Consider the following 57,671-nt stretch of genomic DNA (forward strand, 5'->3'; position numbering starts at 1 on the left):
TGAAGTGGTTGAAGAGCCTGCACCGCAAAGCGAAACTGTAGAAGCTCAGCAAGCTGAAGCGGCTGAAGAGCCTGCTCCGCAAAGCGAAACGGTTGAAGAACCTGCTCAGCGAGCTGTTAACGGTGGCACGGTTCAAACTCGTGTACGCTTTAACCAAACAGCTGCTGCACCAATGACGAAAGCACAGAGTGTAATTGAAGATGTCGTCACTGAAACGCCATCGGCAATGCCACATGACCTTCGTCCAGCTGTTGCAAATAGCGGCCTAGGTGTTGGCTCTAAGTCTCCAACAGGCAGAGCCAGTGCAGATATGGCCTCACCTGCTGAGGTTGAGTAAGTAAAATAAAAAAGCCAGTCTTGATAGACTGGCTTTTTTTTGTCCAAAACTACTGAACAGAGAAATGGTAATACCAGTCCTTCGTAGCACTCTATGCTATTTATCAGTAGAATGCCGTCAATTCTTTGATCCTTATAGTCGAAAGTATGATCACACTTAAGAGATTCAAAAACGCCTCTTTAAAAGGTGACCTATTCGGTGGTGTTACCACTGCTATCATTTCACTACCATTAGCGCTTGCTTTTGGTGTTGCCTCAGGTGCCGGTGCCGAAGCCGGAATGTGGGGTGCAATTTTAGTCGGATTATTTGCCGCTCTATTTGGTGGTTCAACCTCCCTCATTTCTGAACCAACCGGCCCAATGACAGTGATCATGACCGCTGTACTTACCGCCATGATGAGCAAGTACCCTGAAAATGGCCTTGCGATGGGCTTTACCGTGGTCATGATGGCAGGCGCCTTTCAGATTTTGCTAGGTACGCTCAAGCTAGGGAAATACGTCACCCTTATGCCGTACAGCGTTATCTCGGGCTTTATGTCTGGGATTGGCGTTATTCTGATCATTCTTCAGTTGGCACCCTTACTTGGTCATCAAGCCCCAGCCGGTGGCGTAATTGGTACTTTATCTGATCTGCCCAGCCTATTGATGGACTTGCACTTCTCTGAGTTATTTTTAGGTGTGATCACGCTGGCAATCTTATTTAAGATGCCAAGTAAGTGGCGTCAATATGTGCCCGCGCAACTCGTTGCCCTTGTCGCTGTTACGCTACTTTCCATTATTATTTTCGACACCGAGAGTATTCGACGCATCGGCGAAATTCCAAGTGGATTACCGAGCATCGTTTTTCCAGTTTTGTCACCTGAGCTATTCGTTGAAATGCTGATTGATGCCTTAGTGCTTGGTACTCTCGGCTGTATTGATACACTACTTACAGCAGTGATCGCGGATAGTTTAACCCGAACGGAGCATGACTCTGACAAAGAGCTTAGAGGACAAGGTATTGCCAATATGATTGCAGGCCTTTTTGGGGCACTACCAGGGGCTGGTGCAACAATGGGCACCGTTGTGAATATTCAAGTAGGGGCTCGCTCCCCAATCGCTGGGATCTTCCGAGCTTTGATTTTAATGGCGGTAGTCTTTATCGCAGGCAGTCTAACCGAGCCAATCCCTATGGCGGTATTGGCTGGTATTGCAGTTTATGTTGGCTTTAACATTTTGGACTGGAGCTTTATCCAGCGGGCTCATAAGCTCAGTATGAGTCAAATGGCCATCATGTATGGGGTGATGTTACTTACCGTATTTGTCGATCTTATTATTGCGGTAGGACTCGGTGTATTTATCTCTAATGTGATGATCATAGAACGTCTAAGTCGAGTCCAAGCTAACCACGTAAAAGCCATTAGTGATAGTGATAGCGATGAAGATGTACCACTCACCAAAAAAGAAAGCGAGTTACTTGATCAAGCTAACGGTAAGCTTTTGTTCTTCTACCTCTCAGGTCCAATGATTTTTAGCGTCTCCAAAGCAATCGCACGACAGCATCGCAAAATTGGTGAATACAAAGCCATGGTGTTAGATCTAAGCGATGTTGCAATGATAGATGTGACGGTGGGGTTAGCCATCGAGAATGCGATCACCGACGCCCTTGATGCTAACTGCAGTGTGTTTATCTATTCGCCCAATTGGGAAACTACTGACAAACTAAAGCGCTTGAATATACACGAGCGCTTAGGTGATGGCGCTTTTTGCGATAGTCGAGAAATAGCGCTCAGCCAAGCCATCGATACCATGGCTAAAACTTATTAAAATGTTCACTTAAGTGATCCAATAACAAGCGCAAGCTAGTTGCAACAAATTGTCTGGGTGGATACAGCGCCCAGACCCCCTCCTCTTCAGGTCTAAAATTGCAGAGTACCTCTGTTAACTCACCACGCTCTAGCGCCTCTTGCACGTAATAATGTGGCAACTGTACCAACCCTAAGCCTTGTTTTGCCGCTTCTAATAAGCCCCAGCCGCTATTGCAACGCAATGGACCGGCAACTTTAATTTGCCGCGCTTTTCCTTGTTCTATAAAGCGCCACTCACTGCTGTTTCCAATCAAGCATTGATGATTACTTAATTCGCTTAGTGTATGGGGTTGGCCATACTGGTTTAAGTATGTATTGGCACCACAGACCATGGTTTTACGCGTAGTCAACCGCTTAGCGCGTAATGACGAATCTTGTAACTTGCCAAGCCGGATAGCCAGATCAAACCCCTTATCGAGTAAATCAACCTGATTGTTAGTTAAATACATTTCAACCTCAACTTTAGGATACAAACGCATAAAGTCGACGACGGCTGGCATTACATACGACTCGCCATACATTACAGGTGCAGTCAACTTAAGCTTGCCTGTTGGTTGTCTATCACGCTGTCTAATTGCGGCCGTCGCATCATCCAAGCCATGTTGCAAATGCTTGGCATGTGATAAAAACACTTCCCCTTCTTGAGTCAGTGCCAACTTTCTGGTTGTACGAGTGAGCAGCTGAATATTGAGCCTTTCTTCTAACATTTTTACTCTTCGGCTCACTTGAGCAACCGAAGTATTCAGTTGCGATGCAGCCTTACTAAAGGAGCCATTGCTTGCAACAGCTACAAATTCATCTATGCCAATCCACCTATCCATTATTACACACACGTAAAAGTCTTTATTATTTTTATAGATTATCAAAAATAATAAAGCAGTTATACTTCTGTCATTGTTTAAAGAAAGGAACAAACCATGTCTGAATTTATTAAATCTAAAGCCGCAATTGCGTGGGGCCCAGGTCAACCACTTAGTATCGAAGAAGTTGATGTAATGCCACCAAAAAAAGGCGAAGTACTCGTTAAAATTACTGCGACAGGTGTCTGCCACACCGATGCTTTTACCTTGTCTGGCGATGACCCTGAAGGTGTCTTCCCAGCAATTTTAGGTCACGAAGGCGCTGGGATTGTTGAAGCAGTTGGTGAAGGAGTAACCAGTGTTGCGGTAGGCGATCACGTTATTCCTCTGTATACCCCTGAGTGCGGTGAGTGTAAATTCTGTAAGTCAGGCAAAACTAACCTTTGCCAGCAGATCCGTGAGACCCAAGGTAAAGGCTTGATGCCGGATGGAACAACTCGCTTCTACAAAGATGGTGAGCCAATTTATCACTATATGGGCACCTCAACGTTTTCTGAGTACACTGTACTGCCAGAAATCTCGTTGGCAAAAGTAAACAAAGCAGCGCCGCTGGAAGAGATCTGCCTACTAGGCTGTGGAGTAACCACGGGAATGGGCGCTGTAATGAACACTGCGAAAGTACAACAAGGCGATACGGTTGCAATTTTTGGCTTAGGTGGCATTGGTCTATCAGCCATTATTGGTGCCACGATGGCCGGTGCCAGTCGTATCATCGGGATTGATATCAATGAAGACAAATTTGAACTGGCGGAAAAGCTAGGTGCCACTGACCTTATCAACCCGAAAAACTTCGATAAACCAATTCAAGAAGTGATCGTTGAAATGACAGATGGTGGTGTGGATTTCTCATTTGAATGCATCGGCAATGTTGATGTGATGAGAAGTGCACTAGAGTGCTGTCATAAAGGCTGGGGTGAATCTGTGATCATTGGCGTTGCAGGTGCTGGACAAGAGATCTCTACACGTCCTTTCCAACTGGTCACAGGTCGCGTGTGGCGTGGTAGTGCTTTTGGTGGCGTAAAAGGTCGCTCAGAGCTTCCAGAGATTGTTGAACGCTATATGGCTGGTGAGTTTAAGCTTAATGACTTTATTACTCATACTATGAAGCTTGAAGACATAAATGAAGCCTTTGATTTAATGCACGAAGGCAAAAGCATTCGTTCAGTGATCCACTACTAAAGATCCTTTTCAAGGGCGCAAACAGCGCCCTATTTCACTTAATTAAGGAGAACTTGATGGAACTGATTTCCAGCAACAAAGTATCTGGTGGCTGGCACAAGCGCTACAAGCATACTAGTCAATCCACCCAGTGCGACATGACCTTCGCAATATTTTTACCTGAAATTGTCAATGAAGGGCAACGAGTTCCTGTTCTGTACTGGCTCTCGGGACTCACCTGTACCGACGAAAACTTCATGCAAAAAGCCGGCGCGTTTAAAAAGGCCAATGAGCTAGGTATTGCTATTGTCGCACCGGATACAAGCCCCCGTGGTGAAGACGTTGCAGATGACGAAAATGGCGCTTATGATTTTGGTCTAGGTGCAGGTTTTTATGTTAATGCAACTACAGCACCGTACAGTAAACATTATCATATGTATGACTATGTGACTGAAGAGTTGCCTGAGTTAATCCAAACTCACTTCCCAGTTAGCCCACAAAAAGCCATTAGTGGTCACTCTATGGGTGGTCATGGTGCATTGGTTATTGGACTAAGAAATCCAGACGCTTATACCAGTATTTCGGCATTTAGCCCGATAGTGAATCCGAGCAATTGTCCTTGGGGGCAAAAGGCACTCGCTGGATATTTAGGAGAAGACAAGCAAGATTGGCAACAGTATGATGCAACAATATTAATGACTGAGTACGATAAGCCCAAGCAACCCGCTATTCTCATTGAGCAAGGCACCAGCGATCAGTTTCTAGATGAACAACTAAAACCTTGGTTATTCGAGCAAGCCGCTAAAGAAGCCCAATATCCTATCACGCTAAATATGCATGAAGGTTACGATCACAGCTACTTCTTTATTTCGAGCTTTATTGAAAATCACCTAGAATTTCACGCTAACTGTATGAAGTAAAAAAGGCGTACTCCCTGTACGCCTTGCTTGCTTAACATTATTCTTTACTTAACCTGAGGTTTGGGGATAACCCCACTCTCGCGTCCTGCTACCGCACTGGTACCTACATCCTTGTAGGCAAGGCGAATTTATTCACCAATAGCTGGGGCTATTGGAAGTCAGGTTAAATCGCCGTAAGGATTTTGTGGGCAAAGCTGTATGCTTTGCTCAAACCCAGGAATGGCTAACTCTTGTTGACTTAAACCCAGTTCCGACTCGTCAATCATGCCATTGCCAAAACGGTAAATAAGCTCGTATTGGCCGTAGTCTGCCGCTTGCTGATATGCAATTTGTCTTTGTGTTGTAATGGCAAGTTGTTGTTCGTAATTTGCAAACTCAGCCTGGCTATAACGCTTGCTTAGTAGCTTCTTCGTTACCGTGGGAGAAAGTACCGTTGCAGTGGCATTGTTACCGCCAAAGCCCTTTGAATTAATAAAAGCGATATCCATTGGGTCACATTCATAGTGTTCGGTGCGAATATCTAAATGCTCAGCGTGAACATCCTCGGCCACCGCATTAATTGTGGTGATCCCTGGCATAATATTGTATTCAAATACCCCTAATGCCATCGCTAACTGATCGCCAGATGCAGGTGCTATGGTATGACCAACATAGGCTTTTGGCGCTGCTACTTTCCAACCATTAATCGCAAAAGTCTCGGCAATCTTGTGGTAGATAAGCGATTCTGTAACGCGGTTTTGTGGTGTACTTGAGCCATGGGCCAAAATAAAGCTGCGTTTTGTTAATGCCTCAGTACCTGCGATTTGCTGAGCCAACGCAACCGATTTTGCCATGGTAATGTAGTTGCCCGGACCCGGCGCCGTAATCGACTTTTTCACGCCGTCGGCATTAACATAAACATCTGCCACTGAGCCCATTATCTGCGCGCCAAGCTCAAGTGCTAGGGTATCATCCATCAAAATAGCGACTTGTGCGCCTTCGCCAATGGTAAAACCACAGTTTTCTCCAAACGGACGGCTGGTTTTACGGTAGTCAACCTGCTCAGTGTTGTCTAGTTTGCGCAAGCCTTCTTCGTTTGCAAGTGCTCCCATATTGCCAAAGCCTTCAATGATCTCTGGTGTGATGGCACATTCAACGCTTGCCACAATAGCAACCCGAGTACGACCAGCTTGAATATCATTTACAGCAGCACGAAGGTTATAAAGGAAAGTTGCGCAAGCACCAGAAGTCGTAAACGTAGTGCCAACGCTTCCGGTTACATAGGCGTTGATAAAGTCGGTAGACATTGTGTTTAAACCTAGCGCTAACTGTTTAGTGCTTACACGGTCTCCACGTAATCGGCTACGCACTAAACCACCTAGTCCTTCATCATTCATTTGCCCTGCAACCGAGGCCGAGTAAGTTCCGATCTGATCTGGGCGCACACTATTCATCACTTTATCCCACTCAAGACCCGTTGAGCGAATAGCGTCAGTGGCAGCAAAAATGGTCGCCTGCAATCCACGAGGCTGGTAGCGACTGTTATACATCAAAGATGGCTCAAAACCGGTTGGTAATTGGCCCGCGGCCTTAATTGGGTTATCTCTGTGACTATCGTGTTTGACTTCAATTTGGTCAGCTATAGTGACTTCAACCGTTTTTGGATCCAGTTCAATTACTTGCCAAGCAGCAGGAACAGGATCTGGTAAATCACGCTTACGGCAGCTAAATACAATCTTATTGTCATCACTCGCCTTCATCGTGAGCTTTTGCTGCCAGGGAGTCGCATCTACATCAAAATGTGTTTTTTCAATTTTACGGATCAGCGTACCCGCTAAAATCTGTTCACCAAAGCGTGACTCAACCTCAGATTCTTTTACTACTTCGTCGTTTTGGTCTAACAGTTGACCACTATCAAGGCGCACTAAATTCATCAGGCTCGCAAGGCCTAAATACGTCTCTTGTCTGTCTTTGGCATTTAGTTTATCAAGTACAATACGTTTATAGCCTTGATGGAAAGAGGTGCGCCCCGCGGCGTTAATTCCCCCCATTCCTACAATAATTGGCAATGCTGTCATGTCGTTCCTACTTCTGAACTAAGATAATGATTTGATTTTAATTGCATTCAAATTTTATTTTTTACAAAATAAGCCAAATATAGAACATTTTTCGCCAAAGAAAAGAGGTCGGAGCAGATGAAATCCTGTACACAAGTTGCCATTGTGCTTTATAAGCATATGCTGGTTACCAGTGTCACTTTGCCACTTGAAATGCTTAAAGCTGGGCAAGCATTTGCTAAAGTGCACTTAAAAGAGGCATATATTCCACTAGAGGTCGTGCTTTGTAGCAGTGATGGAGAGGTAGTTAGAGCGGACGAATGCATGACTCTTGAAGCACAAAGCGATTTTAGCTCATTACCTTTATATGATTACATCATAGTACCGAGTATTTGGCGTAATCCAAGACCAATAGTAAAGCAGCATCAGCACTTGAGTGATTCGCTTGCGGATGCTTGGGAATCTGGGAGTACTTTAATTGGTGTTGGCACTGGCGTCTGCTTTTTGGCAAGCTCTGGCCTCTTAAATGGTCACTCAGCCACGACCCATTGGCACTTTGCAAAACAGTTTTCGCAGCTATACCCGAATGTAGAATTAAAGCCAGACTACTTTATCACGCAATCAGAGCGGATCTATACGGTGGCAAGCCTCAACGCATTAGCAGATGTCATTGTTCACATTATAGAGCTGTTATATGGCACGGATGCTGCTCACCACGTGCAACAAAACTTTTCTCATGAAATTCGTAAGCCCTATGAGGAGCAGCGCTATTTAGAAGGGGCAGTAGACCGTCATGCTGATGAACAAATTGCGGCAATCCAATTTTGGCTTAAAAATAACGCCACTTCCGAGATTTCTTTACCTGCCGTCGCCCATCAGTTTGATCTCAGCTATCGCACCTTCAATCGTCGCTTTAAACAAGCAACCGGACAAACAGCGGTGGCTTATTTACAACAGATACGCGTTGAAATGTGCAAAGAGTTGCTGGCAAGCAGCAATCTATCGATACAGGATATTGCCTTAGCTTGTGGGTTTAACTCGCAAGGCCAATTAAGTCGAGTATTTCGTCAATTAATGGGAAAGTCCCCTTCTACTTATCGCGCCATTGTGAGGAGGAAACTATTCTCGTAATTCACGACCTAGGGGACACTTACCGTATTTGTGTTACGGTTAGCGTTTGCTGCTGACCATTGAAGAAAAACGAAATATCGTCATCCACATTAAGCCCCTTTAGACGCTTACCGAGTGGCGCATCAAATGTAAGTACAAGTACAGGGGTTTCTTTATATTGGATTTTTAGTCCGCCTTCACAGGGCGCAAAATAAAACCAGTGGCAATGCCCTTGCTCATCTTCTATTTCAACTAGTGCGTTGTGCACAATGGTATCAGTGACTGGATGATCCAATTGATTGGTGATTGTTTGTTTTGCTAGATGCATGGCGTCAACGCGCTCACTTTGCCCTTCAGCTAGGTAGCCATACTCAATACTTAAGGAGTCATACTGGGTTTCGGCAGCGCTTTGCTCATGGGTTGCATCCGCACGGGCACTCTCAGCCGCTTCGGTGGCTTCAATCAACTTTTGTTCAAGTGCGAACTTGAGATATTCGATAAAAACAGATTTATTCATTAATAAACTACAGCTATTGGATGATGAGTTGTAACAGGCTGGCCGTCAATAATAAGTGCTAAACGCAAAACCCAGCGCATGGACTTATCCGTGCAAACCCCAACCATGGTTGTGGCTTCTAATGTGTCACTATCAAAAAATACGGGAATTCGGCCCATGTTCATGTTTTCGCCTTCCAGCCAAGCAGATTGCACCTCTACTTTAGTCGCACTTTTGAGTCCAATGGTAAATTCGGTTTCGGGACGGATCTGCGCTGACCCCAGATAAATAGAGACTTCGGGAGTCAAATTACAAGGCGTTGAAAAATTACAGACATTTCTTGTTACTGAACTTTCACTTTTTTCTGAACTTTCATGTATAATGATACTTGGGTCTGAACAGGCCACGAGGAAAATACCTAGCAATCCTATTGTTAATTGCTTTACAACCATAGGGGTTTACCGTCACTTCTGAATCTTGCGCAGTGTACGCAAGTTTCGGGGTAATTGCTAGGTTGCTTAAGAAGCGAACAAAAAGCGCTTGAAAACTTGATTGATGTCATAATTTTAGGCGTTTTTGGTATCTTTTCATAAGTAAAAAAATTATCATTTCCTCGCAAAAATAAAGGTTTCTCGGGCTGGTTAGGTTTTCATTCACCGTGTGAATTAAAACATGACGGGCTTGAGGAAATATAACTAGGGCCTGTAATTCAGGTAATTCATTTCTAATCGCAATAAATTGCAGCGGAATCCAGAAAATGAGCCAAACAGTAGCATCACAAACTGAGTACAATTATAAAGTTGTACGCCAATTCGCTATCATGACAGTGATTTGGGGCATTGTTGGCATGGGTGTAGGTGTATTTATCGCAGCGCAACTTGCGTGGCCTGCGTTAAACTTCGACATTCCATGGTTAACTTACTCTAGACTTCGTCCGTTACATACGAACGCAGTAATCTTTGCATTTGGTACAAGTGCACTATTTGCAACCTCTTACTATGTTGTTCAGCGCACCTGTCAAACGCGTCTGTTCTCTGACAAACTTGCTTCTTTTACCTTCTGGGGTTGGCAAGCCATCATAGTCGCAGCGGCTATCACGCTTCCTTTAGGCATGACTTCTTCAAAAGAGTATGCAGAACTAGAGTGGCCGATTGATATCGCAATCGCGGTAGTATGGGTTACTTATGCGGTTGTATTCTTTGGTACTCTTATCAAGCGTAAAGTGTCACACATCTATGTAGCAAACTGGTTCTACGCTGGTTTCATCATTACTGTTGCAGTGCTTCACATTGTAAACAGCATGGCTATTCCAGTATCGCTTACTAAATCATACTCAATCTACGCCGGTGCTGTAGATGCTATGGTTCAGTGGTGGTACGGTCACAACGCGGTAGGCTTCCTACTGACTGCAGGTTTCCTTGGTATGATGTACTACTTCGTACCGAAACAAGCAGGTCGTCCAGTTTACTCTTACCGTTTATCGGTAGTTCACTTCTGGGCACTCGTTTCTCTATATATCTGGGCTGGTCCTCACCACCTACACTACACAGCGCTACCTGACTGGACTCAGTCTCTTGGTATGGTGATGTCAGTTATCCTATTCGTTCCTTCTTGGGGCGGTATGATCAACGGTATCATGACGCTATCAGGCGCGTGGCACAAACTACGTACTGACCCAGTACTGCGTTTCCTAGTTGTATCTCTATCTTTCTACGGTATGTCTACGTTCGAAGGCCCAATGATGGCTATTAAGTCTGTAAATGCGCTTTCACACTACACAGACTGGACTGTAGGTCACGTACACTCTGGTGCACTAGGTTGGGTTGCGATGATTTCTATCGGTGCAATTTACCACCTTATCCCTGCACTATTTGGTCACGGTAACATGTATAGCATCAAGCTAGTTAACACGCACTTCTGGCTACACACTGTTGGTGTTGTGCTTTATATCGTTGCAATGTGGATCTCTGGTGTTATGCAAGGTCTAATGTGGCGTGCAGTAAATGCTGACGGTACATTAATGTACAGCTTTGTTCAGTCACTAGAAGCTTCTAAGCCTTTCTATATCATGCGATTCCTAGGCGGTGTATTCATCGTAGTTGGTATGCTGGTAATGGCTTACAACGTATTCCGTACGGTTACTGCAAAAAGTGGTCAATTAGCCACTGATGCAAACCCGCAAGTGGCTTAAGGGGTGTCGAGTATGAGCAACAATAACTCAACAAACAAACACGAAATCGTCGAAAAGAACGTTGGCCTAATGGCAATCCTAACGGTATTCGCGATTAGCTTTGGTGCACTAGTTGAAATTACACCGCTAATGTTCCAAAAAGATACCACTCAGCCAGTAGAAGGCTTACGCCCGCTTACCGCGCTTGAAATGGAAGGTCGTGATATCTATGTGCGTGAAGGTTGTTATAACTGTCACTCACAAATGGTTCGTCCATTCCGTGATGAGGTTGAGCGTTATGGCCACTACTCTGTAGCTGGTGAGTCGGTATGGGATCACCCATTCCAATGGGGTTCTAAGCGTACAGGTCCAGACTTAGCGCGCGTTGGTCAACGTTATTCAGACGACTGGCACTATGCTCATTTAATGGATCCTCGCTCTGTGGTACCTGAGTCAAATATGCCAGGTTATCCATGGCTTGACAGTACTAAGGTAGATACCACTTATACTCTGAAAAAATTACAAGTGTTCCGTGATGCATTTGGCATTGATAAGTCGTCAGACCGCTACAATGGCAAAGGCTACGGTGATGATGCTGAACTACAAGCGCAAGTTGATGAAATCCATGCGATGAACGGTGGCGAAGGTGCAACAGAAATGCAAGCACTTATCGCTTACTTACAGCAACTTGGCACACATTTGAAGTAATTGTTATGGATTACGGCACATACAGAGGCATTTTGACTCTGGTAATTTTGGTACTGTTTTTAGTGATTGTTGTGTGGGCATATAGCAAGCGTTCTAAGCGCCGTTTCGACGACGCAGCTAATGCCATTTTTGAAGATGAGAAAAAACACAATAACACTATCTCTAACGAGGAAAAGGAGTCTGAAAAATGACTAGCTTTTGGAGTATTTGGGTTATCGTACTAACCCTTGCATGTCTAGCTCTGATTTTCGGCTTGCTGCTTTGGAACCTGAAAAACTATGTGGGTGTCAAAGAAGGCGAAAGCTGTGGTCACGAGTTCGACGGAATTGAGGAACTGAACAATCCACTGCCTAAGTGGTGGACTTATATGTTCTTCGCCACTTTTGTATGGTCTGTTTATTATCTTGCAGCCTATCCGGGTCTAGGTAATTTTGCGGGCTTCCTAAACTGGACCAGCTCTAACCAAGGTATTACTACATTGGAAGAGTCTAAAAAAGCAGTTGCAGAAGCACAAGCTGAAGGTCAATGGGTGCAATTGGATAAAGAGTTTGAAGCGGCTGACGCACGCTTTGGCCCTATTTTCCAAGAGTTTGCAAAGCAAGATGTGCTAACACTTGCTAAAAATGAAGAAGCGCTTGAAATTGGTCAACGTTTATTCTCGCAAAACTGTGCACAATGTCACGGCTCTGATGCTCGTGGTGGTGCGGGCTTCCCTAACCTAACAGATAATGACTGGTTATACGGCGGCTCACCTGACAAGATCAAAGAAACACTTCTTCACGGTCGTGTTGCGGCGATGCCTGCTTGGCAAGATGCGCTTGGTGATCAAGGCGTGAAAGAAATGACAGCTTATGTGTTAAGTCTTTCTGGCCGTACTGTAAACCAAAAAGACGCAGCAGCTGGTAAAGCTAAGTTTGCGATGTGTGCTGCTTGTCACGGTATGGATGGTAAAGGCTCAGTTGCGCATAACCTTCCGTTTGGTGCGCCTAACCTAACTGACAATATCTGGTTATATGGCGGTTCTCAGCGTGCTGTTGAAGATACGCTTCGCCACGGCCGTGCCGGTGTAATGCCAGCTTGGAAAGACATCTTAGGTGAAGATAAAGTACACCTTCTAACGGCTTATGTTTACAGCTTGTCGCAAGACCAGTAAACCCAGCAATTAGAACATTATTTGAGATCAAAAAAGCTCCATTTGGAGGCTTTTTTTTAGGTATTTACCGTAACTTACGGTAGAATACGGACAAGTTTTATAGCCATGTGAGCAACTATGAACCCTACCCCTTGGTATAAGAATTTTTGGCCTTGGTTTTTAATTTTTTTCCCACTCGTAACTGTGGTTGCCTGTGTTCTTCTTATTACCCTAGCCGTTGGAAATGGACCAGATATGGTCGTTGACGACTACTACAAAAAAGGTAAAGCAATAAACCTTGAACTTGGCAAATTTAACAAAGCTAAAGCGCTTTATTTGCACGGTGATTTACAAATTGCAGACCAAAAAGTCACTTTTAAATTTACCAAAGGTGATGCCTCCAAAGTCCACGCACTCAAGCTCTCATTTTACCACCGTACGATTGAAAAGTATGACTTTGCCGTGACCCTAACAAAAAATGCTAGCGGTGAATTCACTGGACTATTTGATGAACCACACACTGGAGCATTCACGGTATTTATCGAGCCTATGGACAACAGCTGGAAAATGAAAGAAAAAGTCCTGCTACCGCATGAAGGTATTATCGCTATAACTCCACAGTATAAGTAAGCTGCTATGGCAAATTCATGTTTTCATTGTTTAGAGCCTATTCCAAAAGGGTTTTCGGGCTCCATTACCTTTGAAGGTAATACCCAGCCTGTTTGCTGTATCGGCTGTCAGGCTGTTGCAGAGACCATTATCTCTCAAGGAATGAGCGACTATTATACCTATCGCACACAAAGTGCAGGAAAAGTCGAAGAACTCGTCCCTGAACAACTAAAAATGTTGCTAAGTTACGACAATGATGAAATACAAGAAGACTTCGTAGAGACCAGCGGCGATAACAAAGAAGTTTTGCTCAGTGTGGAAGGAATTAGCTGTGCAGCCTGCGCCTGGTTGATAGAAAAACAGCTATTAGCCCTTGGTGGTATTACTCGCGTTGACGTAAATACCTCAACCCACCGCGCTATGATTGTATGGCAAGATGACCAAGTAAAACTTAGTCAAATCATCAAATCACTTATGGAAATTGGCTACAAAGCCTACCCTTTCCAGGCCGATGAAGAAGCAGCACAAAAGCAGGCAGTAGCCAAAGCTTACATTCGCCGCCTAGGTGTTGCAGGCCTGATGACCATGCAAGTGATGATGTTTGCTTTTGCCATGTATTTTGGCATGTTTTCTGGCATGGAAGAAGATTTTGAGCAGTACTTCCGCTGGATAAGCTTAGTGCTTGCTTCCCCTGTTATTTTATATTCAGCAATGCCCTTTTTAACCAATGCGGTTAAAGGCCTCAAAGCGAAACAACTGAATATGGATTTGCCTGTTTCGCTGGCTATATTCGGCGCTTATGGTGCCAGTACATACGCGACATTTATGGAAGTCGGTGAGGTTTATTTTGAGTCTATCTGCATGTTTACCTTCTTATTGTTATTGGGTAAATATTTAGAGTTTAGAGCTCGCCTAAAAGCCAGTGAATTCACTGCGAACCTGCAAAAACTCTTACCGCTGACAGCCCGAAAAATAGATGAAAATAACAACGAGCAACACATTGCCGCTAAAAAGCTGAAGCTAAACGACCTAATTTTAGTAAAGGCAGGTGAAACCATTCCAGCGGATGGCCTTGTTGTTCAAGGCAATACCACCGTTGATGAGTCAATGATGACGGGTGAGCATCAGCCTGTCAAAAAATATCAAGGTCATCAGGTCTACGCAGGCACCGTAAACCATGATGGGGTTATTACCCTCGAGATCAATAAAATTGGCCAAAACACCCTACTCAATCAAATTATTCGGCTACAACACAACGCCTTAACAAAACGCCCTAAACTGGTCGAAATTACTGATAAGGTTGCTCAGTGGTTTGTTGCTTGTTTACTGATCTTTGCATCTATCACAGCCATAGGCTGGTATCCTGTTTCGCCAGACAAAGCGTTTTGGGTCACCATTTCGGTGCTAGTAGCCACCTGCCCTTGCGCACTAAGTCTCGCAATCCCCACTGCGCTCACTTGTGCTGTCGCCTCGCTGACCAAAAAAGGTATCTTGATCAAAGAAGCGCACGTACTCGAAACAGCGACAAAACTAACTCGCGTTGCGTTTGATAAAACAGGCACCTTAACCGAGGGGCGCTTTTCAATACGACACATTGAAGTATTGCAGCCACAATATAGCGAACCCGAAATTCTTGAGTTTGCCGCTGCACTAGAGCGCTTTTCGGAGCACCCTATTGCCCGCGCTTTTGCTCATATCACGCCGACGGAAAACCTTGTTCAAGATGTTGAAGTAGTAGCTGGCTCAGGTATCAGAGGAGACTGGCAAGGCACAGCAATCGCACTTGGTAAAAGTCACTGGTTTGACAATCATGCGTCTTTTGCCCAAGCCACATTGTTTATTAACGATAAAGCGGTGGCGGATTTCTACTTTAACGACAAAGTGAAAAATAACGCTGAGGCAGTAATTGAACAATTGCAGCAAGCAGGTTTGTCTTGTCATATGCTGACAGGCGATAGCTCAAATGCCGGAAAAGAGCTTTCAACACAACTCGCACTCGACAGTTATCAAAGCGCGTGTACTCCTGAGAGTAAACAACAAGCCGTTGAAACTTGGTCTAAGCAAGGGGAAATTGTCGCGATGGTGGGAGATGGTATCAACGACAGCCCTGTATTTAATACGGCTCACCTCTCTGTTGCTATGGACACCGGAGCCGATATTTCTAAAAACACTGCCGATGTCGTGTTGCTTAATAGTGATTTAAATGCCATTTTGGCGCTGCAGCAGGTTGCCAAGCAAACCCGCAGAATCGTTAAGCAAAACTTGACTATCTCTTTGTTATACAACGGTTCTATTTTACCACTGGCCGCGCTTGGTATGGTCCCTCCTTGGGTTGCCGTGATAGGCATGTCAGCCAGCTCTATTATCGTGATTGGTAATTCACTAAGGTTATTAAAGCTATGAGTATCATCTACGTATTAATACCTATCGCTATTTTGTTTGTGATCATTGCGATAGGTATATTCTTTTGGGCAGTAAAAAGTGAACAGTTTTCAGATCTAAACAAGCAAGGTCATAGCATTTTGTTCGATGACGACAAAGTGCAACACAATAGCCAGACCACCAAGCAACCAACGGATAAAGGCGACAACGACCACTCGCATGAATGACGTAAGCCTGCTAAGCGCATTGATAATGGGACTCGCAGGCAGTGGGCACTGCTTGGTGATGTGTGGTGGTATCGCCAGCTCATTGCAACTCGCCAGCAAACAGCGCTCAGCCATTGTGGTCTCTTTGTTATACAACATAGGTCGCATTGTTAGCTATGCTCTCGCGGGTAGCCTAGTGGCATTACTTGGTGCGAGTCTAGCGAAACAAAACACAAGCGTAGCAAACGCTTTACAATTGATGAGCGGCATTTTTATGATCTTGGTTGGTATTTATGTTATGCGCTTAGCCAGTACCTTAAAATGGCTGGAATCAGCAGCAAAAAGCCTGATCTGGCAGCATGTTGTAAAGCTTAATAAACACTTGGTCCCTGTTAATACCAAAAAGAAAGCATTTTTTTATGGTGCACTGTGGGGCTGGTTACCTTGTGGGTTAGTCTACTCGGCCTTAACCTGGACGCTACAAGCAAAGTCGCCTTTTGAAGGGGCCCTGATCATGCTTGCCTTTGGCGCTGGCACTATGCCTGCACTCATTGCCGTTGGACAGTCTGCTCAGCTATTACAAAAGTTTATAAATCATTTAGTTACTCGTATTGTAATGGGGAACTTACTGATTTGGTACGGTGTTTATTTAATTATTATTGCAACTGATAAGCTAGTACATTAACCTATCCTTATCTGAACAAACTCTTCATTTTAGATAATTGGTTAGCGTTTTGAGAATAGGAGCTCCAATTGGTAACCATGTCATCTTTTGCGTGTTATGGGAGTTTGTGGCAGTTACCCTGCCGATCTATAAAAATCGGTAATCAACTGCCTCCTCGTGCGTCATAGACTTATGGAAATTTTATGGACTTAAGTAATCAAAATCGCTCTAAGAGCCAATGCACCATCAGCTGTAACAATTGCAGCATCAGCCAGCTATGCCTTCCTTTTTCGCTTAACGGTAGCGAAATGGACAAGCTAGACGAAATTATCGAACGCAAGAAGCCGCTGCACAAAGGTGATTTCCTGTTTGAGTCTGGTACTAAGCTTAATGCTATTTTTGCTGTGCGTTCAGGCTCATTTAAAAGCTATACCCTGTCAGAACAGGGCGATGAGCAAATAACAGGGTTCCACCTCGCAGGAGATCTAGTCGGCTTTGATGCGATCAATAAGATGCAGCACCAAAGTTTTGCACAAGCATTAGAGACCTCAATGGTGTGTGAAATTCCATTTGATACCTTGGACGAGCTCGCCGGCAAGCTACCTAAATTGCGTCAGCAAATCATGCGCTTAATGAGTAGTGAGATTAATTACGACCAAGAAATGCTGCTACTTTTAAACAAAAAAACCGCAGAAGAACGATTAGCAACGTTTATTTATAACTTATCAAACCGGTTTGGTGAGCGTGGCTTTTCTCGTAAGGAGTTCCGCTTTACCATGACTCGTGGTGAAATTGGTAACTACCTAGGCCTAACAGTAGAAACAATTAGTCGCTTACTAAGCCGTTTTCAAAAGGCTGGGATCATCAAAGTAGAAGGTAAATTTATTACCATTATAGATGCGGCTGCATTGGCTGAAACCGCAGCGATTGCATCTTGATTTAAAACAAACTATTTATCGTTAAGACTTTATCCTTAAGTAGAATCGGTTACACTCAATAGAGTCGAAGTATAGTATTCCCTAGCTTCGACCCTATTGTTAATTTGCCGTTTTAAGGAGATAGTCGTGGATAAAATTAAAAGTATACTCACCGTAATTGACCCAACCAAAGAGCGTCAAAACAGCTTAGAGCGCTCCATCAATCTCGCCAAGCGCACCGGTGCAGCTATCACTGCATTTATGTCTATCTATGACTTCTCTTATGAGATGACGACTATGCTCTCTCGAGACGAACGCGAGGCAATGCGTGAAGCGGTGATCAAAGACCGTGAAGCTTGGCTTGATGATATGGTTAAAGGCTTCTCTGATATCGACATAGAAACCAAGGTGGTATGGCACAACCGCCCCTATGAAGCAATTATTAAAGCCGTGTTAGAACACGATTATGATCTAGTTATTAAATCTACCCATGAGCACGATACGTTAAAGTCAGTGATCTTCACACCAACAGACTGGCACTTGATCCGCAAATGCCCAGCGCCCCTTCTACTGGTAAAAGACCATGCATGGCCTGAGCAGGGCAATATTATTGCAGCCGTCAACTCGGTGAGTGACAACGAGCAGCACCAAGAACTAAACAAGCGTATTATTACCGATGCCCAGTTCTTATGTGAGTTGGCAAACGCCAAACTGAGTTTAGTCAACACCTACCCTGCGACGCCGGTGAATATTGCAATCGAAATTCCTGAGTTCAACCCTTCTCAATATAATGAAGCGGTGAAAAAGCACCATGAGGATGAAACCTTTGCCCTTGCAGAAGCCTTCTCTATAGACAAAAGTGATTGTATTATCAAAGAAGGATTGCCTGAAGATGTGATCCCGCACGTCGCCTCAGATAAAGATGCCGAGCTTGTGGTGATTGGGACTGTTGGTCGCACTGGTTTAAGCGCGGCTTTAGTTGGCAACACCGCAGAACATGTCATTGACAGCCTAGACTGTGATGTCTTGGCGCTAAAACCTGATGGCTATCAATCTCCATTGGCGGACTAATACCAATTGTATTAAGTAAACTCGCTATTTTGAAGCGTAGAAATGGCGTGAGTAGCAAGGCAAAAACTTTGCTATTTCACCCTTCAAATTGATTAGAGACTGAATTCAATTAGTATAATCTATTGTGCACCGTCAGAGGCGAGTTGACTTCGCCTCTGACTACCTTCAATATCGCGGCTAAATGACCCACGACTAGTTTGTATCTGTTAGTTTAAATGCGATAGTGCTTTTTAAGGTTTCTTGAGGCCCTATTTTTGTCGCGCCCCCTATCACATAAACCAACCCATTGTGGCTCACTTGACCATGGCCGTGGCGTGGTGATGGCATATCTGGCAAAGATCGCCAAGCATCCAGCTTAGGGTCATAAAGCCAAGCAGAGGCGTAAACCTTACCCTCACGTTGCTCACTTTGATAGTCAAAGGCTTCACCCCCTGTCACTACTATTTTGCCGTTGATCACGCTGGCGGCCAGCCCAGCGGCAGCAACAGGCAGTGGAGCAAGTGTTCTCCAGCTGTCGCTTTTACTATTGTAGACTTCTACCGTGTCGAGATTTTTTGGCTCATCCCCACTTACTCGCCCACCGATAACATAAATGTCATCACCAATTACCACACTCGCTGCAGAATTTCTTGGGCTTGGCAAAGGCTTTGCTCGACTCCAGTAAGCGTTATTTTTTAATACGTAATGGGCCGTGCTATCGCTATTTTTATCGGAATCATGAGCACGGGTTTTGCCACCAATCACATGAATATTCATCCCTATTGTGGCATATACAGACTCAGCCAAAGGGCTAGGTAAACTTGGTGCCGACACCCAGCGCTCAACGCGACCATCGAGCCGATACACACTAGATTGTGGTTGCCATGCAGCGCCCTTTGGACCATTAAATCCACCTATGGCATAAAGATAATGAATATTACTGGCAAAGCCCACATGGTGCCTAGCATCAGGTAAAGATGGGGCAAGCTCCCACCCTTCCTCAGACGGGTTCAATAAATACACTTTATCTGTTGGGCCGAGCCCATGAAAAGTCTCTAGCTCTGAAACACTAAATCCACCACCAACAAATATACGATCCATAAATACGCTTGGATAAATTTCTTGCAGTGCTACAGGCAAGGGCGTAGCAGTTTGCCACGTTTGTGATGGCAAGTTTGTTTGCGCTAACACCTTGGTTGATCCCATAGCAAAAACAGCTGTTAAGAATATATGTGCCAGTGTTCGTGGTAGTCGTCTCACCAAAGCCTCTCCCGTAGAACTTATACCAATTTGCTTAATTAACTTACCTATTTTTAGACTGCGAAACACCGCAACCGGGTTTTGTTACCGCTAAGGCCCTCACACCTATACAAGCAAGGCAAATCAGGTATTATCTTTCAATGTGCTTTTAAAAATGATTGTCTATCAAATATATAGTAAGAAGCCTAGGCAAACAAAGTTAACCGCAAAATAATCCGCTTTCTGATATTTGTAGCTAGGCCAATTCACTCTAAGTAGCAGTTTACAAATATACTCAAGTAACAGATATCTATACGAAAAGCCCAGCATCTTAGTTCAATTGAGCGATACGCTTACACCAATTCACTTAACTAAGTGATCTGTTTGAGGGAGTATTAATGCGGATTGATATTAGTCCTTGTATCGTAACGACTGTGATTGTTAAGCCCACACGGGGTTAACTAAGTATAGCGCTGTATCCAAAACACAAAGTAAAATGCTGATAGTGCAAAGATTGGCAAGGTTGCAATTTGAGCTCGTGTTAAACTCGATGACTTGGTCCGCTTCCATGTCATTAGTACTCCAGTCAGTGACATCCCCGTCAATGCCACGCCCATAAGAAACCACAGCAGTTTAGAGTAAAAACCTGCAAAATAGCCAAAGTGCAGTGGATCCGCATACTCATTAAGATAGTTACCTAATGCCATGTTGTCTGGCTGTTGAATCTTAATGATAGTTAACGTAACGGGGTCTATATAAACTTTATGAGCCCGCTCACGGAGTAATGGGTTGTCAGCCATGCCTTGAAACTGTACTGGGGAGGTCTCACTCCTTGGTAAATGCACTCTGGTAATCGTCCAATTTTCAATAGCACGCTGCGCTTTATCAAAAGCAACTTCGAACCGTTCAGCCGACAGAGGTATTTCACCTTGTAATGACACGACTCGTTCAATTTTAGGAGCACTTGGTTCCAAGCTATGATTGGCCACGCGCATACCAAACTCAAACAAATACCAAAAGCAGGTAAGGATGATCACGCTCGTAAACCAAAGCCCCCATAGTCCAAATACCTTATGTAAATCACTCAACAACACTCGTGAGCCTTGGGTCACACGCACCCGCCATAGGGCTACTCTCCAGTTTCGGGTGGTTTTCAATCCCGTATATAGAGATATCAGCAAGATAAAAGCAAAGGAAGTGATGATTGGCAGCCCAGGGACCGCCGGCATAAACATATAGCGATGGAGATCTCTAAAAAACCGCTGAACGGTTAGCAGTGGCATATCCCCAGTCACAGCATGAGACCATTGGTCAACATGAACATACCTATCTTTATCATCAAATGAAACACGAGCCCGATACGTAAAGTAATCACCACCCATTGTGCCTAACGTTAAGATACGACCTTTTGGATACGCTGTTGCTATTGACTCGTACATTGCACGCCATGACTCAGCGGTATGTTCTGTTTCGTCTACAGGTTTATCCGTGGCACGCATTTGTTCAAAGACAAGCCAGTCAATCTCATTCGACACGGTTGCGATCGTGCCCGTTGCGAGGATCACAAACATCACAGTCGCAAGCTGAAACCCCAACCAAGCATGAAGATCATATAGCTTGCGCAATCGCTTTCTTTGCTTGGTTTTATCCGACATTTTGTTTGGTCCTCACCACGATGAATGACAGCTATAAGCTACCAGCTATAGCTAAATTCAAGGAACGCATTTCTAGGATCGCCTGGGAAATGACCTGTACGTGCTAAAAAACCTGATTCGGCGTATTCTTTGTCGAACACATTCTCAACTCTAAATAGCACACTGTAATTGTCTACTTCCCAGATGATTGAGGTATCAGCAACAAAGTATGAGTTTAGAGTTTGCCCTGATAAGCTCAATTGCTCATCCACATAGTTTCCACCGACTGCAAACGCTAAATTCCATTGTGGGATTTGGTATCTGGTCCAAACACCCAACTGGTTTTCAGGGGCATTGGCAAACCTATCACCGACACTATTGCGGATCCCGCCCGTGCCATTATCAGCAGTGATTTTGGCATCATTGTAGGCGTAGGCAAAACTCACCACCCAGTCAGGCGTCACATCAGTGATTAACTCAATCTCAACGCCTTTACTGGTGATTTCACCAATTGCAGCCAAGTTATCAACACCATCTTGTTCAGGGTCAGTACCCGTACTTTGCAGTAGGTTCTGTCTTTTAATTTCATAGCCTGCCACCTTCAACAAGGTACTGCCATCAAATAGCTCAGCATTAAGACCGACTTCAATAATATCGCCAGTCGTCGGTTCGAATGGGCCACCAGCTTGCACGTCTTGGCTAGATACACCTTGAGGTTCATAAGAATCAGCCCATTGGGAATATAACGAAATATCATTCGATAGTTTATAAATGCCACCGATCCTAAAACTAACATTGTCATCATCAAATTGAGTGCCGTTCGCGTCATCCTCAAATTGATCAAACCGCACGCCAGCAACTAGGGTGAATTTCTCCCAAGCAAGCTCGTTCAAAGCATAGGCGCCGTTACGCTTTTGCTTAGTCGTTCTTTGTGGAGCAAACTTGACGTTATATTGACTGGGGTCAGTTTCGCCATACTGAGGTTTATGAAGAGACAATGGCAAAATATCAGAGCCTAACGAAGTGCCATTTAGATAACGCGAAACAAAATCATTAGAAGCGGAAGCGCGACCTAACAAGGCGTCTTCTTCACCTGAATAGATGTCTACACCAAATGCAGTGCGCTGCTCTGCACCAAGTACTTGTGTTTCATAAACAAAGTTTGCGGCGAAGGAAAGCTGAGATTGCGCTCGTAATTGATCACGAAACTCTCGTGCTACGAGGTCAATTTCACCGTTATCATCACTGTCGATTAATGCTCTTGGCTCATGGTAATTCTGCGATTGTTCATTATCGATATAGCGCAGTGCCACGTCGTAATGAAGAGAGGAGCTCAACTCACCAACTAAGCTTGCTTGAAGTACATCTGAGGTGAGATCTAAAAAGTCAGATGCTTCATTATGATTCCATTGTGGGTAGGTTAAGAACTCACCATTATCATCGGCAGGCACACCACGAAGACGGTTAGCATCAAGGTCTTGCTTATAATGCGTATACTGTAGTACCAGTCGAGCATCATCAAAGTCATAGGCGTAGCCCGCATCAAATATTGCAACCTCACTTGCACTATTATCACGATAAGTATCTTGCTGCTCATAAAACGCACCGAGTCGAATGCTTTGTGCTTCTGCAACCTCTGAGGTTACCTCTGCTGAGCCACCATAACGGTTATCCGTGCCAACAATAATACGCGTATTTGCACTAAATTCGGATTGTGGTTTTTTGGTGATATAGTTAAACAAGCCACCCGGTGCACCTGGTCCGTACAGCATCCCTGATGGCCCTTTCAAAAAGTCGACGCGCTCAACATTAAACAACTGAGGTACGTTAAAACCAACATAAGGGTCACCTCTTAGACCATCAAAATAAATTTCTTCTTGGCGGAACCCCCGAGCTGTTACTCCAGCATAACTAAATTGACTTACACCCGCGATGTTGCGATATAAGTCTTTAGCGTCCCTTGCTCCTAAGTCATGGATCAAATTCGCATTCAGTGAGGTAATCATTTGTGTTGAATTTAATGGATCGACAGCAAGTTTGCCGGTAGTGGACTCACCATTACGATATAGATTCAGTGTTCGACTTACCACAGTGATCGTTTCGATCTCTTGATCTGTTAATTTATCTTCTGAATTTTGTTGTTGAGCTGACGCCTGCAAAGAGGGATACATTATCGCCAGAGCAATAAGGGATAGCTTAGATATTTTATTCATTGAGAGTCACATTAGGTTATTATTAAAGCGCACACAAATGATAACAATTACCAGTTGCATTTTAAATAGAGAACACCCAAATAATTGCAATTAACGCAAAAGAGGAGACTGAATATAATGGGGAGGTTTCAAAGAAGAATACGCTAGGCCACTCCGCCTAGCGTGACATACATACTAGATATTGGTGACATCGATAAACAGAGATTCATCAATGTTTGTAGACGAAACAACCGCTTCGTTAAAGTCGTACGCTGTGCGTTCGCCATCTCGCTCCAACGGTAGGCTTTCAAAATCAAACAACTCAGTATCGGCCAGCTGGCTCGGGCTAACGTTCTGAATTGATTTAAAAATATTCTCTACGCGACCTGGAGTTTTGTTATCCCAATTAACTAACATAGACTTGATATTTTGACGCTGTAAGTTTTCCTGTGAGCCGCATAAGTTACATGGAATAATAGGAAAATCTTTATATTCGGCGTACTGGATCAGGTCTTTTTCGCGGGCATATGTCAACGGGCGAATAACCACATTACGACCATCGTCTGAGCGTAATTTTGGTGGCATCGCTTTCATTCTTGCGCCATAGAACATGTTTAAGAACAGTGTCTCAACAATATCATCTAAGTGATGGCCTAATGCGATTTTAGTCGCGCCAATTTTTTCAGCAAATGAATATAGGGTACCACGGCGTAAACGAGAGCAAAGTCCACAGGTGGTTTTCCCTTGCGGTACTTTCTCTTTTACCACTGAATACGTGTCTTTATCTATGATGTAGTAAGGAATATCTAGGGTTTCAAAATACTCTGGCAAAATATGTTCCGGAAAGCCTGGTTGCTTTTGATCTAGATTCACCGCCACAACATCAAAATGAATAGGGGCAGCCTTTTTTAGATTTAATAGAATATCCAACATCGCAAATGAGTCTTTGCCACCACTAATACAAGCCATTACCACATCACCTTCTTCGATCATATTGTAATCTTTGATGGCGTTGCCGACGTTACGGCGCAGACGCTTTTGTAGCTTGTTAAACTCTAAAACTTCTTTGCGATTATCTTGCTCTATCATGGTGTTTGGTGCCGTATTCATACTTATTCAATTATGTATTAAAAAGTCGAAACCTTAATACAATGCTACATCAATTATGGGGCGCCGATTATACGTGAATTTAGGGTGAGGTAAAATACAAAAATGGCGTCCCAAAGAACGCCATTATTAGTTACTTGCCGATTACAGACCAAACACGACCTTTTCACTTTTCAGCATACGACTGCTCAAGTAAGCAAAAATAGCAGACAAACCGAGCGTTACCGCACTGGATAATAACAGCTGAGGCACCGGGATCGCATTGCCCTTGATGATTTCAATCATGGCATTTTGCTGCGCAGCAATTGGCATCCATTGCATGATATCAGTGGCAATATCATAGGTGGTTGCCATGCTCATCATCACAGGAAGAAACAGTGCCATTGCCACATAGGACTGTGCTTCTTTAAATGATTTGGCTAGAAATGAAATAAACACCAGTAGACTTGCTGACATCAGTGCAATTGGCAATCCAATTAAGATCGCGGTAATGATAAAGGAGAAATCTATGATCACCGTAAAGCCCATCATTTCCCATGGCACCATATTATATGCAAACTTAGACACCACCGTCGTCAAGATGAGGGCAATAATTGAAAACCCCGCAATAGCACCTACTTTTGCTAACACGATATGCATGGTGCTAATTGGATGACTAAGCAGCAACTGGAGCGAATTGCGCTCGCGCTCCCCGGCACTGGTATCAATTGCCATTCCCATGGCCGCGTAAAATAGTGAAAGTATGATAGATAATGTTGCAACGCCTAGTACAAAACCACCTTTAGAGGTAGGCGTTGCTTGGTCGTGTGTCTGTACGTCGATTGCGCGAGCAATGGTCGGATCAATACCGCGAGCAACTAAACGCAATGCGGCTACTTCACTGTTGTAAAGCATCAGGCTGCGCTCTAATCGCGTAATCGAGGAACGTAGCTTTTGGTCCGACTTATCAGCAACAATATAAACAGTCGCACTTTTGCCTCGCACCATATTCTCTTGGTAATCTTCACCAATTTCTAGGGTGATTGCTTTTACAGCCTCTCCTTCCCCATGTTCAATTTCTTTACTCGCTAAAAACTGCACTAAGTTGGGTGCCCTTTCAGCATTGTTAATGGTAATTTTGAGTGCTTCTGGCGATGCCATTTGTTTAAACATCACCGTAAACAGCACACACATGATAATCGGAGCACCAAAGCAATAATAAAGACCAGCCATTACCGAGCGTTTATCGCGGCTAGCATCCAATACTTCTTTTTTAAACAGAATGGAGATTAATTTCATCATGCCGCAATTCCTTCATCTGTACCAATTAGAGTTATAAAAGCTTCTTCCAGTGATGCCTTACCGGTTTGTTCACACAACGCTTGAGGCGACCCCTCGGCAACAACTTTCCCTTTTGCCATCACCACCACATGATCACACAACGCCGCTACTTCTTGCATTACATGGCTAGAAAACAGCACACAATGACCTTGCGCTTTAAGCATCAGCAATAAATCTCGCAACACCCGTGTACTCATCACATCTAAGCCGCGAGTCGGCTCATCAAGCACAATATTGGTAGGCTTATGCACTATCGCCTGTGCCAATGCCGTTTTCATTCGCTGGCCTTGTGAAAAGCCCTTACAACGCCTGTCAGCTATATCTAGCATTTGCAGTTTATCTAGCACTTCCTGCGTTGCCGCAGCCGCAGCTTGAGCGTCCATACCACTCAATTCGGCATAAAACTGTGTATACTCCCGTGGTGTCATACGCTCATACAATCCACACGGGTCAGGAAATAGCCCGAGCTGCTGCTTTGCCTCTGTGGGTGATGTAGCAACATCAATATTATCGATTGAAGCCGTGCCTTGATCTGCTTGTAACAGACCAAACACGGTGCGTAAACAAGTTGTTTTACCGGCACCATTTGGGCCTAATAAGCCTGTAATTTGGCCATCGCGAGCAGTAAAAGACAGCCCATCTAAGGCATTCACTTCACCAATCTTTTTATATAAGTTATCAACTTGGATCATGATTTACTCCTTCTCAGTAGCCGTTGCTGGACCATTAATATTCATGAAGAATTGCTTGCGGGTATCTTCATCTAGACAGCTCGTATCAAAATCCCCTATCGCTTTTTCATCATAAAATTTAGCGATCAGTTTGTTTGCACAGCTTTGGCTGGCAACAATATGCGTTGCAGTTGGTGCGATTAAATGAGTTGCGTTGCTTAATTTTTCCATGGCTACTTCAGCCCATTTTGCCGGTGTTGCTGGGTCTAATCCCCCCGACAGCAACAGCGTTGGAATATCAGACTCTACCGCTTCATAATAACTAGGTGGAACAGGTTTCACGTCCCAAATTGGGCAGGTTGCGTCTAGCCCCTCTATCATCATTTTTCCCATGTAGTTATCACTATATTTGGCTTTGTCTGAAGCGGTTAATCTTGGCCAATCTTCGCCACACACGATAGCTTGATGCATCCCCAGCGCCAGCCCCATGCCCTCTTCACTTGGCGCCATTAAGCCGACCAGAGGTAATACATTGCCTTTCGCCGCTTCACTGATAGCAAGGGGGACTAAGACTCTGGAAGTATGAGAGTAAAGTGCCATCCTGATAGCACTAAACAACTTCATTTTGGTTAATTTCATTGTCAGTGGCTGGTTGGTTCTAGGATGCTTTACCGGCACCGTTATTGGCGTTTTATCTACCTGTTCAAGTAAGGATTGCCACTGTCTCGAAAGATTAGGGTAAGCACCTGCACAGTGTGTATCGGCTTGGCACTGCTCAAATAAGGCGTTTAACGAACCTTCAATAGCACCACCGATGGCCATTAGGCTTTGATTATTGGGTGCGAGCCCATCTAATACCGCTGAGGCTACACTTTGTGGAAACTGCCTCATATATTCTAGTGCGATACGTGTACCATAAGAGCCTCCGTATAAATGAAGTTTGCTGTAGCCTAGTGCAGCTCTTACGGCATCGAAATCTTTCGCAGCAGCGACTGTAGTGTAATCTGATAGGTCTGTATCAAGTTTGTTTTTGCAGTCACGAGCATCATCTTGGTAGAACTCAAGTCCTACTAAGCTATCATCTAACGCAAATTGCTGCGCTAATTCGTCAATATCACATTGTAAAAGGTTAGACTTACCCGTCCCTCTCTGGTCAACAAGAATTATATCTCGGCTTTCGCGGGCATACTTGAGTATGCTTTCGAAGTTAGCGGCTATTTCTGTTGCTGATTGCCCTGGCCCCCCAGCAAAAGCTAGCACCGCTTCTTGTGGATAGAGCGGTTTGATTGCAGGGATAACCATAAAGTGAATATCAATTTTTTGTTCTGCTTTTCCTTCACTCAGAGGTTGAGAAATCTTGCCGCATTGGGCTCTGTCGCTAAGGTTTTTAGCGTAACAATCCCAAAGTTCTACCGAGGGTGTGGCTGCCTGTATTGATAGCGCGGTTCCCAATGCAAATGGAAGAAGCGCCAGCTTTACTAAGCTTTTCTTAAACTTATATGGCTTTTTCATAGTTAATTCCTTGTTGACTCACAGTCAATATGCTAACTTTAAGTGAGTGTATCAGTGTATTATTGTATTAATACAGTAGAATTAGAGTAATGCTAGACCTTATTCATGTCAACCCCAATAGTGCAGAACCGATTTATAAACAGCTATTTGATCAAATAGTAAGATTAATCGTGTCTGGAAAAGCACAAACCGGAGATGAGCTACCATCGGTGAGAAAGCTGGCCGAGCACTTTGCGGTCAATCCAATGACCGTTTCTCGAGCCATCGGACAGCTAGTCGACCAAGGTTGGCTTGAACGAAGACGTGGTCAACCGACTCGAGTTGCAAAGCAACAACAACCCCAACAAACCGATAACCTTTTGAGCAAAAACTTAGATATTCTAATCACTGATGCCAAACAGCTTGGGCTCAGTAAAGCAGAATTGCTGTCATTGATTGATAAAAATTGGGAATAAGAATAATGACTACCCCACTTCTACAATTCAGCCACATCAATAAACAATTTGCAGACAAACCAGTATTGACCGACATCAACCTGACGATTGAGCCGGGTATGGTAATGGGCCTGTTAGGACGAAATGGCGCGGGCAAAACCACACTGTTACGAATTGCACTTGGATTAATTAGCCAAAACGCCGGCGACGTGCGCTGCTTGAATAGTGATAACCACCACCTCAGCCCCGAATGCAAAAGTAAAATTGGTTATGTGCCTCAGCAGCCATGTGGTTATCAGGGTTTTAAAGTAAAAGATGCCCTAGCGCTGCACCGCAGCTTCTATGCAAATTGGGACATGACGCTAGAACAAGAATGGCTGTCTCGGTTTGAGCTTGATGGTAGTGCGTTGGTAAGCAACCTCTCCATCGGGCAGCAGCAAAGTCTGGCGCTCATCATGGCGATGTCCTATCGCCCTCAGCTGCTTATTTTAGACGAGCCAGCGTCTAGCTTAGACCCTATTGCCCGTAGAGAGTTTATGTCTGATCTATTTGAGCTGGCACTAGAGGCCGGCGCTGGCGTACTTTTCTCCTCACATATTACCTCCGACGTTGAGCGCGTAGCGAGCCATATCGCTATTATCAAACAAGGTCGAGTGATAGTCACAGGAGAGTTAGACACCTTAAAAGAGCAGATCAGAGTGATACCTCGTCATTCACTAGACAATTTACCCGAAGGTGAAGTACTCCACCAATCTGAGCGCTGCACTATATTTAAAGCAAATAACGCAAATACATGGCCTACAGGTCTTCAATACAATACGACTAACCTAGAACAGCTTTTTGTGGAGCTGCACGCATGATTGCTAGCACAACACGAAACTGGTGGTCTGGTTTACTCGGTTTTTGGCTAAAAGAATGTGGCGCAGCCAACTTTTTCATCCCTGGAGTAATAGCAGCGATATTGGCTCCCTGGCTTTTTCTAGTTGAGGATAGGGGTTTACAGAGTTTCTCCTTAACCTTCTCCATTAGTGCATTATGGATGGCGTTTTGCTGGCAAATTGTAAAACTTCAAGCGCAGGAAAATGCGTTGTTATTGCCAGCGCTCAAGTTACATGTATACAAACAGGGCTGGATAATTTTGGCGTTTGGCTATGCTTTAAATTCACTTGCACTGATTGAAATACCGCTAACAAGTGTTGCCTCTGGCATGTTATTTTCTAGTGCCTTCTGTGGATGCTTCTTTTTGTTATCAATGAGAAATAGCGCCTACTTTAAACACAACAGCTACTTCTTTATGCTTATCCTTATGCTTTCGATGTTTTTTGGTGAGCAGCCTATGGTGCTAGTATTACTCTCATTGCCGCCAACCATTATCAGTTTATACCTAATTGCAACCAAACAGAAAAATTGTCAGTGGCACCCTCTCGCATATCAGACATACCTAAATAATATTCAAACTGGCTGGCTTCCGGTTAATACCTTTTCCCCAGAAAAGGTCACTCAGAAGTTTAGACAAGTGTTTATGCCCATGAGTTATTTTGCTGGTAATATCTTAGTACAAACGAGTCAGGTCTTCATACTAGCAGGCGTGCTTTCTATTATAGCGGCGGGGTACTTTGGCACAAACGTTCACTTTTTGGTTATTCTAATGGACATGCTGCTGGTGATGATTGCAATTTTTATCTGCTGGTCAAAATTACAGACAAAAATGAGCTGGGATCGCTTGTACCTCCTTCCTATTTATTCCAGCTTAAACGCGCTCAAGCAAGCATACCATTTTGCTACCGTGAAGCTTGCTTTGTACTTATCACTTTACCAACTTGCCGTGATAGTAGTGTGCGATACATTTTTAACTATGCAACCCGTTAACAACTACTTAATTATGTTTGTAGGCTCAATAACAGGCTTTTTGTTATGCATCGCAATCGGAAGTATAGTACGCAATGCTATTACGTTATCGCTATCTTGTATGCTTGTATTGGCGTTACATAGCGCCTTTAAGGCCTATCTTTTGTCGCACGCGCAAACACCTCTAAGCCTGTTTTTGCTGGCGATTTATAGTGCTCTGGTTGTCGCTCTGCTCCTTTATGCAAATAGAAAAGTGAGGTAAGCAAAAGCTTGCTTACCTCAATGAGAATGGGTACGGCTATTAATGTAGTCTGTGACAGAAAATAAAACGCCAGAAATTACGAAAGTAATATGAATTCCAACCTTCCAAGCGAGCTGCTCACTGGTTAAGTCTTGGGAATGAATAAACACTTTAAGTAACTCCACCGCCGATATTGCAACAATAGCACTGATCAGTTTAATTTTTAGTCCAGAAAAGCCAACCTTACCCATCCAAGTCGGTTTGTCTTCTTGTGGTTCTACATTCAATTTAGAAACAAAATTCTCATATCCACTGAAAATAATGATAATTAGCAACCCCGCTAAAAGTGCGGTATCGACCAAGGTTAAAATTCCAATTAATAAATCCTGATTGGAAGCCGTTAGGGCACTCACTGTCATCATGTAGAGCTGTTTAAAGAATTTCAGTAGTAATAGCACAATAGCCAGTAACAACCCGACAAAAAAAGGTGCCAGTAACCAACGCCCTTTAAATAGAGTGCGTTCTAGCATATATTCGTAGCGATTCGTCGGCTCGCCCCCAGACTGAGTATCTTTTTCCATATTGTTGATTCTTAGCATTTAAAATAACCTATGAATGTAGCACCTTAAAAGCAGTTTCTCACCTTTTATCGATCAAGGTTTGAATCAATTTTTTACTCTTTAAGAGAAAATTAATTCGTTTTCCTTATGCGAGATTTTGATTTAAAACATGCGTGTACTTTCAACTAACAGGTAACACGAATGAAAACCTTAGCTTCATCATTAATCGCTCTGTCTTTGCTCGCGTGCGTATCAGCGCAAGCAAACGAAGAGTTGCCAGTCGCACCTGCTGATCTGGTTCAAGAGTTAACTGAAATGTGCCTTGATTGGGCCAAAGATGATGACGTACAAGCATCTGAACTAAAAAAATACGTTCTAAACTGTGTTAACGATGAGCTAGATGCAACTGGCTATCAAAAAGTAAAAGATGTAGATATCAAATAATATCAAGCTGCTTAATGCAGTCTTTTTAAAGGGTAGAAAGGCTTGCCAATAACTAAGAAAAGCTTAAATTATTAAGTTTTTAACCCAGTTAGCGTAAGACTCCTCCACCCTCAAATTGATGCACTATTAAGCCTCAACGGTATAATGTCTATCACCGCTGAAAACTGATATAAAAAAGGCCGCTCAATCATAATGAGCGGCCTTTTATTTTTTAGCTAAGTAACCTGAAGTTTGGATAATGCTAATGTGCATTAGTTATCCGAAGCTCAAGTTAAGTCGCCTCTACTCGAAAAACCTACGATTTTATCGAGTCGGTTATGCTTTTTTCTTTCGAGTCGCTTTTTCTTCCTCAACCCATTTACCATTGTTGTAAGTTGCTTTCCAACCAGTGGCCTTTCCGTCCACTTCGGTCATTACGTATTGGGTTTTGGTTTTCCTCGAATAACGCACTATAGCAAGGTTACCATCTGGATCTTGCTCTGGTGCGTCTGCTAAGTAATAAAATTTCGGTGAAATTCTATCTCTAAAACGTTTTAGCTCCGCAACCTTTGGTGCCCTAGTTTCTCTCGACTTAGGGAAGGTATGTGCAGCTAAGAAGATACCAGAAGCACCATCACGTAACACAAAGTGAGCATCAGACTTTTCACATTCTAGCTCAGGTAATGGAACTGGATCCTCTTTCGGTGGCGCAGCCTCACCGTTTTTCAGTAGCTTACGGGTATTTTTACATGTTTCACTGGTGCAACCAAAGTATTTACCGAAGCGGCCTGACTTAAGCTGCATATCGGCGCCACACTTATCACACTCAATCACAGGTCCGTCGTAACCTTTGATTTTGAATGAACCTGTCTCAATCTGATAGCCTTTACATGCAGGGTTATTACCACAAACATGAAGCTTTTTAGTTTCATCAATTAAGTAAGAGTCCATTGCAGTTTCACAAATTGGACAACGCTTCATATGGCGAAGAGACTCAGCTTCAGCTTCTTCATCGGCATCTGCAGCAACCGCTTCATCACCAGATACTAAGTTTATCGTCGTCGTACAACGCTCTTTTGGTGGTAAGTTGTACCCTGTACAGCCTAGGAAAACGCCTGTTGATGCTGTGCGGATCCCCATTTTTCTTGAACAGGTCGGACAGTCAATATCGGTTTCTACCATGACGTTTTGACGCATCCCGCCTTCACTTTCGTCACCGGCTGCAATTTCTAATTGATGAGAGAAATCCGCATAAAACTTATCGAGGACCTGAGTCCATACACGTTCGCCTTCTGCGATATCATCCAGACGACCTTCCATCTTTGCTGTAAAGTCAAAGTTCATCAAGTCATTGAAGTTCTCTACTAGACGGTCAGTAACGATTTCACCCATTTTTTCAGCATAAAAACGGCGATTTTCTACACGAACATATCCACGGTCTTGGATAGTCGAAATAATAGCAGCATAAGTAGATGGGCGGCCAATTCCACGTTTTTCTAGCTCTTTAACTAAACTCGCTTCGCTATAACGAGCAGGTGGTTTAGTAAAGTGTTGCTTCGGGTCTAACGCAATCAGATTTAGCTTGTCACCAACGGTAACACTTGGCAGCGCTTGATCTTCCTCGTTCTTCTTACGAACCGCAGGCTGTACACGCGTCCAACCGTCAAACCTGAGTACTCGGCCTTTGGCTTTCAAGGTGTAATCTTCTGCTGCTACCGTTAGAGTAGTTAAATCGTATTCTGCCGGTGTCATTTGGCACGCAACAAACTGACGCCAAATTAACTCATAAAGCTTTTTAGCATCGGCTTCAACACCATCAAGGTGACCGGATAAAATTGTCACGTCAGAAGGACGGATTGCTTCGTGCGCTTCTTGGGCATTACCTTTAGCAGAATAACGTAACGGCGCATCTGGTAAATACTTGCTACCAAACTCACTATCAATATAGCCACGACACATTTCGAGCGCGTCGTTTGATAGGTTTGTTGAGTCTGTACGCATATAAGTGATGTAACCAGCCTCATAAAGACGCTGGGCTAACATCATGGTTTTCTTTACACCGTAACCTAAACGCGTACTGGCAGCTTGCTGCATCGTCGAGGTAATAAATGGTGCGCTTGGCTTACTTTTGCTTGGCTTTTCTTCAACTTTAACCACTTCATAAGCGCTGTTTTCTAGCACTCGAACTGCTGCATCCGCTTGTGATTTGTTGACTGGCTTAAATGCCTCGCCTTGATATTTGGTTACCGCAAGACGAATATCCTCTTTTGATGCTTTCACATCAGCATGGATATCCCAAAACTCCTCGGGGATAAACGCCTTGATTTCGCGTTCACGCTCTACCAATAACCTTACAGCAACAGACTGAACTCGTCCTGCGGAGAGTCCTCGTGCAACTTTTTGCCACAACAGCGGTGACACCATAAAGCCCACAACACGGTCAAGGAATCGTCTTGCCTGCTGTGCGTACACCATGTCGGTATTCAGCTCACCGGGTGATTCAAACGCCTGCTTAATCGCATTTTTGGTAATTTCGTTGAACACAACGCGCTTATACTTACTTTCATCGCCACCGATAATTTGCTCGAGGTGCCACGCGATGGCCTCCCCCTCTCTATCCAAATCGGTTGCGAGATAGATATGGTCGGCGTCTTCAGCAAGCTTTTGTAGCTCTTGCACTACTTTTTCTTTACCTGGCAAAATTTCGTAATGTGGTTCCCAACCCTTTTCAGGATCAATCCCCATTCTCGCAACTAAGTTTGCATAGTCTTTGTGCTTTTTATATTGCGCTTTCTCTTCAGGTGACATTTTACGCACTTCAGCTGGCGACTTGGTTGCTAAACCTTTCGTTTTACCTGCACCTGAAGTAGGAAGATCTCGAACATGGCCCACACTGGATTTAACAATGTAATCCTTGCCGAGGTATTTATTGATTGTTTTTGCCTTCGCGGGAGACTCTACAATTACTAGCGATTTGCCCATAGCTGCCTATTTTTGACCGATTCTGTCTGTGTTTGCCCTTACTTGGGCGTTGAATTACTTATAGGTATATCTACAAACACCTATTGTTACAAGCTAAAAATACGAACTTTTCCCCAATCACCGAATTATTATCCAATTTATGTACAATATTCAGCCAATTTAGGGACACATTCTTTTATATAAGGTTAAGGCACGGGAATATAAAGGAATAGAAACAAAAATGCCAACCCGAAAGTTGGCATTTGTTGAATTATCCTGCGTCCAGGACTCTAACTTTTGGTTCTAAGACAATCACCTTAGCGTCTTCACTCCCTCGTTCTGGATAAGTCACCCTCAGACTAATCTGTCCAGATGTAGAATCATTCGGACTGGTCTCAGGCTTTATAGTAAAGCTAAACGCGAAAGGTCTATCACTATTTGAACTTGGGACCGTTGCAGACACGCTGCCACCATCAATTTCTCCATTTGTCGTAGAGACCGCAATTTCAGTTCCTGCTGGAGGATAATTACCAAATTCATCGGATAAATAAACATATACCTCTACTGGTGCGCGATTAGTTGGATCGCTGAAATCAACAACGGAGACATCACACCAACCAGTAGAACCTGAAGTTTCTAACGTCAAAGCAGTGGTACTGGAGCAATCATTTGCTGCAACAGCAAATCGGACAAATGTATCATCGCCAGACATTACCAATTCCATTTTTCTGAATACATTTACCAACTCTCTCGAGCATTCACCTGCAGCAAGTGCCGCTTCAGAACAAAGTAGCCCGTTGTATAAACCATCACCTTCGTAGTTTCCGTCACCATCGATATCAAAGTCAAATAAGCCGTTATTGTTGCTATCAATCCAAACATCGTCATGTCCACCTGTCGCACTTCCTAGCGGAGAACAGGGATCAGGATCCGCATTGCTGTCGCAATCTTTTTTATCAAAACGACCATTTTCGTTGGTATCGATGAAAGCCTCTGTTAAATCAAATTCAGGGCGATACTCTCCAACATCAAATTGGCCATTTCGACGAGCAGTCACAACGTTACCATCTCCATCTAAGGTTGACTCTTCATCTCTGAAGCTTTCCTGCCCTTTCACATAAGCCAAAATGCTCACTCGCCCACCCATTACAACTCGTCTAAGTGCTTCTGCAACACTATCCGCACTTGAGGCGTTCTTCTGTCTAAACATACCGCCGATACAAGGAGCAGGTTTGCCAAAGTAAGGGTCACAGTTCCAATTGGTATTAGATTGTCTCTCCGCCTCGGTGGCTAATGATGCGCTTAAACGAGGGGCAACCCCTTCATGAGTCGCTGGGTTTCCGTCTATATCACCTATACGATTCCCCCACTCATACCCATAGAAAGGTCTATCACCCTGACTGCGCCATACAACGGTACAACTCGCATTATCTGTACGGCATTCATAGGTATCAGTTGAATCTATACTACCTACGGCCCCAGCTTCGGCCAGAATTGTCGCTGCGACACCGTCTGCACTGAATTGATTAAATTGATCGCCAAATCGCAAGGTCAAATTCACTGTTTCGCCATCATAGTAAAGGGCATTCGGATTAAAGACTCCTGCTGACAAGCTAAAGCTGTCTTGATCTGTCACTCCTGAGCTTAAAATTAACTGAGATGACACGCTATAAACCTGCTCTCCTAGAGGAATAACATACAGGCTACTGCCATCTGTTGGACAACGAGGATCTGAATTGGGGTCTGCTTGACATTTAGAAGCTATTTCGGGCCAACAAGTAACATTGTTTCCTTGAGTGTCGATAACAGATTGCGGTATCAAGCAAGCTGTAACAACTAATGGACCTGGAACGACACCTGACTTAACTGTCGTTCTAACAATACCGCTAGAATTAGTATTTCCAGAAACTTGAGTAAGACTCGCTACACCTTGATCATCTGAGAGTTTGAAATCCACCCTTGCACCAGAGATTGAGCGGTTATCTTCATCTAGCAACTTGAAGCTAAGAACAGATTGCGTAGGGATGCCTCCTTCTCCTGGCGGCAGCGCAATGAAACGCTCAAAGCCTTGCTCTTCTGGTAAAAACTGAATAGCCTGCGCCTGAGCAGTTTCAACTTCAATGGTAGTGGTACGAGTGATGGTTTGACTGCCATTAACCACGGTGACAGAAATCGTATCTTCCCCTTGACAACCTTTCGCGATATAAGTTGATTTCGCGGTGCCATTAGATGTAGAAACCGATTCGTCTAGCTCAGCTAATGCCGGAGTTTGATTACTGCAAAAAGAGCTAAATTCAACATCTAGTGAGCTGGTAATAGGTTGATTGTCTTGATCCGTTAAAGTCACCACTATTACCGTACTACCGCCAGCTTGTAATGGCACGTATCCAGTGTTGGGGTCATTCGGGTCGAGCTCAAGTCCATTTTTGATATCAACCGAAAGCTGTGATACACCAACTGCAAAATTCAATGAGTCTTGTGTATTGTCATAATCCAGAGAAGTCACCGTAACTCGACCAGCTCCTCCTTGATTACCTGGTTGAAGCTTTAATAATGCGATGCCGAAATCATCGGTTATTGCGGTTCCTGTCGCAGGTTGAATCGCGCCTAAAGTTGTCTCTGCTCGGATCAATGACGCCGCAACGCCGTCAGTAGACTGATTTGAGGTCACCTTTACAAATATATCGGCATTATCGTTAGAGTTGATTTGATTTACAACACGACAACCAGCATTTACAGGGTCAAGCTGCGCTTGATCTCTAGTACTTTCCCAACCAGCAGGACAATCAACGATAATACTTGTTTCAATTACAATTTCATTATCCTTGTCATCACCGAGTGATGAAAAGTTTAGAATTTGTGCAGCACTTTCACCTGCTTCTGCGTAACGTGCAATTAATTGTCCTGCACCAGCTAAAGAAGTAACTTGCATAGTGATCTGAGCTATGCCCTGAGCATCCGTCAATACTCTGCCAGATGATGGGATTAAGTTAGCGAACTCATCGGATTCAAACGTAATAATTTTATTTGCCTGAGGAGTTCCATCTTTTGTGAGTACAGCACTTACAACCAATGGCGTCCCCGTAGATAGTTCTCTACTATCTTCACCTTGTTCATTTTTTGAGGTTAGCGCAATAAATAATTCAGAAGTTGAGCCTTCAGAAATAAAATTGAAGTGTTGACTCGCATTACCTTGAGATTCGCTATAGTTAACTGTTACTCGACCAGCACCCACTAACTCAGTAGCTTGAAGCGTTACCTGAGCACGACCTTGCTGATCTGTCAGTACTGAACCTGAAGCAGGCTCAAGAGTGCCATAATCATCTACTTGAAATTGCAAGCGTTCATTCACCAAAGGCGTCCCTTCAAAGGTCAACTCTGCTGTCAGTAGCAAGGGTGAATTTCTTCCTACTGAGTTGCTAGCTTGACCATTCAAGTCCACGGCCGTCAGAGAGACTTCATACGGATTCGTGACTACACCATCGCCTGCTGAGGTGAAATTCAACGTTTTGGTTGCGGACCCACCATCGCTGAAGCTTGCAGTGATTTGACCTGCGCCAGCAACTGCTGTTGCAGTAATCGTGACTTCTGCCACACCTTGTGCGTTTGTCAGCACTGCGCCAGATTCAGGGTCCATCGTCGACACCTGATCATTTTGAAATACGACTCGAGCCCCCTCTACCGGGTTACCGTCCAAGGTTAAAGTTGCGCTCACGGTTAACGGATTTGCTCGAGACAATTCACTGCTTTGAGCCCCGTCGCTATTAACTGACGTCATGGTGATCATGTAAGGGTTGCTAGGATCATCCCCACCATCGCCTGCAGAGGTAAAGTTAAATTCCGTAGTCTTAACAGTGCCATTTGACTCATATACCGCAGTGAGCTGACCTGCTCCAGCAATGCCTGTAGCATACAGAGTTACTGTTGCAACGCCCTCAGCATTTGTGAGTACGGCACCTGACTCAGGCAATATAGTCGCAACTTGATCTATCTGAAATACGACTCTAGCACCTTCAATCAAAGCTCCTTTCTCTCTCACAACTACATTTACTTGCAATGGTGAAGCTTTTGACAACATATTATTTCCAGCTGATGAACTCACTCCTAATTCGATTAGTCCTTCAGAATCAAACGTCAGTTGTCTTGAAATAGTATTATTCTCTTGGCTGTAACTGGCAGTCAAGACACCTCTTCCCTCAGTTTCAGTGGCTTCAAGTGTTACTCTGGCTTTGCCATCATCACCTGTTGTTACTGTCACTGAAGCAGAAGTATTGATACGAGAAACAGCATCTGTTTCAAAGGTTATCGTTGCGCCAGAGACCGGCGTGCCATTGTTGGTTAGCGTTGCAACGGCTTCTAACGGTTGAGATGGTGCTAAATTGCCAGACTTATTTTCGAAGCTTAAAGTTAATGAAAAACTATCTGTGGTATCACCACCGTTATTTGTGTCTTTTTGAATACTACCGCCGCCACCGCAAGCGGTCAGTAAGAATGCAAGCATTATCATGCTAAAATAGCGCATCAAGGGCATTCACCTATCTCCCTAGCTAAGTTAATTTTATTATTGCTCAATAGTAACTCAATTTTAGCGATAAAATCACAATTTTTTATTAGATTAGGTAGATTTTCTGTCTTGAAATGCTGTTCATCTGCGCTAAGCCTGTTAAGCTTTACGGATTTTAAGATACATAGTGTTAGGACAATGTCAGAAAATCAAAAAATGGGCCTAACGGCGCGCATTATGATAGGGATGGTATTGGGCGTAGCGTTAGGCTTCGTCTTTCAAGCTATCCTCGGTGATAATAAAGAAATACTTATCCCTCTAGGGCTATTTGACCTGCCGGTTAAAGGCTTTTTTGTAGACGGTTTGTTCCATATCGGTGGTCAAATCTTTATTGCCAGCTTAAAAATGTTGGTTGTTCCTTTGGTGTTTATTTCATTGGTTTGTGGAACCTGTAGCCTGAGCGACCCGAAAAAACTAGGTCGTCTTGGTGGTAAATCAATCGGTTTATATCTCATTACAACCGCAATCGCTATCACAGTTGCAATTACACTGGCTTTACTTATAGCGCCAGGTGGTGGTGTTGAAGTACCAAGCACAGCATCATTCGATGCAAAGCAAGCCCCCACGCTAGTCCAAGTCATTATTAATATGTTCCCGACCAACCCAATCGACGCGATGGCGAGTGGAAACATGTTACAAATCATTGTTTTTGCATTGTTATTTGGTATAGCAATGGCATTAAGTGGTGATGCGGGCGCTCGCCTTGCTGCGGTATTTGAAGATTTAAATACGGTCGTACTAAAACTTGTTACACTACTGATGAACGTTGCGCCTTATGGTGTATTTTGTTTGATGGCTAAATTATTTACCACTATCGATATGGGCTTAATTGTTGAGCTTGGTAAATATTTTATGGTGGTGTTAGTTGCCCTGCTGATCCACGCATTTATTAACTATTCAATTCTGTTCAAGCTGCTAACTGGTTTGAGCCCGGTTGTTTTCTTGAAGAAAATGAAAGACGCTTGTATGTTTGCATTCAGTACTTCAAGCTCCAGCGCAACCATGCCGGTAACGTTAGAAACAGCGACGAAAAAGCTTGGCGCACATAACTCCGTTGCTTCGTTTACAGTACCTTTGGGCGCAACTATCAATATGGATGGCACTGCAATCATGCAAGGTGTTGCCACCGTGTTTATTGCCCAAGTATTTGGTGTAGATCTTACCTTAAACGACTATTTAATGGTTGTGCTTACCGCCACTCTCGCATCTGTTGGTACTGCTGGTGTTCCAGGTGTTGGACTCATTATGCTGGCAATGGTACTCAATCAGGTTGGGTTACCTGTTGAAGGTATCGCACTCATCATTGGTGTCGATAGATTGCTAGATATGACAAGAACAGCGGTTAATGTCACAGGTGACTGTATGGTTACTTGCGTGGTCGCTAAGTCAGAAAACGAATTTGACGAAGACGTATTTAACGATCCTGATGCAGCAAGAGAGCTAGAGGAAACCACTTCGAAAAGAAATCTCTAGATTAGCTAATTAGCGCAGTAATCGTAATTGCTGCGCTAATTTCGTGGCACAAGAATACCACCCTTCACTTGCTCTCAACACTATTTTTCCTCTAAGCCCTTAAGTTACACTCACTTGCATTTCACCACACCCTAACTAACCTTGATAAACAAATAGCTCAGATTAAAGGAAAGTAATCTGTGAAACCAATTACGATAGTTATGGATGACCGAGAACCTCAAGGTATGTTATGTCTGCTCCAAAAACACCCGCAACTTAGAACATACAAAAATCGTTTAGCCTGTGGCGACTATCTTATTGACGACTGGCTGGTTGTTGAAAGAAAACACCTGAGGGATTTAGTAGTATCGATCATAGACAGCTGACTCTTTACCCAGTGCTAAAGGTTAGCAAACTCTAATACACTGCACTTATCATTATTGAGGGCTGTGCAGCTGACCTGTCAAAGACTAGAGTTGACCGTAAAGTAGTGCTTGGGGCACTCGCTTGTGTAAGTTTGACTTTTGGTATACCAATACTTCGAACAACAACTCAAGAAGAAACAGTTAACCTCATGACATATTCAGCTCAACAACAGATTAAAAAACGTAACGACGCAATTGAGCGAAAAGGTTACAGAGCAAAAACACGATACGGTAAGCAGCTTTTCTTTTTACAAGGAATTCCGCATGTGGGGAGCAAACTTGCAAAAAAGCTACTCCATCATTTTGGTTCAATTGAAGCGCTAATAACAGCGAGCGATGCAGAACTCAGAGAAGTAGATAGAATTGGGCCGATATAGCACAGTCTATTCGCCAACTACTCACAACAAAAGTGTATTAACTAACGGTATTTTATAAACCTCCTGAAACCGCGCTATAAAGCGCGGCTTTCATCTTAACAAACTTAACGTATTAGAATTGATAAGCAAACTTCACGTATGCTTGGCGACCAAGAATACTGTGAGTCTTGTTATCGATACCCATAGATTCTGACGGTGCCAGTGGTGCTTCTTCATTGAACAAATTAGATGCCCCTAAGGTCACTGTAAGCTTGTCCACACCAATGTAACTTACACTAGTATCAACCGTAGTCCACGAGTCGATTTCATATTTATTACCATCACTGTCTGCAAGGTCTTTATATGAATCAATGTAGTTTACGCTGATATTCGCTAACCAATCATTCTTAGCCCAGTCCATACCCGCAGTCCAACGGAATTGTGGGTGTTGGTATTCACCATTTAAGTCTTCAGCCACATTAAAGGTATTACCTTGATCATCACTTTCAAAAGACTGCTCTTCAAAGTTAAGCGCATATGTCAGGTTGTAGTTAAACTTAAATTCACCCATATCACGAGTCGTCAGTGCATAGGCTAGATTAACATCAAAACCATCGGTTTCGCGGCCACCAATGTTAACAAAGGTGTCGTTAATAGACAGGATCCTACCCAGCGTACTACCTTGATTTGGTGCACGAACAACTAAATCAGGGTCCGTACCACAGCAATCCACTAGCTTCTGCGCACCTATTTTTTTGATCAGATCTTCTTGGTCATAGTTCCAATAGTCAACACCAATACTGAAATCGTCCGTTGCTTGCCACACTACACCTAGGTTGTAGTTTTCAGACTCTTCAGGCTGAAGACTCTTGTTACCCGATACAATAGCAGTGTATTCATAAGGGCTACAGTCATCATCAGCGCCAGTTTGACGACAACGCTCACGGTCAATCACGCTTGGCGATTCGTCCGTTCTACCTAAGTGAAGCTGAACAAGAGAAGGCGCTCTAAATGCTGTCCCCCAAGAACCACGAACTACAAGACTGTCGAGCGGCGCCCAGCGGAATGCCACTTTTGGATCAGTCGTTGTACCAAAATCACTATAATCTTCATAACGTAGTGCCAGTTGCAGCTCTAATGTATCAAGCACAGGCACGCTAAATTCTGCAAATATAGCCGTATTATCACGGTCACCATTTGCTTGAGTGGCTTCGGTACCAAAGATTTCACCCCGGATATACTGGCTATCTGGGTTATCTTCTATCTTTTCATAGCGATGTTCAAAACCGAAAGCAGCAGCAACATAACCTGAGCTCAACTCAAATAATTCACCTGAAACCGTACCATCTAGTGACTGCATTGTTGATGCACCGTACCGCGTAGTGGTAGTTTCAAAGAAAGCTAGTCCTGCTTCTGTGTTTGTGCTCGGCTCAAACGGGTTCCATAATCCTTCATCAATGGCTTGTTGTGCTCTCAACTTATTAGGAAAGCCATCAAATCCCTTTTCTACTGCGCTTGAACGAATAGCTGAATAAGCCACTTCCCAAGACCAAGCATTCCATTCACCTCTAGCACCAAGCACCGCTCGGTAGTATTCAGAATCTACGTCTTTTTTACGGTTACCGATATCAACCGTACGACGTCGCATTGAAATATCTACACCATGTAAAAAGTGATCTGGGTCGTTAAATAGTGGATGGTTTGGATTACCACCACCCATAAATAGTTCGGTGAAGCTCGGACTACCCGCCCCTTGAATAAAGGTCGAAGAGTGCTGTGCTGAGATTTCAGCAAAGCCTTCTACACCATCCATGATTTCCTGTACGCCGTTATAGTTAAAACTGATACGCTCAGTAGAGGGCACTGCTGTCATATGCGGTGCATAGTCGTAGCGACAAAGGTTACCAATGTCGAGCGCAGGATCACATTTATCGTTACCCCAAACATCGGTAAAGGTTGTTTGTCTTACCTCTGTACCATCATCTTCAACGCGCACAACAGGTAAACCAGCCCATTGCTCATCAGTTAGCATGCTTCTTACAACTTCAATACTACCTGGAACGCCTGCAGAGCTAAGCGAGTTATTACCGCCACGAAAGCGTTGATCAGCTGTTGCTGTATAGTCTCGGTCGGCATAAGTTAAGTGGCTGCGCTTGAAGTAGTCTAGTGAAAAGTTATGATGACCATTTTGTGTTGACGATCCCCAAAGCAGTGTGAAGTTTTGCTCATCTGCGCCACCATCTGCTGTATTAGATACTTTACCGGCGACTTCAAAGCCATCAATATCATCGCGCAGGATAATATTAATAACCCCAGCTACCGCATCAGAACCGTAAGTTGCAGACGCACCATCTTTTAAAATATCAATGCGTTTGACTGAAGAAACAGGAATGGTATTTAAGTCAACAAATGACGTTTCGATGTCTTTTGCAAAAGGACTCACTGCAACTCGGCGACCATTGATTAAGACCAAAGTCGACGAAGCGCCAAGTCCTCGTAGCGCGACACTTGAGCCTCCGTTTGCGGTATCATCACTCGAGTTACCTTGTGTACTAAATGTACCAGTTCCTGACACGGGTAGTTTTTGCAGCGCTCCAATCAGATCTGTTGAGCCTGTTGATGCTAGATCTGCAGCAGATAAACTTTGGATCGGTGATGGGCCTTCAAGGTCGGTTCTTTTGATGTGAGAGCCGGTTACCTCAATACGTTCAATTTGCTCCGATTCTTCCGCCTTAACTTGTTGATTCATGCCGATTAAAACGGCAATAGAGAGTGCGCTAAGTGGTAATTTGTAGGTCATCCTGTTTCCCCTTAAGTTAATAATTACACTGTAGTTTTTTTAATAATCCAGTCATTATTAACACACCAAAGCAACTTTAACAACGCATTTATTTAACAATAAGTTTCCATTTAAGGGGCGTACTAACAAGAAAGTACGCTGAATGGGTAGCACCATTCAATAACTCAGAATATTGCAAAAATAGAGAAGATAAGGGATCGGGGAAGATTTCAGGTTGAACTGTTACGGTGAATGAAGGCGTTATAAATAACTTAAAAAATATAGTGTGTGAATTAAGTTGTTACAAACGCCTTCGCGACTAGCTTGCAATTATAGGGCAAGCCAAGGCTGCACTGACTTTATATCCGAAGTATCAGCAAAATGCGTAGTGTCATCTTGCCAAGTTGCGGGGATCGTTATTTCACACACGGTTGAGGCACATTGAGTGATTTCACCATCAGGCTCAAGGCTACTATCCCAAGTTACGATAACCCCTTTTTGATCGGGGAGTAAAAACGATAGTAAATGTTTTACAAAAAAACCGGACAAGTCAGCAAGTAATGTTTCAAACTCAACCTGCATTTTGTAGATATCTGCTTTTGTTACCGCTTCAGTATTAAAAAGCTCAGCTTCAATCTGCATTTTTAATTGGCAATTGGTGTTTTGGCCGAGTGTGTCGATCACCACTTTTGCTTTGTCCTTATCTAATGTTTTGTCAAACGGTAGTAACAGCTGACCTTCCTCTGTGTAGGACAACGCAAAGCTGGCTTCTTCAGTAACAATATTCCCTGAGCTCACCTTACACGGCTGCATACTCAGCGTATCGACTAAATAAAAACCAACACGAGCAAATTCAAACTCTCCTTTATTTACTACTTTTAATCGATCATAAAAGCTGTCATAAGCAAAGGTCACAGTGTTTGCTGAGGCAAAAGTGCTCCATAAAGCGACTAAAAAGGTGAGTATTATTTTATTCTTCATCAAAATACGCTCTGTTGTGTCTGATCATATCGTTAAGCTCGGTGATGTAGTCCTCACCACGTTCTGAATAATTCAGTAGTCCAGCAGTCAAAGCCGTTGCCTCAATAGGTGCTTTTTGCGCTCTAAGATTGGCGCGCACACTTCTTAATTCCCGATACGCATCATGGGTATTGATATTCCTAAAATAGGATTTCACCGCAGCTCGCACAGACTGGAACGCTCTTACTTCGTGATCGGCCGCATCTGCTCGACGTCTCGGAACCATACCGCAGCCTTTGGTATAACACCACTGACCAAAAAAGTTAAGCCCTATTCTCGCAAACCTTGACGTACCCCATGCAGACTCGTTTGCTGCCTGCATTAGCGCCAACTCTTTTGGAATAATATCAACTCGTCGTAATGCCTGTTTTAGCGAGGCTTCATCAATTGCCTGCTCCTTTAGACCGTACTTAGCAAAAATAACCCCTATTTTCTCAGTTTGTTTACGCGTCAGCGTCTCATCAAACTGCAACATCATTAGAGCAATATCAAGTGTTGCGCGCTGCTCTAAGATCAGCTTATTTTCAGCCTCGACATGCGGCTTAATAAAATCAAAAAAAGCCTTCTTTTTTTCTTTTACATCACTGAACGATGAAAAATCTGGCAGTTTAACGTTATGAAGTGGCTTTTCAGGCACTCTCGGTGCTACCTGAGTTTCCTCTTCCTCTTTATCTACCACAGAGATTGGCGTCGTCTCATCCTGTATAAAGGGATAGATCAGTGCCCAAATCGTCACTAGAGCAACAATTATTTTAATCAATTTAGCTTGCATACTTATCCTCGTATCGGCGTTGTTCTAAAAGCAGAGTCTTTTCCGTCAGTCTCGAAGAACTTTTCTTTAGCTCAACACAGCAATCAGGTTATCCTGTTACCATATACGTGTTGATTCGCTGAATGCGCCATAATTTACAGTATTCAAAAAATAGCGGCAGATAATAGCAAAAGCCGCCATTAAACGCGAATTTTCGTTCAGTTATCGTACATAGTTTAGACGAGATCTTGAATTTAAGAAAAAGGAACACTTAGTATGACGGCTAATGCTTGGCAACAGCGCCTGCTAGCACAGCAAAAAAATAGACCTAACGACAACCGCTCGCCTTGGCAAGTGGACCGTTCAAGAATTATTCATGCGGCAGCTTTTAGACGCTTGCAAGCAAAAACACAGATCATGGCAATCGGCGTTAACGACTTTTATCGCACCCGCCTGACTCATTCGTTAGAAGTGTCTCAAATAGGCAGCGGTCTATTACGCCATTTAAGAAAACAACACCCTGAATTTGAGCATTTTCCGTCAACCAGTCTTATTGAAACTTTATGTTTAGCGCACGATATTGGACACCCGCCTTTTGGCCACGGTGGAGAAATAGCGCTCAATTACCTTATGCGTGATCACGGCGGGTTTGAAGGAAACGCACAAACCTTGCGCATCGTCACCAAATTGGAACCATACACTAAAGGTTATGGCATGAACTTAACACGCCGCACCTTACTGGGTTTTATTAAATATCCTGCATTAATAGACTCGCTGTGGTATCACCAGCCAACGCAAACAAAAAGTCGAAAATACATATTGTCGAGTGATTGGCTACCAGCAAAAGGCATTTATCAGTGCGACCAATCGGTATTTGATTGGATCCTCTCGCCATTTTCTCAAAACGACCAAATAAAGCTGCAAGAAACCGAGGTAAAAGACACTTTCCGTCACAAGACAAAGTTTAAATCGTTAGATTGTGCCATTATGGAATATGCCGATGATATCGCCTATGCAGTTCATGATTTAGAAGATGCGATTGCAACCGAGACCCTTAACGAGTCTGAGTGGTACAACTTCGCACTGCCTGAGTTACAGAAATTAGATTCTCCGTGGTTAAAACAAAACCTATCTCGAATAACAGACAGTTTATTTTCTCAAGAAGAATCAAATCGCAAAGATACCATCGGCGAATTAGTTAATCTTTTTATTGTTAACTGTAAATTGACCACTCAACATCCGGAGTTTGAATCTCCGCTACTCCACTTTACTGTTGCGATGAGTCCAGAATTTCAGGATATTTTACAGGTACTTAAAATTTTTGTTTATCGTCGCTTGATCCGAGAACCAAAAATGCAGCAAATAGAATTTAGCGGTCAGAACTTGCTCATTGACTTGTTTGAGGTTTTAGCCAGTGATCCGATGCGCCTTTTACCCTATACCACACAAGCGCTCTATCAACAGGCTCAAGATGAGACCGAACAGATGCGAGTATTGGCGGACTATCTCGGTGGCATGTCTGACGAGTACGCCCGGAAAACGCATAGTCGTTTGTTTACAGGCGAGCTATAAATCTAAGTATTGTGGCTGTGCGCAGCCATGATCCCCCCCATTTTCTTCTCCTAAGTTTTTCTTAAGGTTTGTTGCGTAGCCTGTGACCATTTAGAGACTAGCCTCAGCAAACTATGAACCATAAAACTTATTTAACGCCTTATGCAAAACCCTTCATTGCGTTTTTTCTCACCTTATTAATAATACTAACCATGAGCCGCATAGGTTTGTCTGTTTGGATGTGCCATAGAATGACCGACATGAACCTGCTCGCGGTTATTGTATCGGGGTTAAGAGTTGATTTAAGTTCTATTGCCTATTTGGCCATACCTCTTTTGCTCGCGATGAGTATACACTTTGTTATGCCACCACCAGCAAAGCGCTTGTTTTCATTTTTGATTGTGGCATACATTACTATTTGCCTTACCTCTGTGCTGTTACTTGAAGCCGCCACACCAGCATTTATCCAGCAATACGATGTCAGACCCAACCGACTATTTATAGAGTACTTAATCTATCCCAAAGCGGTCTTTTCTATGTTGCTAAGCGGTCACTTGGGGGTTGTGATATTCACCTTACTGTTATGTCTTTTGGCTGTAATAACCACCCTGAAGTATTTTCCTCGTATTGGCAATGAGATACCTTCAAAACGCAGCATGACTATCTCGACTGTTTGCAGCCTTATCTGCTTAGCGCTGCTTGCACGAGGCACTTTGGGTCATAGGCCACTTAACCCGGCTACCGTCTACTTCTCACAAGATGCACTGATTAATTCGCTGCTCTTAAACTCTGCTTACAGTGTTGCTTTCGCAGCAAAAAATATGGGGAGTGAAAAAAGTGCCAGTGCTTTGTATGGCACCTTATCTAATCAAAAGGTGATTGATACGGTGAGAGAGGCAAGTTTTAAGCACGAATTTATTTCTGAGCAAATACCCACGCTTGCGACCAATCAGGCTTACCATCAAGGACAAAAAAAGAACTTAGTGATCATTTTGGAAGAAAGTTTAGGAGCTCGATTTGTTGGCGCTTTAGGCGGTAAAAACTTAACACCTGAGCTCGATAAGCTATATCAAGAAGGCTGGGGACTGAAAAACTTGTATGCGACAGGCACCCGATCAGTACGGGGGATAGAGGCCGTTGTTAGCGGGTTCTTACCCTCTCCGTCACGCTCAGTCGTTAAACTTTCCAAGTCACAACAGCAATTTTATACCTTAGCGGATGTATTGAGCAGAGAAAATTATACAACCCAGTTTATATACGGGGGTGAAAGTCACTTTGACAATATGAAAAGCTTTTTCTTGGGAAACGGCTTTCAAGACATAGTAGATTTTGACGATATCGAAAACCCAGCGTTTGTTGCGTCTTGGGGAGTAAGTGATGAAGATCTGTTTAATCAAGCGGATAAAGAATTAACTAAGCTTAGCAAAGAAGAAAAACCATTTTTTAGTTTGATCTTTACATCTAGCAATCACGACCCGTTTGAAATTCCTGACGGAAAAGTAGCGTTATCAAAAAATCACCAAAGTGATAGACCCGAACGAGATCTTGCAATCAAGTACGCCGACTATGCGCTCGGAGAGTTTATTAATAAGGCCAAACAAAGTCGTTACTGGCAAAATACAATATTTTTAGTCGTTGCAGATCATGATGTTAGGGTTTACGGCTCAGAGCCAGTTCCTATTAAATCCTTCCACATCCCAGCTGTTATTTTGAATTCAAGCTTCAATCACAAACAAGACCAAAGGCTGGTGAGTCAAATCGACCTTCCCGTCACATTGCTGTCACTGATAGGCATTGAACAACCAACCCCTATGCTTGGCTTTGACCTCACCAAACACTACCCTGTCGAGCGAGCCATGATGCAGTACTATGACAACTTTGCCTATATTGAAAATCAGCAAGCGGCAATATTAATGCCTGGGCACAAAGTGAGTTATTGGGAATATAATGTTGAAAGTAAACTCCAGTCTCCATTAAAAGCAGCTAAAGATTCAGCCCAACTCAGAGACAAAGCGCTGTCGCATGTTTTATTTAGTAACTTAGCCTATCAAGAGCAGCTTTATAGGTTAAAAGATTAGCGTCAAAATAAACAACAAAAAGGCGCTACAGCTCAGCGCTTAAGGCGGACTTCGTAAGCTCAATACTGAGATTGAGCTTACACTTTTATCATTTTCTTTTACGCTTAGTTCGAGTACCTAAAATCCGCTTTTTATCCCTTTGTTTTTTAGACTTTCCCGTATTGCGGCGATTATCTTTGGCTTCTCGTGTTAAATCAGGCTCATAACCCGGCAGCCACTGTGGGGCAAAACGCTCATCAAGAAAGATCTCGATTTCTTCTAATAACCATTGCTCATCAATACTAACCAAAGAAATGGCTTGACCACTTTGTCCAGCTCGACCACTGCGGCCAATACGATGTACATAATCCTCAGCTACGTAAGGTAACTCAGCATTGAACACATAATTTAACGAGTCAATATCAATACCACGTGCAGCCACATCAGTGGCGACTAAAACACGAATATCACCTGACTTAAACTGAGCCAGAGCTTTGTCCCTTGCGCCTTGAGATTTGTCACCGTGGATTGCGGCTGTTTTTAGCCCATCTTTATTGAGCTCTTTTGCATAATTGTCGGCACTGTTTTTTGTGCGGGTAAAAATGAGTACCTGATGCCAATTATTTTTACCAATTAGATGTGCAATCAGCTCCTGCTTACGCTCTTCATCCACAGAGTAAAATATTTGTGTTACCGTATTCGCAGCACGATTTTCAGCTTCAACACCGACCCGTTTAGGATCACGTAACCACGGCTTTACTTGTGATAAAACCGTATCATCAACTGTTGCTGAGAATAACAATGTTTGACGCTCGCGTGGCATATGGCGCATGATCCGTTTAATTTCACCCATAAAACCCATATCAAGCATTCGGTCAGCTTCGTCAAAAACAAGGTGGCAAATGCTGTCAAGTGATAACGTATTTTTGATAATGTGATCAAGCAAACGCCCTGGTGTCGCAACGACAATATCAACCCCAGCTTTTAAACGTTTTTCTTGGGGACCAATATTTGCCCCGCCGTATAAACATGCCACCTTCAATTGTGTTTGTCCTACCAACTGCTCAGTATGCGCTGCCACCTGTTGCGCTAATTCACGCGTGGGTGTTAATACCAGCGCCTTGACGGTGCGATTCTCATTGTCGTTGCTTTTACTGGCCAATAGCTTGTGCAAAATTGGTAACATAAAGGCCGCCGTTTTACCCGTTCCGGTTTGAGCGCTGGCAATTAAGTCGTTCCCCTGTAGCACTAGTGGAATACTTTTTTCTTGAATTGGCGTCGCAGCTTCATAACCCAGCTCTGACACGGCGCTTAATAAATCAGGATGGAGTTGTAACTCGCTAAATTTCATCAATTATCATTACTAAATAAAAATTATGGCGATTATAGCAAAAAATTATCCAAGCATTACAAAGTTAACCTACCAGCTTTGACAACAAGCTGACAAAGCCAAGAGTTGCTGCCCTAAAGGCCCGCCAACACTTGCGTTTATTTACTTGAACAGTAACTGTTGTGTGTGTTTTATTGGTAAATGTATTAACAAGAGGTATCGTGATTAATAAGGAAATTTTTTATGTCTCGAAAAAGCTTAAAACATATTACTATTGCCTGCGGTATTATCGCTATATTACCACTCATTGGTCTTTTGAGCGCAGAGCTGGCCGTTGCTATTCTCAACTGTCGGGTATCGGAGACTGGTACTTCTGATTGTATTGTTGCTAATAAAGATATTGGAATGTGGCTAGCTGTACTTTATAGCGGAGGCTGGTTCAGTATTATCACAGTGCCAGTTGCAGGATTAATGACCGTAATTTGTTATAAAAAATACCGTGATGTGAATTAGCCGGCGACAAGAAAAAAGGTGCATTATGCACCTTTTCAAACATCAATACTGCTTTGCTTACGTAGCAATTAGATCGCTGCGTTTCTGAATTCTTTCACGAATTGTTTAACCGGCATGTCATTACAACGTAGGTTTCTTACCTGTTGACTATTTAAACGCAAGTTATTTACGCCATGGCGCACTGCATCAAGACATAGCTCAGTCGCAGTGTCAGATTTTTCAGCCACTAACTCTACTTTCTTTTCTTGTTTCTGGATACGTTGTGAAGCTTTTGCAAACTCACGAATGTCTTCACCGTTACACTGAATGCTTGGTGAGAAACGAGAAATGTAAAGGCCTAATGATGCTGCTTCTTTACGCGCTGCACTAAACCCTTGCTCTGCGGCAATGGTACAAACTTTAGTCGCTGGTGAAGCATCGGCTTGAGTAAACTCAACCTGCGAAGCAAAAGCAGTTGTAGAAGCGAAAGAAACAAGACCCAAGAAAGAGAGAGATTTAAGCATAATATACCCCAATTGAACGATTCGGGGCGGATTATAATTACATCGAAGAATAAGTAAACAGATAAATCATGCAAATTTGGTTATTTAATGATCTATTTACACTAAGCTAAAGTCTTCGTTATGCTGACGCTAAACTTGTGTAAAATTTAACATGTGGACATACCACCATAACGGCGCAAAGACCTAGCCAGCTACAGAAAATTTGCCGTATATTGAGAAATCACTTCTTATCCCGAGTTCAGGTTAATTATACCCAATCGCTGACCCTCTCGTTTTTAAATGATAAACTTTGACAAATAACAGCAAGAATCTATAGAGAGCGCTATGAAAATTGTTTCTTTTAACATTAATGGCCTAAGAGCTAGGCTACATCAATTACAAGCACTAATTGAAAAGCATCAGCCTGACGTTATTGGACTTCAGGAAATCAAAGTTCATGATGAGGCCTTTCCCATCGATGATGTGGAAGCACTTGGCTATCACGTTTATTTTCATGGGCAAAAAGCCCATTATGGCGTTGCCCTGCTCTCGAAGAAACCAGCAAAAACGATTCAAAAAGGGTTTGCAACGGACACCGATGAATCACAACGTAGAATGATCAGTGGCACATTTGAAAGTGACTCAGGTGCCGATGTCACTGTGATGAATGGCTATTTTCCGCAAGGAGATAACATCAATCACGAAACAAAATTCCCATATAAAAGGCAATTTTATGCTGATCTCATGACACATTTAAATGAATTTGCCGACCCTCAATCAAACTTAATCGTGATGGGTGACATCAATATTTCGCCACAAGACGCTGATATCGGTATTGGTGAACAAAATCGAAAACGTTGGCTTAAAACCGGTAAATGCTCTTTCCAACCTGAGGAGCGTGAATGGTTGAAAACGCTCATGGACTGGGGTTTTAAAGATACCTTTAGAACTTTAACACCAGATGCAACAGAAAAATACTCGTGGTTTGACTATCGCTCAAAAGGCTTTGACGACAACCGAGGCCTGCGCATTGACGTTGTGCTGGCAACCGATCCATTGATGACCAAGTGTGTTGAAAGTGACATAGATTATGAGCTAAGAGGCATTGAAAAGCCGTCAGATCATGCGCCAATTTGGGCGACTTTCGACATATAATAATCGGCAAGTCTCTGCCGAGCGAATTAGTTCATCGTTCGGCCCTTGCCAACATAACTAACCTGAGCTTCGGATAATTAATGCCTTTCTAGCAGCCAGTTACAGAATGTAGGCACCTTAAAGAGCAGGACGCGGTGTTATCTCTATAACTTTTTGGCTAGACAAGGAAGTAGCTAAATGTATTTAAAAGCAATAAGTTAGCTCATTCCTTATGCAAGCCTCAGGTTAACTATTAAAATCTGGATAGAAACGTGACATTTATCGCAGCCCTTGGGTTATTTTTACTCAGTTTTAATCGCAACGAATACCAACAATTGCTACAAGTAGCTGCCCGGCAAACCGGTGTATTAAGCAGTGCTGTGGTACTTACGCTGTTGTGGCAAATTAAAGCGGGTATTTTGCCTGAACTTAATATCCATATTTTAGGGGTAACCGCCGTAACCCTTATTCTCGGGTGGCGCCTTGGTGCACTGAGTGCGACCCTAGCCTGTATTATACATACCTACTTTAATGACTTAACGCTAGTAGCATTTGGCAATTTCTGGTTGTTTACGGCACTGATCCCCGTTTATTTGAGCTATGTGCTCTTTGCGCTGTGTTACCATCATTTACCGCGGCATTTTTTCGTTTATATTTTTGTTTGCGCATTTATCTTTGCCGGCACGGTTGGTTGCATAAAAATACTATTAAGCGCGCTCTATTACTATGCAATAGATGCCTATACTTGGTATCAACTAGCTGATAACTATTTGCATTTTGCAGTAATCATGTGGTTTCCTGAAGCCATGTTAAATGGCATGGCCATCACGTTGTTGATCACATATCGCCCACACTGGGTTAAAACTTTTTTTGATAGGGAATACTTAGACAAATGATCTCCCACTACCGCTGTCCTCTTTGTAAACAGCCTCTATATCAAGGCGGTACTAGCTATAGCTGTAATAATAATCACCAGTTTGACATTGCCAAAGAGGGTTATGTCAACCTATTGCCGGTCCAGAATAAAAAGTCCAAACAACCTGGTGATAACCAAGAAATGGTTGCTGCACGTCGTGCATTTTTTGAAACTGACCATTATCACTTCCTCCGAGATAAACTGGCGCAATTGGTGTCTGAAAAGTCCCCTTCTACGCTATTAGACTTGGGATGTGGAGAAGGTTTTTACACCCGCGAAATCGCCAAACGCTGCCAAAGTGCAAAAGTATATGGTGTTGATATTGCCAAACCCGCGATACGCTACGCCGCTAAGCGCTACCCTGAAGTGGCGTTTAGCGTGGCTTCTATTAAAGAGGCACCGTTTGAAAGTCAATTTGCAGATGTGATTGTCAGTATTTTTGCACCGGTTTTTGCCGAAGAATTAGCGCGGCTGTGTCAGAATAACGGGAGCTTGTTTGTTGTTTCCCCGGGTGAACATCACCTGTTCGAGCTTAAGTCACTTATTTACGATAGTGTGAAGCTACACAAGGCACCTGACACACCGACAGGCTTTGAATTGGTAGAACGTACTAAACTGCAACAGACCCACATAATGGATTTTGATTGCGTTCAGCATTTAATCATGATGACACCGTTCGCTTGGAAGTTTAAGCAAGAACATATGGATAGATTACAAAAGACGGACCGGATTGAAATCACCCTTGCGTTTTTGATCAACGAATACAAGCGCAGTTAATGATAAACTAGCACCGCCTACCGGCCCTATTTTTTAGGTAGGCATTTACCTCGCCTCAAAGGTTTTCTTTGGTAAATGCCTTGTCCATTTTTTCGAACATGTCTTTCAGTAGCCGTGCCAAATCTCTATATCTCGGTTTTCTTGACGACAATGGTGAATCATAGCCATTAGCTACCATCTTTTGATGTAATTCGGTATACCATGAATAGAGCGCCGGATTTAACGGCGTTTCAGCTCTTTTACCTAACCATAAAAGCCCCTGCACCGGTAGCGATAAAAAGAACAGCGCAATAGCAATTGCCTGTGGCAAATATTGAAACCCAAGCTGACTGGTTTGAAGAAACAAGGTAAACACCGCCAACATTGGCATGGTATTTAAAGCAAGCTCTGTCGCCTTTATTACCCGAAATTCGGGAAATAGTGGTGCAAGCTCCTTGCGCATAGGCCACTCTTTCGAGTATTGACGTCCAAGTTGCACTTGCGAAATAAGACTTTTTTGCATCATAACTCCTAGGTGCTAACTTTTATATAAAAAATGAGGTAAAATTGTCGTCTTTACTGTCAACTATACCTTAGTCTAAATGCGTAGCTTATATGCGCTATAGCTTTAAGCTTAATACGCAATAACTGTTATTGTCAAAACGGAAAGTCATTATGTCATCTCAGCATGTTTTGGTTCTTAATTGTGGAAGCTCTAGTCTTAAGTTTGCGATCATCGATAACGCAACTGGCGACGAGATATTATCTGGTCTGGCTGAACGCCTCGCTGATCAAGCCCCACAAATAAAATATAAGTTCCAAGGCAACAAGGAAATCGTGCCCCTTAATAGTGGTGATGCACACCAAGTTGCAATCACTACACTTGTAAAACTCATCAAAGATCTTTCTTTAGATGCTGATCTTGTCGCTGTCGGCCACCGCGTAGTGCATGGCGGAGAGCGCTTTACACAGTCAGTCATTATTGATGACTCCGTTATTAAAGCAATTGAAGAAACCGCAAGCCTTGCACCTTTGCATAACCCAGCCAATTTGTTGGGTATCCGCGCAGCACAAGCAGCGTTTGCTCATTTACCTCAAATTGCAGTATTTGATACGGCTTTCCACCAAAGTATGGATCAAACCGCCTACCTTTACGCCTTGCCTTATTCTCTTTATCGTGAACATGGCGTTAGACGCTATGGCTTCCACGGTACAAGTCATGCTTATGTATCGGCACAAGCTATCGAGGTTTTAGGGTTAAAAGATACGTCATCTCGAATTATTACCGCACACTTGGGTAATGGTTGCTCAGTAACGGCAATTAAAGACGGTAAGTCCGTTGATACCAGTATGGGATTAACTCCGTTAGAAGGCTTAGTCATGGGCACTCGCAGCGGCGATATCGATCCTGGCTTATTCTCATTTCTTGCCAATCAGCTGAATTATTCAACGCAGCAAATAGATACTTTGTTGAATAAGCAAAGTGGCTTACTTGGCATCAGCGAGCTTTCTAACGACTGCCGTACCATCGAAGAAGCAGCGCAAGAAAACCATCCTCAGGCCTCCTTAGCATTAGATATTTTCTGCTATCGATTAGCCAAACAGATTGCCAGTTTCTTAGTCCCGCTGGGCGGTTTAGACGCACTTGTGTTCACAGGTGGTATCGGAGAAAACTCTGATGTGATCCGAGAGAAAGTCGTTAATCAACTGAGCTTCCTCGGTATGAAGATTAACACTGAGAGCAATCTTAACGCCCGTTTTGGTGATCAAGGTATTATCACTGATGCCTCACACACTCCGGTTGCGATGGTGATCCCAACGAATGAAGAGTGGGTTATTGCTAACGATGCTGCAACGCTGGCAAAAGGAGTATAATAATGGGTCGTCGTATTATGCTCATTCCTATTTCTACTGGCGTTGGTTTAACATCGGTATCGGTAGGTATTGTGAGAGCACTGGAACAAAAAGCCGTCAAAGTTAACTTTTTCAAACCCATTGCCCAGCCCAGAAAAGAAGACACAGGCCCCGAAAAGTCCACAGTGATCGTGCAGCAGGGTTCAACGATTACTCCGCCTACGCCATTTGAGTTGAGCTATGCCGAGCAAATGATTGGTGACGGTAAGGGCGACGACTTGCTAGAAGAGATCGTCGAACGCTTTGAAGGAAGTGTACAAGATGATGAAGTTGCTATCATCGAAGGCATGGTGCCGACACGTCGCCAACCTTATGCTGGTCGCGTTAACCGTGAAATCGCTCAAACTCTAGGTGCAGACATTGTTTTCGTACTAACACCGGGAAATGACTCCATTGACGAGCTTGAAGATCGCTTGGAAATCGCAGCTGGTAATTATGGGGGTGTTAATCACCCTCGAGTATTAGGCTGTATTTTCAACAAGGTCAATGCACCATTGGATGAAGATGGCCGGGCTCGTGCCGATCTTGTTGATCAATATAAGCCTGATGAACTAGAAAATGAAATGAACCGCTTGGCTTCGCTGCCGATCTTCAGAAAGCATCCATTTCAGCTGCTAGGCGCTATCCCTTGGGATTTTGACCTTGTTGCTCCACGTGTTATTGATTTGAGCAACTACATGAAAGCTGAAGTGATTAACGCTGGAGATATGGAGCACCGTCGCCTACGTCGCGTTACGTTTTGTGCCAGAACCGTATCGAATATCCTCAACCATTTCACGCCTGGAGCACTGCTTGTGACCCCAGGTGACCGCTCTGATATTTTGGTTGCCGCCTGCTTATCGGCGATGAACGGCACAAAGATTGGCGCAATCTTGCTCACTGGTGGTTTTAAACCTGAAGATAAAATCATGACTTTGTGTGAACAGGC

48 protein-coding genes and 1 pseudogene (1 of these 49 running past the window's edge) are annotated in these 57,671 nt (G+C 43.5%); 29 read left to right on the top strand and 20 right to left on the bottom strand.

Annotated features, from left to right (window positions below):
• Nucleotides 1-337 (top strand): annotated as a pseudogene (locus CEX98_RS10005) (ribonuclease E); the annotation flags it as partial.
• 146 nt (nucleotides 338-483) lie between these two features.
• Nucleotides 484-2,142, top strand: a complete 1,659-nt coding sequence (locus tag CEX98_RS10010; protein ID WP_172439749.1) for a SulP family inorganic anion transporter — start codon at nucleotides 484-486, stop codon at nucleotides 2,140-2,142.
• On the opposite strand, the gene CEX98_RS10015 is transcribed toward CEX98_RS10010, so the two are convergent.
• Nucleotides 2,129-3,004, bottom strand: coding sequence for a LysR family transcriptional regulator (locus tag CEX98_RS10015; protein ID WP_099641929.1), 876 nt, complete (start codon nucleotides 3,002-3,004; stop codon nucleotides 2,129-2,131). The genes CEX98_RS10010 and CEX98_RS10015 overlap by 14 nt on opposite strands.
• 96 nt (nucleotides 3,005-3,100) lie before the next feature.
• Here CEX98_RS10015 and CEX98_RS10020 point away from each other — a divergent pair, with 96 nt between their 5' ends.
• A complete protein-coding gene (locus CEX98_RS10020; protein WP_099641930.1) occupies nucleotides 3,101-4,222 on the top strand; it encodes an S-(hydroxymethyl)glutathione dehydrogenase/class III alcohol dehydrogenase in 1,122 nt (373 codons plus the stop codon).
• 56 nt (nucleotides 4,223-4,278) lie between these two features.
• Nucleotides 4,279-5,121 (top strand): S-formylglutathione hydrolase, encoded by an 843-nt coding sequence (fghA, locus tag CEX98_RS10025; RefSeq protein ID WP_099641931.1) that lies wholly within the window; start codon nucleotides 4,279-4,281, stop codon nucleotides 5,119-5,121.
• A 158-nt stretch (nucleotides 5,122-5,279) separates the two neighbouring features.
• Here fghA and CEX98_RS10030 read toward each other — a convergent pair whose 3' ends face one another.
• Nucleotides 5,280-7,178: a beta-ketoacyl synthase gene (locus CEX98_RS10030; RefSeq protein WP_099641932.1), complete on the bottom strand. Its 1,899-nt coding sequence runs from the start codon at nucleotides 7,176-7,178 to the stop codon at nucleotides 5,280-5,282.
• Nucleotides 7,179-7,295: 117 nt separating this feature from the next.
• Between CEX98_RS10030 and CEX98_RS10035 the strand changes: the two genes are divergently transcribed.
• Nucleotides 7,296-8,288 carry a GlxA family transcriptional regulator gene (locus tag CEX98_RS10035; protein WP_099641933.1) on the top strand — a complete coding sequence of 331 codons (993 nt, stop codon included), beginning with the start codon at nucleotides 7,296-7,298 and terminating at the stop codon, nucleotides 8,286-8,288.
• Between the two features lie 19 nt (nucleotides 8,289-8,307).
• On the opposite strand, the gene CEX98_RS10040 is transcribed toward CEX98_RS10035, so the two are convergent.
• Both CEX98_RS10040 and CEX98_RS10045 read right to left on the bottom strand, forming a co-directional pair.
• Nucleotides 8,308-8,784, bottom strand: coding sequence for a transcription elongation factor GreAB (locus tag CEX98_RS10040; protein ID WP_099641934.1), 477 nt, complete (start codon nucleotides 8,782-8,784; stop codon nucleotides 8,308-8,310).
• Nucleotides 8,784-9,215: a hypothetical protein gene (locus tag CEX98_RS10045; protein ID WP_099641935.1), complete on the bottom strand. Its 432-nt coding sequence runs from the start codon at nucleotides 9,213-9,215 to the stop codon at nucleotides 8,784-8,786. The genes CEX98_RS10040 and CEX98_RS10045 overlap by 1 nt, the downstream gene beginning before the upstream one ends.
• Nucleotides 9,216-9,520: 305 nt before the next feature.
• On the opposite strand from CEX98_RS10045, the gene ccoN reads away from it, so the two are divergent.
• From ccoN to uspE, 10 genes are all read left to right on the top strand, one after another.
• A complete protein-coding gene (gene ccoN, locus CEX98_RS10050) occupies nucleotides 9,521-10,954 on the top strand; it encodes a cytochrome-c oxidase, cbb3-type subunit I (RefSeq protein ID WP_099641936.1) in 1,434 nt (477 codons plus the stop codon).
• A 12-nt stretch (nucleotides 10,955-10,966) separates the two neighbouring features.
• Complete coding sequence (ccoO, locus tag CEX98_RS10055) at nucleotides 10,967-11,641, top strand: cytochrome-c oxidase, cbb3-type subunit II (protein WP_099028746.1); 675 nt, start codon at nucleotides 10,967-10,969, stop codon at nucleotides 11,639-11,641.
• 5 nt (nucleotides 11,642-11,646) lie between these two features.
• Complete coding sequence (locus CEX98_RS10060) at nucleotides 11,647-11,832, top strand: cbb3-type cytochrome oxidase subunit 3 (protein ID WP_099028747.1); 186 nt, start codon at nucleotides 11,647-11,649, stop codon at nucleotides 11,830-11,832.
• The gene (gene ccoP, locus CEX98_RS10065) at nucleotides 11,829-12,794 is read left to right on the top strand and encodes a cytochrome-c oxidase, cbb3-type subunit III (RefSeq protein WP_099641937.1); all 966 of its coding nucleotides are present in this window, start codon (nucleotides 11,829-11,831) and stop codon (nucleotides 12,792-12,794) included. The genes CEX98_RS10060 and ccoP overlap by 4 nt, the downstream gene beginning before the upstream one ends.
• A 117-nt stretch (nucleotides 12,795-12,911) precedes the next feature.
• Nucleotides 12,912-13,403, top strand: a complete 492-nt coding sequence (locus tag CEX98_RS10070) for a FixH family protein (protein ID WP_099641938.1) — start codon at nucleotides 12,912-12,914, stop codon at nucleotides 13,401-13,403.
• Between the two features lie 6 nt (nucleotides 13,404-13,409).
• Nucleotides 13,410-15,785, top strand: coding sequence for a heavy metal translocating P-type ATPase (locus CEX98_RS10075; RefSeq protein WP_099641939.1), 2,376 nt, complete (start codon nucleotides 13,410-13,412; stop codon nucleotides 15,783-15,785).
• A complete protein-coding gene (gene ccoS, locus CEX98_RS10080; protein WP_099641940.1) occupies nucleotides 15,782-15,991 on the top strand; it encodes a cbb3-type cytochrome oxidase assembly protein CcoS in 210 nt (69 codons plus the stop codon). The genes CEX98_RS10075 and ccoS overlap by 4 nt, the downstream gene beginning before the upstream one ends.
• Nucleotides 15,984-16,655, top strand: coding sequence for a sulfite exporter TauE/SafE family protein (locus CEX98_RS10085; RefSeq protein ID WP_099641941.1), 672 nt, complete (start codon nucleotides 15,984-15,986; stop codon nucleotides 16,653-16,655). Before ccoS ends, CEX98_RS10085 begins: the two co-directional genes overlap by 8 nt.
• A gap of 182 nt (nucleotides 16,656-16,837) precedes the next feature.
• Nucleotides 16,838-17,572, top strand: a complete 735-nt coding sequence (locus CEX98_RS10090; RefSeq protein ID WP_099641942.1) for an FNR family transcription factor — start codon at nucleotides 16,838-16,840, stop codon at nucleotides 17,570-17,572.
• 126 nt (nucleotides 17,573-17,698) lie between these two features.
• Nucleotides 17,699-18,622: a universal stress protein UspE gene (gene uspE / locus CEX98_RS10095; RefSeq protein ID WP_099641943.1), complete on the top strand. Its 924-nt coding sequence runs from the start codon at nucleotides 17,699-17,701 to the stop codon at nucleotides 18,620-18,622.
• 192 nt (nucleotides 18,623-18,814) lie between these two features.
• On the opposite strand, the gene CEX98_RS10100 is transcribed toward uspE, so the two are convergent.
• The 7 genes from CEX98_RS10100 to CEX98_RS10130 all read right to left on the bottom strand — a co-directional run bounded on the left by CEX98_RS10100 (nucleotide 18,815) and on the right by CEX98_RS10130 (nucleotide 28,276).
• Nucleotides 18,815-19,861, bottom strand: a complete 1,047-nt coding sequence (locus tag CEX98_RS10100; RefSeq protein WP_242441679.1) for a Kelch repeat-containing protein — start codon at nucleotides 19,859-19,861, stop codon at nucleotides 18,815-18,817.
• A 440-nt stretch (nucleotides 19,862-20,301) separates the two neighbouring features.
• Entirely contained in the window at nucleotides 20,302-21,495 is a 1,194-nt protein-coding gene (locus CEX98_RS10105; RefSeq protein WP_099641944.1) for a PepSY-associated TM helix domain-containing protein, read from the bottom strand.
• 38 nt (nucleotides 21,496-21,533) lie between these two features.
• Complete coding sequence (locus CEX98_RS10110; RefSeq protein WP_099641945.1) at nucleotides 21,534-23,687, bottom strand: TonB-dependent siderophore receptor; 2,154 nt, start codon at nucleotides 23,685-23,687, stop codon at nucleotides 21,534-21,536.
• A 174-nt stretch (nucleotides 23,688-23,861) separates the two neighbouring features.
• The gene (gene ttcA / locus CEX98_RS10115; protein WP_099642005.1) at nucleotides 23,862-24,755 is read right to left on the bottom strand and encodes a tRNA 2-thiocytidine(32) synthetase TtcA; all 894 of its coding nucleotides are present in this window, start codon (nucleotides 24,753-24,755) and stop codon (nucleotides 23,862-23,864) included.
• Between the two features lie 162 nt (nucleotides 24,756-24,917).
• Entirely contained in the window at nucleotides 24,918-26,054 is a 1,137-nt protein-coding gene (locus CEX98_RS10120) for an ABC transporter permease (RefSeq protein WP_099641946.1), read from the bottom strand.
• Entirely contained in the window at nucleotides 26,051-26,785 is a 735-nt protein-coding gene (locus CEX98_RS10125) for an ABC transporter ATP-binding protein (protein ID WP_099641947.1), read from the bottom strand. The genes CEX98_RS10120 and CEX98_RS10125 overlap by 4 nt, the downstream gene beginning before the upstream one ends.
• Before the next feature lie 3 nt (nucleotides 26,786-26,788).
• The gene (locus CEX98_RS10130) at nucleotides 26,789-28,276 is read right to left on the bottom strand and encodes an alpha/beta fold hydrolase (protein WP_099641948.1); all 1,488 of its coding nucleotides are present in this window, start codon (nucleotides 28,274-28,276) and stop codon (nucleotides 26,789-26,791) included.
• A gap of 89 nt (nucleotides 28,277-28,365) precedes the next feature.
• On the opposite strand from CEX98_RS10130, the gene CEX98_RS10135 reads away from it, so the two are divergent.
• From CEX98_RS10135 to CEX98_RS10145, 3 genes are read left to right on the top strand one after another with little or no spacing between them, the layout of a single operon-like run.
• A complete protein-coding gene (locus tag CEX98_RS10135) occupies nucleotides 28,366-28,731 on the top strand; it encodes a GntR family transcriptional regulator (RefSeq protein ID WP_099641949.1) in 366 nt (121 codons plus the stop codon).
• Nucleotides 28,732-28,736: 5 nt separating this feature from the next.
• On the top strand, nucleotides 28,737-29,570 hold the full coding sequence (locus tag CEX98_RS10140) for an ABC transporter ATP-binding protein (protein WP_099641950.1): 834 nt from the start codon (nucleotides 28,737-28,739) through the stop codon (nucleotides 29,568-29,570).
• Nucleotides 29,567-30,820, top strand: coding sequence for a hypothetical protein (locus CEX98_RS10145; RefSeq protein ID WP_099641951.1), 1,254 nt, complete (start codon nucleotides 29,567-29,569; stop codon nucleotides 30,818-30,820). The genes CEX98_RS10140 and CEX98_RS10145 overlap by 4 nt, the downstream gene beginning before the upstream one ends.
• A gap of 17 nt (nucleotides 30,821-30,837) precedes the next feature.
• Here CEX98_RS10145 and CEX98_RS10150 read toward each other — a convergent pair whose 3' ends face one another.
• A complete protein-coding gene (locus CEX98_RS10150) occupies nucleotides 30,838-31,398 on the bottom strand; it encodes a TIGR00645 family protein (RefSeq protein WP_099641952.1) in 561 nt (186 codons plus the stop codon).
• 162 nt (nucleotides 31,399-31,560) lie between these two features.
• Here CEX98_RS10150 and CEX98_RS10155 point away from each other — a divergent pair, with 162 nt between their 5' ends.
• Nucleotides 31,561-31,803 (top strand): hypothetical protein, encoded by a 243-nt coding sequence (locus tag CEX98_RS10155; protein ID WP_099641953.1) that lies wholly within the window; start codon nucleotides 31,561-31,563, stop codon nucleotides 31,801-31,803.
• 315 nt (nucleotides 31,804-32,118) lie between these two features.
• Here CEX98_RS10155 and topA read toward each other — a convergent pair whose 3' ends face one another.
• Both topA and CEX98_RS10165 read right to left on the bottom strand, forming a co-directional pair.
• A complete protein-coding gene (gene topA / locus CEX98_RS10160; protein WP_099641954.1) occupies nucleotides 32,119-34,764 on the bottom strand; it encodes a type I DNA topoisomerase in 2,646 nt (881 codons plus the stop codon).
• A gap of 250 nt (nucleotides 34,765-35,014) precedes the next feature.
• Entirely contained in the window at nucleotides 35,015-39,265 is a 4,251-nt protein-coding gene (locus CEX98_RS10165) for a hypothetical protein (RefSeq protein ID WP_172439750.1), read from the bottom strand.
• A 180-nt stretch (nucleotides 39,266-39,445) separates the two neighbouring features.
• Between CEX98_RS10165 and CEX98_RS10170 the strand changes: the two genes are divergently transcribed.
• Together CEX98_RS10170 and CEX98_RS10180 are read left to right on the top strand one after the other, a co-directional pair.
• Entirely contained in the window at nucleotides 39,446-40,780 is a 1,335-nt protein-coding gene (locus CEX98_RS10170) for a dicarboxylate/amino acid:cation symporter (RefSeq protein ID WP_099641956.1), read from the top strand.
• Between the two features lie 553 nt (nucleotides 40,781-41,333).
• Nucleotides 41,334-41,561: a helix-hairpin-helix domain-containing protein gene (locus CEX98_RS10180; RefSeq protein WP_099641958.1), complete on the top strand. Its 228-nt coding sequence runs from the start codon at nucleotides 41,334-41,336 to the stop codon at nucleotides 41,559-41,561.
• Nucleotides 41,562-41,673: 112 nt separating this feature from the next.
• Here CEX98_RS10180 and CEX98_RS10185 read toward each other — a convergent pair whose 3' ends face one another.
• The 3 genes from CEX98_RS10185 to CEX98_RS10195 form a co-directional block, all read right to left on the bottom strand.
• Complete coding sequence (locus tag CEX98_RS10185; RefSeq protein ID WP_099641959.1) at nucleotides 41,674-44,340, bottom strand: TonB-dependent receptor plug domain-containing protein; 2,667 nt, start codon at nucleotides 44,338-44,340, stop codon at nucleotides 41,674-41,676.
• 309 nt (nucleotides 44,341-44,649) lie between these two features.
• Nucleotides 44,650-45,300 (bottom strand): DUF2987 domain-containing protein, encoded by a 651-nt coding sequence (locus CEX98_RS10190; protein ID WP_099641960.1) that lies wholly within the window; start codon nucleotides 45,298-45,300, stop codon nucleotides 44,650-44,652.
• Nucleotides 45,290-46,111: a glucosaminidase domain-containing protein gene (locus CEX98_RS10195; protein ID WP_099641961.1), complete on the bottom strand. Its 822-nt coding sequence runs from the start codon at nucleotides 46,109-46,111 to the stop codon at nucleotides 45,290-45,292. Before CEX98_RS10195 ends, CEX98_RS10190 begins: the two co-directional genes overlap by 11 nt.
• A gap of 255 nt (nucleotides 46,112-46,366) precedes the next feature.
• Between CEX98_RS10195 and CEX98_RS10200 the strand changes: the two genes are divergently transcribed.
• Nucleotides 46,367-47,662 (top strand): anti-phage deoxyguanosine triphosphatase, encoded by a 1,296-nt coding sequence (locus tag CEX98_RS10200; protein ID WP_099641962.1) that lies wholly within the window; start codon nucleotides 46,367-46,369, stop codon nucleotides 47,660-47,662.
• 113 nt (nucleotides 47,663-47,775) lie between these two features.
• A complete protein-coding gene (locus CEX98_RS10205; RefSeq protein WP_099641963.1) occupies nucleotides 47,776-49,719 on the top strand; it encodes an LTA synthase family protein in 1,944 nt (647 codons plus the stop codon).
• An 88-nt stretch (nucleotides 49,720-49,807) separates the two neighbouring features.
• On the opposite strand, the gene CEX98_RS10210 is transcribed toward CEX98_RS10205, so the two are convergent.
• Nucleotides 49,808-51,049, bottom strand: coding sequence for a DEAD/DEAH box helicase (locus tag CEX98_RS10210; RefSeq protein ID WP_099641964.1), 1,242 nt, complete (start codon nucleotides 51,047-51,049; stop codon nucleotides 49,808-49,810).
• Nucleotides 51,050-51,271: 222 nt separating this feature from the next.
• On the opposite strand from CEX98_RS10210, the gene CEX98_RS10215 reads away from it, so the two are divergent.
• Entirely contained in the window at nucleotides 51,272-51,541 is a 270-nt protein-coding gene (locus CEX98_RS10215; RefSeq protein ID WP_099641965.1) for a hypothetical protein, read from the top strand.
• Nucleotides 51,542-51,609: 68 nt separating this feature from the next.
• On the opposite strand, the gene CEX98_RS10220 is transcribed toward CEX98_RS10215, so the two are convergent.
• Complete coding sequence (locus CEX98_RS10220) at nucleotides 51,610-52,044, bottom strand: exonuclease III (RefSeq protein ID WP_099641966.1); 435 nt, start codon at nucleotides 52,042-52,044, stop codon at nucleotides 51,610-51,612.
• Between the two features lie 324 nt (nucleotides 52,045-52,368).
• On the opposite strand from CEX98_RS10220, the gene xthA reads away from it, so the two are divergent.
• From xthA to rlmA, 3 genes are all read left to right on the top strand, one after another.
• Nucleotides 52,369-53,178 carry an exodeoxyribonuclease III gene (gene xthA / locus CEX98_RS10225; RefSeq protein WP_099641967.1) on the top strand — a complete coding sequence of 270 codons (810 nt, stop codon included), beginning with the start codon at nucleotides 52,369-52,371 and terminating at the stop codon, nucleotides 53,176-53,178.
• A 251-nt stretch (nucleotides 53,179-53,429) separates the two neighbouring features.
• Nucleotides 53,430-54,053 carry an energy-coupling factor ABC transporter permease gene (locus tag CEX98_RS10230; protein WP_099641968.1) on the top strand — a complete coding sequence of 208 codons (624 nt, stop codon included), beginning with the start codon at nucleotides 53,430-53,432 and terminating at the stop codon, nucleotides 54,051-54,053.
• The gene (gene rlmA, locus CEX98_RS10235; RefSeq protein ID WP_099641969.1) at nucleotides 54,050-54,850 is read left to right on the top strand and encodes a 23S rRNA (guanine(745)-N(1))-methyltransferase; all 801 of its coding nucleotides are present in this window, start codon (nucleotides 54,050-54,052) and stop codon (nucleotides 54,848-54,850) included. The genes CEX98_RS10230 and rlmA overlap by 4 nt, the downstream gene beginning before the upstream one ends.
• Before the next feature lie 55 nt (nucleotides 54,851-54,905).
• Here rlmA and yfbV read toward each other — a convergent pair whose 3' ends face one another.
• Entirely contained in the window at nucleotides 54,906-55,352 is a 447-nt protein-coding gene (gene yfbV / locus CEX98_RS10240) for a terminus macrodomain insulation protein YfbV (RefSeq protein WP_099641970.1), read from the bottom strand.
• Nucleotides 55,353-55,504: 152 nt separating this feature from the next.
• On the opposite strand from yfbV, the gene CEX98_RS10245 reads away from it, so the two are divergent.
• Together CEX98_RS10245 and pta are read left to right on the top strand one after the other, a co-directional pair.
• Nucleotides 55,505-56,704, top strand: a complete 1,200-nt coding sequence (locus CEX98_RS10245; protein ID WP_099641971.1) for an acetate kinase — start codon at nucleotides 55,505-55,507, stop codon at nucleotides 56,702-56,704.
• Nucleotides 56,705-56,706: 2 nt separating this feature from the next.
• On the top strand, nucleotides 56,707-57,671 hold the 5' portion of the coding sequence (gene pta, locus CEX98_RS10250) for a phosphate acetyltransferase (protein WP_099641972.1). The gene runs 1,183 nt beyond the window's last position; 965 of the gene's 2,148 nt are visible here — the first part of the coding sequence; it begins with the start codon at nucleotides 56,707-56,709; its stop codon lies beyond the right edge, outside the window.

This window comes from Pseudoalteromonas piscicida (genome assembly GCF_002744175.1).
GTDB classification, from domain to species: domain Bacteria; phylum Pseudomonadota; class Gammaproteobacteria; order Enterobacterales; family Alteromonadaceae; genus Pseudoalteromonas; species Pseudoalteromonas piscicida_B.

What these genes read in the sequence shown, in the direction of transcription:
- CEX98_RS10205 (WP_099641963.1), top strand. Translation starts at nt 47,776, where the DNA reads ATGAACCATAAAACTTATTTAACGCCTTATGCAAAACCCTTCATTGCG.
- rlmA (WP_099641969.1), top strand. Translation starts at nt 54,050, where the DNA reads ATGATCTCCCACTACCGCTGTCCTCTTTGTAAACAGCCTCTATATCAA.
- CEX98_RS10215 (WP_099641965.1), top strand. Translation starts at nt 51,272, where the DNA reads ATGTCTCGAAAAAGCTTAAAACATATTACTATTGCCTGCGGTATTATC.
- CEX98_RS10220 (WP_099641966.1), bottom strand. Translation starts at nt 52,044, where the DNA reads ATGCTTAAATCTCTCTCTTTCTTGGGTCTTGTTTCTTTCGCTTCTACA.
- CEX98_RS10185 (WP_099641959.1), bottom strand. Translation starts at nt 44,340, where the DNA reads ATGACCTACAAATTACCACTTAGCGCACTCTCTATTGCCGTTTTAATC.
- CEX98_RS10010 (WP_172439749.1), top strand. Translation starts at nt 484, where the DNA reads ATGATCACACTTAAGAGATTCAAAAACGCCTCTTTAAAAGGTGACCTA.
- CEX98_RS10110 (WP_099641945.1), bottom strand. Translation starts at nt 23,687, where the DNA reads ATGAATAAAATATCTAAGCTATCCCTTATTGCTCTGGCGATAATGTAT.
- CEX98_RS10120 (WP_099641946.1), bottom strand. Translation starts at nt 26,054, where the DNA reads ATGATGAAATTAATCTCCATTCTGTTTAAAAAAGAAGTATTGGATGCT.
- CEX98_RS10035 (WP_099641933.1), top strand. Translation starts at nt 7,296, where the DNA reads ATGAAATCCTGTACACAAGTTGCCATTGTGCTTTATAAGCATATGCTG.
- CEX98_RS10030 (WP_099641932.1), bottom strand. Translation starts at nt 7,178, where the DNA reads ATGACAGCATTGCCAATTATTGTAGGAATGGGGGGAATTAACGCCGCG.
- CEX98_RS10150 (WP_099641952.1), bottom strand. Translation starts at nt 31,398, where the DNA reads ATGCTAAGAATCAACAATATGGAAAAAGATACTCAGTCTGGGGGCGAG.
- CEX98_RS10075 (WP_099641939.1), top strand. Translation starts at nt 13,410, where the DNA reads ATGGCAAATTCATGTTTTCATTGTTTAGAGCCTATTCCAAAAGGGTTT.
- CEX98_RS10130 (WP_099641948.1), bottom strand. Translation starts at nt 28,276, where the DNA reads ATGAAAAAGCCATATAAGTTTAAGAAAAGCTTAGTAAAGCTGGCGCTT.
- CEX98_RS10070 (WP_099641938.1), top strand. Translation starts at nt 12,912, where the DNA reads ATGAACCCTACCCCTTGGTATAAGAATTTTTGGCCTTGGTTTTTAATT.
- fghA (WP_099641931.1), top strand. Translation starts at nt 4,279, where the DNA reads ATGGAACTGATTTCCAGCAACAAAGTATCTGGTGGCTGGCACAAGCGC.
- CEX98_RS10190 (WP_099641960.1), bottom strand. Translation starts at nt 45,300, where the DNA reads ATGAAGAATAAAATAATACTCACCTTTTTAGTCGCTTTATGGAGCACT.
- CEX98_RS10180 (WP_099641958.1), top strand. Translation starts at nt 41,334, where the DNA reads ATGACATATTCAGCTCAACAACAGATTAAAAAACGTAACGACGCAATT.
- ccoO (WP_099028746.1), top strand. Translation starts at nt 10,967, where the DNA reads ATGAGCAACAATAACTCAACAAACAAACACGAAATCGTCGAAAAGAAC.
- ccoN (WP_099641936.1), top strand. Translation starts at nt 9,521, where the DNA reads ATGAGCCAAACAGTAGCATCACAAACTGAGTACAATTATAAAGTTGTA.
- CEX98_RS10135 (WP_099641949.1), top strand. Translation starts at nt 28,366, where the DNA reads ATGCTAGACCTTATTCATGTCAACCCCAATAGTGCAGAACCGATTTAT.
- CEX98_RS10040 (WP_099641934.1), bottom strand. Translation starts at nt 8,784, where the DNA reads ATGAATAAATCTGTTTTTATCGAATATCTCAAGTTCGCACTTGAACAA.
- CEX98_RS10145 (WP_099641951.1), top strand. Translation starts at nt 29,567, where the DNA reads ATGATTGCTAGCACAACACGAAACTGGTGGTCTGGTTTACTCGGTTTT.
- CEX98_RS10020 (WP_099641930.1), top strand. Translation starts at nt 3,101, where the DNA reads ATGTCTGAATTTATTAAATCTAAAGCCGCAATTGCGTGGGGCCCAGGT.
- ccoS (WP_099641940.1), top strand. Translation starts at nt 15,782, where the DNA reads ATGAGTATCATCTACGTATTAATACCTATCGCTATTTTGTTTGTGATC.
- CEX98_RS10200 (WP_099641962.1), top strand. Translation starts at nt 46,367, where the DNA reads ATGACGGCTAATGCTTGGCAACAGCGCCTGCTAGCACAGCAAAAAAAT.
- xthA (WP_099641967.1), top strand. Translation starts at nt 52,369, where the DNA reads ATGAAAATTGTTTCTTTTAACATTAATGGCCTAAGAGCTAGGCTACAT.
- CEX98_RS10155 (WP_099641953.1), top strand. Translation starts at nt 31,561, where the DNA reads ATGAAAACCTTAGCTTCATCATTAATCGCTCTGTCTTTGCTCGCGTGC.
- CEX98_RS10125 (WP_099641947.1), bottom strand. Translation starts at nt 26,785, where the DNA reads ATGATCCAAGTTGATAACTTATATAAAAAGATTGGTGAAGTGAATGCC.
- yfbV (WP_099641970.1), bottom strand. Translation starts at nt 55,352, where the DNA reads ATGCAAAAAAGTCTTATTTCGCAAGTGCAACTTGGACGTCAATACTCG.
- topA (WP_099641954.1), bottom strand. Translation starts at nt 34,764, where the DNA reads ATGGGCAAATCGCTAGTAATTGTAGAGTCTCCCGCGAAGGCAAAAACA.
- CEX98_RS10105 (WP_099641944.1), bottom strand. Translation starts at nt 21,495, where the DNA reads ATGTCGGATAAAACCAAGCAAAGAAAGCGATTGCGCAAGCTATATGAT.
- CEX98_RS10085 (WP_099641941.1), top strand. Translation starts at nt 15,984, where the DNA reads ATGAATGACGTAAGCCTGCTAAGCGCATTGATAATGGGACTCGCAGGC.
- CEX98_RS10045 (WP_099641935.1), bottom strand. Translation starts at nt 9,215, where the DNA reads ATGGTTGTAAAGCAATTAACAATAGGATTGCTAGGTATTTTCCTCGTG.
- CEX98_RS10140 (WP_099641950.1), top strand. Translation starts at nt 28,737, where the DNA reads ATGACTACCCCACTTCTACAATTCAGCCACATCAATAAACAATTTGCA.
- CEX98_RS10060 (WP_099028747.1), top strand. Translation starts at nt 11,647, where the DNA reads ATGGATTACGGCACATACAGAGGCATTTTGACTCTGGTAATTTTGGTA.
- CEX98_RS10165 (WP_172439750.1), bottom strand. Translation starts at nt 39,265, where the DNA reads ATGCGCTATTTTAGCATGATAATGCTTGCATTCTTACTGACCGCTTGC.
- ccoP (WP_099641937.1), top strand. Translation starts at nt 11,829, where the DNA reads ATGACTAGCTTTTGGAGTATTTGGGTTATCGTACTAACCCTTGCATGT.
- CEX98_RS10090 (WP_099641942.1), top strand. Translation starts at nt 16,838, where the DNA reads ATGGACTTAAGTAATCAAAATCGCTCTAAGAGCCAATGCACCATCAGC.
- CEX98_RS10195 (WP_099641961.1), bottom strand. Translation starts at nt 46,111, where the DNA reads ATGCAAGCTAAATTGATTAAAATAATTGTTGCTCTAGTGACGATTTGG.
- CEX98_RS10210 (WP_099641964.1), bottom strand. Translation starts at nt 51,049, where the DNA reads ATGAAATTTAGCGAGTTACAACTCCATCCTGATTTATTAAGCGCCGTG.
- CEX98_RS10015 (WP_099641929.1), bottom strand. Translation starts at nt 3,004, where the DNA reads ATGGATAGGTGGATTGGCATAGATGAATTTGTAGCTGTTGCAAGCAAT.
- ttcA (WP_099642005.1), bottom strand. Translation starts at nt 24,755, where the DNA reads ATGATAGAGCAAGATAATCGCAAAGAAGTTTTAGAGTTTAACAAGCTA.
- CEX98_RS10245 (WP_099641971.1), top strand. Translation starts at nt 55,505, where the DNA reads ATGTCATCTCAGCATGTTTTGGTTCTTAATTGTGGAAGCTCTAGTCTT.
- CEX98_RS10170 (WP_099641956.1), top strand. Translation starts at nt 39,446, where the DNA reads ATGTCAGAAAATCAAAAAATGGGCCTAACGGCGCGCATTATGATAGGG.